We start from the raw sequence: 56499 nt of genomic DNA, 5'->3' as shown, positions 1-56499 counted from the left end.
GATGCGCGAGGGCCGGTTGGAGCAGGCCAAGGTGTCGGTGTTCGTCTCGGGGCTGCGCGATGTCACCGACGCCCAAGCCGCCGTGGTGGTCGACGCGTTGATCGAGCAGGCGCCGAAGCTGGGGTTGTGGGAGCTGGCGCAGCGGGTCGCGGCCGCGGTGGTCGATGTGGACCCGTTGGGGGCGGAGAACCGGCGTGCGGCGGCGGTGGCCCGGTCGCGGGTGTCGACGCGGACGGCGCCGTCGGGGGCGATGGAGATCCACGGCCTGGACCTGGAGCCTGGGATGGCGGTGCCGGCGTTCGAGCGGATCGTCGCGATCGCCGAGGTCGCCCTCGAACAGTTGAAGGCCGCCGGCGCGACGATCGGGGCGGGGAAGGTGCAGGCGCAGGTGTATCTGCGGCTGCTGCACGGCTGCCCGGCCGGGGAGGGTGACCTCGCCGTCCTCGAACAGGTCGTCCACGACCTCATGCCCCCACCCGCCCCACCCGACGACGGCGACCCTGACGGCAGCGACCCCGACGGCCCGGACGGCCCCGACGACGGCTCCGACGGCGGCCCGGACGACGCCCCCGAGGGCCCGGACGACAAGGGCTCGAACGATGAGGGCCCGGACGACAAGGGCCCAAACGATGAGGGCCCGGACGACGAGGGCCCGGACGACCAGGGCCTGAACGACCAGGGCCTGAACGACCGGGGCGTGGACGACGCCGACCCCGACTTCCCGCACCGCTCCGACGGCTCGGACGGTTCGGAGGGCTCGGACGGCTCGGACGGGCCGCTGGACCTCGACGACCTTCCCGACGGCGGCCGCTCGGGCGGCGGCCCCTCGGGCGGCGACCGCTCGGGCGGCTCGGACGGCTCGGGCGGCTCGGACGGCTCGGACGGCGGCCCCTCGCGTGGCGGCGGTCCCACTGGGGACAGCGGGGCGGGCGTGAGCGCGTCGAGCGGTCGCCGCGACGCGCTTTCGGCAGGTGTTGACCCGCAGGCGGGGCGAGAAAGCCCTCACGGCTCCACCGACGACCCCGCCGCAACCGAGGCGACTCGCTCGACGACCGAACCCCCGTCAGGCTGGCAGCCCGGAGACCCCGAACCCGACCCACCACCCCACGACACCCCCGACCCCCGAATACCGGGACAGCCGCCACCGTCGCCGGCGGCGCGGTGGACCGACCGCGGGTTGATGTTCACCCCCGCCACCACCCGCACCACGTTGGCGTGCGCGCTCGGGCTCGACCGCGCCCACGGCCAGCTGCGCGTCGGCACCGTCACCGGCTGGGACGCCCACCGCGCCGTCTGGGCCCGCACCACCGCCCAGTTCCGGGTCCTGCTCCACGACGAACACGGGCAACTCGAGCACGTCCTGCTCGTCCGCCCACCCCAGCAACCCAGCGCGGACCCCCGCTATCGGCGGCAGGTCGTCGAGCTCACCGCCCACACCACCGACATCGACACCCTCGACCAGCAGCCGCTCGTCGGGATCTGGGCCGAACTCGCCCGCCGGACTCAACGAGCGTTGGCAATCGAACGCGCCCGCCCACCCGACGAGCACCCCGCCCGAACCACGAAGGAAGCCGACCACCGGTTTCCCGGCGCCGAACTCGCGCGCTGGATCCACGCGAGGGACCGCACGTGCCGGTTCCCGATGTGCACCGTGCCCGCCGTGGCCTGCGCGATCGACCACACCCACGACCACGTCCTCGGTGGCCCGACCCAGGCCGACAACCTCGGCGCTCTCTCCGTCGGAGACCACCTCCGCAAGCACGCCCCCGAGTCGGGGTGGACGGTCCGCCAGACATCGCCGGGCACCTTCGTGTGGACCGCGCCGACCGGCACCCGACACACCGTGCGCCCCGAGCCGTACCGGCCCCTACGACCAGTGCCCCGAGAACGCTTCGGCCACGGCATCACCGACACCCGCAGCGAACCGAGACCCCAGAGACCCTGGCGGCCGAGAACCAACAAGCTCGGCCACCTCACCGACGCCCAGTACCAGACCCTGCGCCACATCGACGAACGGAGGAGACAACACCAGCGCGAGCCACCGAACCCCCACGACGACGACCCGCCGTTCTGAGGAGGGACGACCTACAGCTTCTGCGCGCCCTTCGACCCGCGCGCCACGGCCCGACGCTGCAGCGCCAGCACCGACAGGCCGATGCCTCCGAGCGCCACGCCGACCACGCACGCCCACAGCCACGGGGCCGGGCCACCCACGATCGCGAGGACGATCAGCGCGACCACCCACACGGCCACGCCGACGAGCACCGGACGCACCGGGTCGGTGAGGCGCCGGGGGAGCGGCGGCGGCTGCCAGTCGGGTTCGACCACACACGCACCCTACGGCGGAGTGATCGGCGCTAGGGTGCCGCCGTGCTGGAGCGACTGTTCCATCTGAGCGAGCGTCGGTCGACCGTCGGGGCGGAGGTCCGCGGCGGGCTCGTCACCTTCGTGACGATGGCCTACATCGTGGTCCTCAACCCCCTGATCCTGGGCAGCCTCGACCCGAGCGCGCCGAGCGCCAAGCGCGACGTGCTCGGCGCGACGCTGTCGGTGCCGCAGGTCGCGGCGGTGACCGCGCTGGTGGCCGGGGTCATGACGATCCTGTTCGGCCTGATCGCGAATTTCCCGTTCGCGTTGGCCACCGGGCTCGGCATCAACACGCTCGTCGCGGTGACGATCGCCCCGCAGATGACGTGGCCGGAGGCGATGGGCCTCGTCGTGATCGAGGGCATCATCATCGTGATCCTCGGGCTCACGGGGTTCCGGACGGCGGTCTTCGCCGCGATCCCGGACGCCCTCAAGATCGCGATCGCGGCCGGCATCGGCGCCTTCATCGCGCTCATCGGACTGGTCGACGCCGGGTTCGTCCGGCGCATCCCGGACGCCGCGAACACCACCGTCCCGGTCGGCCTCGGCATCGAGGGCTCCATCGCCAGCTGGCCGACCGCGGTCTTCTGCGTGGGCCTGCTCCTGACGGCGGTCCTGGTCGCCCGCGGCACGAAGGCGGGCATCCTGATCGGCGTCGTCGCGACGACGGTCCTCGCGATCGTCGTCGAGGCGATCGTGCAGGTCGGCCCGTCCAACGGCACCAACCCGCGGGGCTGGAACCTGGGCTACCCGGGCCTGCCGTCGTCGGTCGTGGGGCTGCCCGACCTCTCGCTCGTCGGCGACGTCTCCTTCGGCGCCTTCACCCGGCTGCCGATCATCGCGGTCACGCTGCTCGTGTTCACGCTGGTGCTGGCCAACTTCTTCGACGCCATGGGGACGATGACCGGCCTCGGCCGGCAGGCGAACCTGCTCGACGAGAAGGGGCAGCTGCCCAACATCGGGCGGGCCCTCGTCGTCGAGGGCGCCGGCGCGGTGGCCGGCGGCGCCGCGTCGTCGAGCTCGAACACCGTCTTCGTCGAGTCGGCGTCCGGCATCGCGAGCGGCGCCCGCACCGGCCTCGCCAACGTGGTGACCGGCGTGCTCTTCCTCGCCGCCATGTTCTTCACCCCGCTCTACGAGGTCGTGCCGGTCGAGGCGGCCGCGCCGGCCCTCGTCGTGGTGGGCGCCCTGATGATGGGCGGGGTCCGCGACATCGAGTGGGGCGAGTTCCGGGTCGCGCTGCCGGTCTTCCTCACCATCGTCGTCATGCCGTTCACCTACTCCATCGCCAACGGCATCGGCGTGGGGTTCATCAGCTGGGTGGTGCTGCACGCGGCCACCGGGCGGGCGCGCACCCTGCACCCCCTGATGTGGGTCGTCGCGATCGCCTTCGTGGCCTACTTCGCGGTAGGGCCGATCCGGGCGGCGCTCGGGAGCTGAGTGTGAGCCGGTCGTCGTGCGGTTGACACCGGGACGACCGGCCGGAACGGTTGTGTCCGATGGGTAACGCAGGAGTGCCGCTGACGCGCCGTCGGCACGTCGACTTCGGTCTCCTCGCGACCCAGGCGTGTCGCTCCTGACCGCCTGCGCGCCCCGTCCACTCCCGCCCGTCGCTCTCGGGCGTCCCCCTGCCTCGAGGAGGCCTCGTGTCCGTCGGCACCCCGACCGCACCCCTGAAGTTCGCCTACTGGGTCCCCAACGTCTCCGGGGGCCTGGTCACCAGCACCATCGAGCAGCGCACCGACTGGAACTGGGACTACAACCGCGAGACCGCGATCGCCGCCGAGAACAACGGCTTCGAGTACGCGCTCTCGCAGGTCCGCTACATGGCCAGCTACTCGGCCGAGTACCAGCACGAGTCGACCTCGCTGTCGCTGGCGATCATGATGGCGACCGAGCGGCTCAAGGTCATGGCCGCCGTGCACCCCGGCATGTGGCACCCCGGCGTGTTCGCCAACTTCGGCGCCACCGCCGACCACCTGACGAACGGCCGGTTCGCCACCAACGTCGTCTCCGGCTGGTTCAAGGGCGAGTTCACCGCCTTCGGCGAGCCGTGGCTCGAGCACGACGAGCGCTACCGGCGCACCGAGGAGTTCATCGCCTGCCTCAAGGGCATCTGGGAGCAGGACAACTTCGAGTTCAAGGGCGACTTCTACCGCTTCCACGACTACTCGTTGAAGCCGAAGCCCCTCAACACCCCGGAGCGCCCGCACCCGGAGATCTTCCAGGGCGGCAACTCGACGGCGGCCCGCAAGATGGCCGGCCGGGTGTCCGACTGGTACTTCTCCAACGGCAAGGACTTCGACGGCGTCGTCGAGCAGCTGAACGACATCAACACCGAGGCGGCCGCCCACGACCGCACGGTGAACTTCGGCCTCAACGGCTTCATGATCGTCCGGGACAGCGAGAAGGAGGCCCGGGACACCCTGCGTGAGATCGTCGACAAGGCGAACGTCGAGCAGGTGCACGGGTTCCGCGACGCCGTCCAGCAGGCCGGCAGGTCGGCCTCCGACGGCAAGGGCATGTGGGCGGAGTCGTCGTTCGAGGACCTCGTCCAGTACAACGACGGCTTCAAGACCCAGCTCATCGGCACCGCCGAGCAGGTCGCCGACCGGGTCATCGAGTACAAGAAGCTCGGCGTCGACCTGAACCTGCTCTGCTTCCTGCACGTCAAGGAGGAGATCGAGCAGTTCGGCCAGAAGGTCCTGCCGATCATCCGCGAGAAGGAGGCCGAGCTGGCCGAGCGCCCGCTCGCCGCTCAGGCGTGAGCGTCCGGCCGGGCCGCCCGACGGGCGGCCCGGCCGAGCCGCACCGCGTACACCACCGCGCTGCCGAGGAAGAGCACGGCGGTGATCAGCAGCCAGTTCTGCAGGATGCCCTCCATCCCCAGGCCCGCGGTGAACCGGAACGCGTCCTCGCCGTGGCGCGTGACGGTCGGCAGGTAGATCAGCCCCAGCACCGCCGAACCCAGGACCGGGGCGCGCACGTGGTTGATCGCCGGCACCAGCACCGGCCGCTCCCGCCCGAACCGGCGCCGGGCCCACCGCGCGAGTACCACCGGCTGGTCGGCGAGGGCGTAGAGCGGGTAGAGCACGAGGTCGTGCCCGATCACCGCGCCCACGAACCAGATCAGCAGCGCGACCCAGGTCGGGTCCTCCCAGACCATCGACACCACGTATGCCGACAGCGCGAAGCAGCCCAGCATCACCAGCAGGTGCAACGGGTTCGCGCCGTACAGCCGCCGCCAGAGCCTCACGCGGCACCTCCCCGACGTCGGAAGTCGATCGACGCCACCCACTTGGTGTTGTGCACCCCGGGCAGCGCCGGGACGATCACGCGCGCCGGGAACCCGTGGTCGCCGGACAGGTCGGCCATCGGCCCGCCGTCGTCGTCACCGACCCGCAGGGCGAGCAGCGAGTCCTCGTGGAGCACCTGGTTCGACTGCAGCGTCGCCCGTGCGAAGGCGCCGCTGGTCTCGACCGACGCCACGAACGCGTTGTCGGGGTCCGGCACGCCCGCGAGGGCCGCGAGGTCGCGCAGCCGCACCCCGGACCAGGTCCGCGTCGTCGACCAGCCCTCCACGCACGCGATCGGCAGCACCGCGGTGTGCTGGGGCATCCGGGCGAGGTCGTCCCGCGACAGCGACACCTCGCTCGACCCGCCGGTCAGCCGGAGCCGCCACCCGTCCCCGAGCGCGGCCGGGTCGATGCCCGACCCCGCCAGCGTGCGGTTGATCTGGAAGTCGTTGGGTCCGTCCCCGTAGGACTGGCCGCGGGGCGAGAGCAGGGCCAGCGGGCGCAGGGCGTCCCAGGTCTGGCCGATCGAGAGCACCCCGACGAGCACGCTGCCGCCGCCGACCAGGCCGAGCAGGCCGCGGCGCGACAGGGTCGGGCGGTTCGGGTCCAGCGGGGCGAGCCCGTGGGCGTCCATCGGCTCCGGCTCGGTCTCCGCCGGGGTGTCGTGCAGCCAGCGCGCGAACGCCCCGGTCCCGTGCGGGCCCGAGCGGAGCGCCCGGACCATCGTCGGGAGCTTGAGCACCACGTGGGCGACGAAGCCCGCGATGAAGACCCACGCCCCGTAGTAGTGGGCGGTGTAGAAGCTGAAGCCCCACGAGTAGTCGTACTGCGAGTTCATCAGCCCGGTGACGAACTCGAACAGGATCCCGCCGACGAGCGCGAGCAGCGAGATCCGCTCCAGCAGCTGCGCGACGCTCGTGACCGGTGGCCACGCGAAGAGCTTCGGCACCACCGACCAGAGCTTGGCCAGCACGATCGGCGTGAGGACCATCCCGCCGACCACGTGCAGGCCCTGCGTGAGCCGGTAGAACCACGACGGGTCGGCGGGCCAGTCGAAGAACGGCAGGTGCAGCCCGCCGACGTCGCCCGGGATGGCCTGCCCGAACTGCGGGCCGTAGGCGATGTAGGACATCAGCCCGGTGAGGATCACGATCGGCAGCCCGACGAGCAGCACCGCCCCGAACACCGACGTCAGCCACGTGCCGCGCAGCGGGCTGCGCCAGGTGCGCGGGCTGAACGGCGGGGGCACCGGCACGCGGGCGAGGCCGCGGTAGAGCGGCGCGGGGAAGCCGTACTCCGGTTCCGGCGCCGCGCGGGGCGGACGGTCCTCCCGATCGGGGGCGGACGGGGGTGCCGCACCCTCGGTCCCGACCGCGTCCTCCGTGCTCATGCGTGCACCCTATCCACGTTTGGACCGATCGGTACAGTCAGGTCATGGGCACCGTCGAGAGCGCCGGGAGTCGGCCGAGCACCGCCCGGGGTCGGCGTACCCGCCAGGCGATCGTCGAAGCGGCCGCCGAGCTGATGCACGCGCGCGGGATCGCCGCCACGGGTCTCGCCGACGTGCTCGCGGCCAGCGGGACGGGCAAGTCGCAGCTCTACCACTACTTCGCCGACAAGGCGGAGCTGGTGCTCGCCGTGATCGACCACCAGCTCGAGCGGGTGCTGGCCGCCCAGCCGGCCCTCGCCGGGGAGGACGTGGCGGCCTGGGCGGCCGCCCTGTGGGAGCTCCACCGCGACGGTGGCGGCCCCTTCGCCTGCCCGCTCGGGGTGTTCTCCAGCCAGGTGGAGGTCGACGAGCGCTGGCGCGAGCGCCAGGCCGCGGCCTTCACCACCTGGCAGGACCGGATCGCCGCGCTCCTCGCCCGGGGTCAGCGCACCGGCCGGGTCGACCCCGCGCGCTCCCCGGACGAGATGGCGGTCGCGGTGCTCGCCGCCGTCCAGGGCGGGCTGATGCTCGCCCGTCTCCACCGCGACCTGCACGTCCTCCACCTCGCTCTCGCGGCGGCCGTCGACCACGTCCGGGCCTGAGCTCCGCTGCGTCACGTGGGTGTCCGGACGAGAACGGGTACGGGTTCACCGAGCGGGTGCGACCCATCCGCGTCGAGGCCGCAGAACGAACCGGATCGAAGGAGCCCCGTGGCGGACAACATCTACTCCAAGACCGAGGTCGTGGGAACGTCGGAGGTCAGCGTCGACGACGCGATCAAGGGCGCGATCAAGCGTGCCTCGCAGACCATCCGCGAGATCGGCTGGTTCGAGGTCAGCGAGATCCGCGGCCACGTCGAGAACGGCGACGTCGCGCACTTCCAGGTGACGCTCAAGATCGGCTTCGCGCTGGAGGACACCAAGTCCTGAGGTCACGGGCCGGGGGCGAGATGATTAGGTAGGCTCACGGAACGTGGCAGTGGACGCGTCGGTAGGCATGTTCGCCTCGCTGCGCATCCGCAACTACCGGCTCTTCGCCTCCGGCCAGGTGGTCTCGCTCGTCGGGACCTGGATGCAGCGGGTCGCGCAGGACTGGCTGGTCCTCAACCTCTCCGGCGGCAGCCCGGTCGCGCTCGGCGTGGCCGCGGCCCTGCAGTTCGGGCCCACGCTGCTGCTGTCCCTCGCCGGGGGCGCGCTCGCCGACCGCTACGACAAGCGCCGCGTCCTCATGGGCCTGCAGGTCGGCATGGGCCTCTGCGCACTCGTGCTCGGGCTGCTCGACGTCACCGGCACCGCGACGCTCGCGATGGTCTACGTCCTCTGCTTCGTCAACGGCTGCTTCTCCGCCGTCGACGCCCCCGTGCGGCAGTCCTTCGCCGGCGAGATGGTCGGTCCCGGCTCGCTGCAGAACGCGGTCGCGTTGAACTCGATGACGTTCAACACCGCGCGGATCGTCGGTCCCGCGGTGGCCGGCCTGATGATCGCCGCGGTCGGCACCGGCTGGGTGTTCCTGGTCAACTTCGCGACCTTCGCCGCCGTGCTCACCGGGCTCGCCCTCATGCGGCCGGCGGACATGTTCGCCTACGAGCGCGTCGCGCGGGCGAAGGGCGCGATCCGCGACGGACTGCGCGAGGTCCGGCGCCGACCCGACCTGATCCTGCTGCTCACCGTGGTGTTCTTCGTCTCCACGTTCGGCATCAACTTCTTCATGACCCTCGCGATCACCGCGCGGCTCGTGTTCGACCGCGGCGCCGAGTCCTACGGGCTGCTGACCTCCGCGCTCGCCGTCGGCTGCCTGCTGGGGACGTTCGTGGCCGCCCGCCGCGTAGGGCGGCCACGGCTGCGCACCGTGCTCCTGGCGGGGCTGTTCTTCGGCGTCGCCGAGCTGTTCACCGGCGTCATGCCGACCTACGCCCTCACCGCACTGCTGCTGGTGCCCACCGGCCTCGGCCAGCTGGTCTTTACGACGGCGGCCAACGCGGCCGTGCAGCTCGGCGTCTCGGAGTCGATGCGGGGCCGGGTGATGGGCCTCTACGTGCTCGTGCTGCTCGGCGGCACCCCGCTCGGCGGTCCCGTGCTCGGGTGGATGGCCGACGCCTGGGGCGGCCGCGCCCCGCTCGTCGTCGGGGGCGTGCTGACGGTGGCGACGGTGCTCGTCGCCGCGGCCGTCGTGGCCTGGCAGGCCCGGCGCGCCCGCGCCGTGGGGGTCGCGCCGGCCTGACCCCGGCTACGTCACCGGCCAGGCGTGCACCGGGATGTTCTCGGTCATGTTCGACACGTAGCGCTCGAGCATCCGCGCCATCGCGGTCGGCCGGGTGCAGCCGTCCTTCTCCAGGGCGTGCACCATCGCCGTCTGCCAGGACGCCCCCGTGCACCCCGACCGGCAGCGGGCCTCGATGACGGCGAGGTAGCGGTCGGCGACGTCGGGGGCGACGTCCCAGGCGGCGAGGCCGGCCCGGGCGAGCGGCAGCAGCGTGTCGAGCACCAGGCGGTCGACCGCCACCTTGCCCTGCCCCGGCCAGTACAGGTCGGCGTCGAGCCCGTGCTGGGCGCCCGCGACGAAGTTCTCGTGCGCGGCGGCGAAGGTCATCGACGCCCACGGCGGGTGCTCGCTCGCCACGAGCGCCCGGACCAGGCCGTAGAAGAACAGCGCGTTGGCCACGGCGTCGACCGCGGTCGGGCCGGCCGGCAGCACCCGGTTCTCCAGGCGCAGGTGGGCCACCCCGTCGGCGACGTCGTACACCGGCCGGTTCCAGCGCCACACCGTGCCGGAGTGCAGCCGCAGCTCGTGCAGCTGCGGGGCGCGCCCGTCGTCGAGCACGGCGAGGGGGTCCTCGTCGTCGCACAGCGGCAGCAGCGCCGGGAAGTAGCGGACGTTCTCCTCGAACAGGTCGGTCACCGACGACGCCCAGCGGTCGCCGAACCACACCCGGGGGCGGACCCCCTGGTTGCGCAGCTCGACCGGCCGCACGTCCACCGACTGCTCGAACAGCGGCACCCGCGTCTCGGCCCACAGCCGGTGCCCGAGCAGGAACGGCGAGTTCGCCGCCAGGGCCACCTGCACGCCGGCGATCGCCTGCGCGGCGTTCCAGTGCGCGGGGAAGGTCTCCGGCGTGAGCTGCAGATGCAGCTGCAGCGAGGTGCACGCGGCCTCGGGGGCGATGGAGTCGACGTCGAGCACGAGGTGCTCGGGGTCGGCCGAGCCCGGTGCGGCGATGTCGAGGTGGAACGGCTCGCCCCGGGCGCCGACCATCTGGCGGTTCAGCAGGTCGTAGCGCGGGTCGTCGGTGAGCTGGTCGGAGTCGAGGTGCTCGGGGCGCAGCGTCGGCAGGATGCCGATCGTCACCGGAGTGGCCCCGACGACGGCGGCGGACCTCCGGGCGCAGCCGATCGAGGCGGCCATGTCGTCCTCGAGCTCGCAGGCCGAGGTGCCCGGCAGCGTCCGCGGCGGCAGGTTGATCTCGAGGTTCCAGCGGCCGAGCTCGGTGGTGAGCAGGTCCGAGGCGGACCGGTCCAGCACGGCGTGGTTGAGCATCGCGGGACGCATGCCGTCGTCGACCAGGGCGAGCTCGAGCTCGACCCCGGTGCGCAGCTCGTCGGCCGCGAACCGGCCCTCGGCCACCATCCGGCGCAGGGCGTCGAGGCAGCGGTGGACCTTGCTGCGGTACTCGTCGCGGTCGGACAGGACGGTGCGTGAGACGACCCGACCCATCAGAGCCGGATCCCGCCTCCCGCCGCGGGGCGACAGCACGGTGGGCTGCCGAGGTGGTCACGGGAGTGCGCCGGGACGGTCGGTACGGCGGTCGGCCCCATCAGTGCCCGGCTCCCTCTCTCGGCCCGCGCCCCTGCCCGTCGAGTCCGGCAGGGGTCGGGCGGTGCTCTCTCCCCCGACGACCCGGCTCACGGTGACACAGCCGTGTGTCACGCACCAGGGTCGCGCACCGTTCGCCTCGTCATAGCGTCCGTTCAGCGGCAGTGCCGTGACGGGCGCCGCCGCTCGGCGCACATGCAGATGCGGTGGTCGCAGGAGCGGGATCGGCAGGTGTGCGCAATCCCGTCGCGGGACCCGTCAGGAGCCGCGCCCGAAGTCCTCGGGCGAGACGTTGTCGAGGAAGGCCCGGAAGCGGTCGACCTCCTCCTCGTCGGGCACCCCGGAGCTCTCCTCCCCGTCGCCCGGGCCGGCCTCGGACTCGTCGTCGTCCACGAGCACCCCGGCCTCGACCAGCACGGCCTCGGTCGCGTGGATCGGCACGTCCACGTGCAGGGCGATGGCGATCGAGTCGCTGGGGCGGGCGGAGACCCGCAGCCCGCGGTCGAAGACCAGGTCGGCGTAGAAGGTCCCGCCGCGCACCTCGGTGATCTCGATCCGCTCCAGGGTGCGGCCGAGGGCCGACACCACGTCGGCGATCAGGACGTGCGTCAAGGGCCGTTCGGGCAACCGGCCCTGCTGCTCGAGGGCGATCGCCTCCGCCTCGGCCAGGCCGATCCAGATCTGCAGGCACCGCTTGCCCGTCGTCTCCTGCAGGAGCACCACCGGATGCCGGTTGGCGTCCGACGCCGTCTGCTGCGCCGCGTCGTCGACGGCCAGGACGCCGACCACCCGCATCTCGCTCACGTTGTCGCCTCCCGTATCCGGGGGACGCCCGACGGTCCTCGGTCGAGTCCCGCTGCGCCTCCCCGGCCGACCCCATCCTGTCAGTCGCGGACCGTGCCGTCAGGGCCGAGCGCCGCACGCCGCACCCGTCTCCGGCATGCCCCCTGCCCCCGGACGGCACACCCGCCGACCGGCCGGGAACGACGGGCCGGGCCGACCCCGACCTCCGACGGCGCGGAGATCAGGTCTGGAACGATGCGGGTGTGGTGCGGATCGTGGAGCTCGAGGACGCGGGGGACCCCGACCCACCCGACCCCCGGTACGACCTCGTCGCCGACTTCCGGGACCTCTCGCGCGCCGACCGCCGCCCCGACCGCCCCGGTGGGCGCGGCCTGGTGCTGGCCGAGGGCACGGTGGTGGTGCGCCGCCTGCTCGCCTCGCCCTACCCGCCGCGGGCCCTGCTCGGCGTGCCCCGGCGGATCGCCGAGCTGGAGCCGGAGCTCGCCCCGCTCGACGTCCCCGCGTTCGTCGCCGACGCGGACACGATGGCCCACGTCGTCGGGTTCCACCTCAACCGCGGGGTCCTCGCGAGCGCCGGCCGCGCCCCGGAGCCCGACCTCGACGTGCTCCTCGCCACGGCGACGCGGGTGGCGGTCCTCGAGGGGGTGAACGACCACGAGAACCTCGGCGCGCTGTTCCGCAACGCCGCCGCGCTGGGCGTGGACGCCGTGCTCCTCGCGCCGGGCTGCGCCGACCCGCTCTACCGCCGCAGCGTGCGCGTGTCGATGGGCCACGTCCTGCACGTGCCGTTCGTGACGGCCCCCTGGGAGGCGCTCGCGGCCGCCCTGCACACCCACGGGTTCGTCCTCGGTGCCCTGACACCGGCCGGCGACGTGCCGCCCGCCGCGCTCGCCGGGCGCCCGCGGGTGGCCCTCCTGCTCGGCGCGGAGGGCCCGGGCCTGTCCGACGAGGCCCTCGCGCTCGCCGACCACCGGGTGCGGATCCCGATGGTGCCGGGCGTCGACTCGCTCAACGTCGCGACCGCCGGTGCGGTCGCCTTCCACGCCGTCGGCAGCGGGGGAGTGGCGTGACGGGCGAGCGCAGCGACGGGGGACCGGCGTGACGGTGCTGGAGGTCGGGGCCCGCCGGGGCCGCGCCCTGGTCGGCGGCCACCCGGTCGGCGCCGTGGCCGACGACGGATGGGGCCACTACGCGCCGGGCGCGGACCTCACCGAGGAACTCGTGGCGCTGCTGGACGACTGGGCCCGCGCCGCCGACGCCTGGGAGCGCTCGGGGGCCGGGCCGCGGTCGTCGGAGGGGGTCCGGGTGAGCCGGACCGGCCGGCACCTCGCGGCGCGGGTCTCCGTCGTCCTGCGACGACCGGTGGACTACCGCGACCCGGTGACCGGCCTGCGCATCCCGCTGCGGGCGGTCACGACCGCGCCACGCGTCCCGCCGGTGCCGCTCGCGGGGACCCGGCGGGGGCGGCGCACGCCCGGCACCGTGTCGACCGTCTTCACCGAGCCCACCCCGTGGGCGACCGGGCTGACCCTCGCGGCGATCGTCGCGGGCCTCGTGCTGGCGGCGAACGTCACGCTCGCGCTGCCGCTGGTGGCCGGCCTGGGGTGGTTCGGGGTGCTGATCGACCTCGTGGTCGTCGCGGGGCTCGTGCCCGCGCTGTGGCTCAACCGCACGGTGCCCACCTGGCGGTGGGCGGTGTGGGGCGCCTTCGTCGGGATGGGGCTGGCGGTGCCGCCCCTGGTGGTCACGGTGCTGACGACGGCCTGAGCCGGTTCCGGCTCAGCTGCGGGGCGAGCGCACCCCGAGCAGCACGTCCTCCCACGAGGGGACGATCGGGTGGGACTTCGTCCGGCCCTTCCCGCCCCCGCCGTCGTCGCGACCCGGATCGGTGCGCCCGGTCTCCCGCGCCCGGGACCGGGACCGTTCCGGTGCCCGCGGGTCGGGGACGGCCCGCGAGCCGCGGGCACGGTTCCCACCCGGCCGGGCGCCCGACGAGGGCCGCGGCGCGGGGCCGCCGCCGACGGCGACCGCCGACTCCTCCTGCTGCTCGTCCTCGACGGCGTCGAGCGCCTCGGCCGGTTCGGCCTGCTCCTTCCCGACGACGTGCCGGGCCGCGCTGCCGTCCGCGCGGCGCGGCCCGGGCGCCGGGGCGAGCCCCATGACGTCGCGGGCCGCCTCGTCGCGCGGCAGCACGGCCCCGCCCGAGGCGCCGGGCGTGTAGGTCCAGTGGGCGAGGTGCTCGGAGTGCCCGGCGCGCCAGGACATGGCGACCACCCAGCGCCCGTCCTCGCCCTTCCAGGCGTCCCACGACGCGTCCGAGGCGTCCTGCCCACGCCCCGAGAGCACGGTGCTGATCGTCTCGCCCAGCGTGCGCGGGTCGGCCGGACCCTCCGCGGGCGTGTGGTGCCCCCGCCGCGCGATCTCGGCGACCCGGGCCCGCTCGAGCAGCACCGGGTAGGCGAACCGCTCGACGTGCGCGGCCGGGACCCCCGCCCCGGCCGCGACGTCGGCGACCGACTCCCCGCTGCGGATCCGCGCCTGGATGTCGCGCGGCCGCAGCGGCGAGGTCGTCTCGATCTCCATCTGGCCCAGGCGCCGCACGTCGCCCCGCGCGGCGGCCCGGAGGCGCTCGTCGGAGGGGATGGTGAACCGCTCGTGCCGGATCGGGTCCTCGAGGATCACCGTCGACGTGTCGTCACCCAGGCCCACGACCCGGAGCTCGCGCATGATCGGCCTCCCCGAGTAGCCCTGCACGTCCGCCGACGACGCTAGGCGAGCGCCTGCCCCCTTCGAGGGAGGCGCGCCGGGCGCGCCGACCCGACCGGGTCGAGCTCCGCTCCGCTGCGCTAGCGACCGAGTGCACCCACCACGTGGTCGATGCACTCGGTCAGCTTCGAGACGTCGTCCGGGTCGACCGCCGGGAACATCCCGATCCGCAGCTGGTTGCGCCCGAGCTTGCGGTAGGGCTCGGTGTCGACGACCCCGTGGGCGCGCAGCACCTTCGCCACCGCCGCCGCGTCGACCTCGTCGGCGAAGTCGATCGTGCCGACCACCTGGGAGCGGTGGACGGGCTCGGTGACGAACGGCGTCGCGAAGTCCGACTTCTCCGCCCAGGTGTAGAGCCGGTCGCTCGAGTCCTTCGTGCGCCCCGTGGTCCAGGCCATCCCGCCCGCGGCGTTCATCCACTCGACCTGGTCGGCCAGCATGATCAGGGTCGCGACGGCGGGCGTGTTGTAGGTCTGGTCCTTGCGCGAGTTGTCGATCGCGGTCGGCAGCGAGAGGAACTCCGGGATCCAGCGGTCGGTCGCGGCGATCTGCTCCACCCGCTCGAGGGCGGCCGGGCTCATCAGCGCGATCCACAGCCCGCCGTCGGAGGCGAAGCCCTTCTGCGGGGCGAAGTAGTAGACGTCCGCCTGCGAGACGTCGACCGGCAGGCCGCCGGCGCCGGACGTCGCGTCGATCGCGACGAGCTTCCCCTCGCTGCCCGCGGGGCGGGCGACGGGCACGGCGACCCCGGTCGAGGTCTCGTTGTGGGCCCATGCGATGAGGTCCACCGAGTCGTCGGAGCGCGGCTCGGGGGCGGAGCCGGGATCGCTGGAGACGACGACGGGGTCGGCGAGGAACGGCGCGCCCTTCGCGACGCCCGCGAACTTCGAGGAGAACTCGCCGTAGGTCAGGTGCAGCGAGCGCTCCCGGATCAGCCCGACCGCGGCCGCGTCCCAGAACGCGGTGGAGCCGCCGTTGCCGAGGACGACCTCGTAGCCCTCGGGCAGGTCGAACAGCGTGCCCAGCCCGGACCGGATGCGCGCCACCAGGTCCTTGACCGGCTTCTGCCGGTGCGAGGTGCCCATGACGTCGGCGGCGTCGGCCACCGCCTGCAACTGCTCGGGGCGCACCTTGGAGGGGCCGCACCCGAAGCGTCCGTCGGCGGGGAGGAGCTCGGCCGGGATCGTCACTGATTCAGCGGTCACCGGCCCATCCTCGCAACATCACCCGGCGGCTGTCCCCACGTATCGGGCCGTCGGGCGGATCGGACGCTCGCCCCGCTGCTCCAGCACGTGGGCCGACCAGCCGGCGATCCGTCCGCACGCGAAGACGGCGGGCATCGTCGCCGCCGGCACCCCGACGAGGTCGAGGACCACGGCGGCCCAGAACTCCATGTTCACCTCGATCGCCCGGTCGGGTCGCCGCTCCCGCAGCAGGGCCAGCGCCGCGTCCTGCAGGGCCCGGGCCGCCTCGTACCGTGGGGAGCGCAGGTCCGCGCAGACCTCGCGCAGGAACCGCGCCCGCGGGTCCTCCGCCCGGTAGACGCGGTTGCCGAAGCCCATCAGGCGCTCCCCGCGGTCGAGGATCCCCCGCACGACGGCGGGGGCGTCGCCGGTCCGCTCGACCTCGGCGAGCACGGGCAGCACCCGGGCGGGAGCGCCGCCGTGCAGCGGTCCGGAGAGGGCGCCGACGGCGGCCGAGAGCGCCGCCCCGGCGTCGGCGCCGGTCGAGGCCACGACGCGCGCGGTGAACGTGGACGCGGCCATGCCGTGCTCGGCGGCGCAGGTCCAGTACGCGTCGAGCGCCGTCGCGGCGACCGGTTCCGCGGTGCCGCGCCAGCGCAGCAGGAACCGCTCGGCGGCGGTCCGGCCCTGCGCGACGGTCCCCGGCGGCACCTCGGGGAGCACGAAGTCGCGCGCCGCACGGGCGACGAGCGTGTGCGCGGCGGCCGCCGCCCGGCCCACGTCGGCCAGGGCCTCGTCGTCGGACCGGTCGTAGAGCGGCGGAAGATTCAGGGCGGCGAGCCCGGCCTGGAGGTCCACCCGCACGTCCCCCGTGCGGATCGGGACCGACTCGCCGTCGTCGGGAAGTTCCGGGCCCTGCGTGAGCAGCGCGAAGACCGCCTCGAAGGGGGAGGAGCCGACGAGGTCGGCGAGGTCGACCCCGCGGTAGCGCAGCGCACCGCCCTCGCGGTCGGCCTCCGCGATCGCTGTCTCGATCGGCTCCCACGGCTGGCTCACTATTTGTCCCATCTCTCACGGGGTTCCCGACGACCGCCGCTGCTGCTTACCGTGGCCGGGTGAACGCACCGATCGCGGACCTGCGTGTCGACTATCGCGCCGGCGAACTCGAGGTGAACGATCTCGCGGCGACGTGGCACGAGCAGCTCGCGACGTGGCTCGGGCAGGCCCGGGAGGCGGGGCTCCCGGACCCGAACGCCATGGTGCTCGCGACGGTCGACGACGAGTACCGGGTGACCAGCCGGACGGTCCTGGCCAAGGACATCGACGAGCGCGGGGTCACGTTCTTCACCAACTACACCTCGGAGAAGTCCCACCAGCTGCGCCAAACGCGGCAGGCGTCGGTGACCTTCCCCTGGTACGGCCTGCAGCGCCAGGCCACCGTCATCGGCACGGTCGAGCTGCTCGGCAAGGAGGAGACGGCCGAGTACTGGCGCGGTCGGCCCCGCACCTCGCAGCTCGGCGCCTGGGCGTCGCCGCAGTCCGCGACGGTCCGTGACCGGGAGGCGCTCGAGGACCTCTTCGCGACGGTGGAGGCCCGGTTCGAGGGCGAGGACGTCCCCCCGCCGCCGCACTGGGGCGGGTGGCGGCTGCTGCCCACGCACGTCGAGTTCTGGCAGGGCCGCACCTCCCGGCTGCACGACCGCCTGCGATTCCGCTTCAACCCCGCCCGCGGCGACTGGGTGGTCGAGCGCCTGGCGCCGTGAGATCGGCGTCTAGGATCGTTCGGTGAGCGAACGACCTCGGCGCGGCCTCCTGGCCGACACGACCCCGCTGCGCACGCCCGCCTTCCGTCGGCTCTGGACGGCGGGCGTGGTCACCGTGGTCGGGGCCCAGCTGACCGTGGTCGCGGTGCCCTTCCAGCTGTACGAGATGACCGGCTCGTCCGCGTGGGTCGGGCTCACCGGACTGTTCGGGCTCGTCCCGCTCGTGGTGTTCGGTCTCTGGGGCGGGGCGATCGCCGACGCGGTCGACCGCCGGATGCTGCTCGTCGTCTCCGGGGTCGGCATCGCCGTGACGTCGGCCCTGCTCGGCGTCAGCGCGCTGACCCATCTCGGTGGGCCGTGGACGGTCCTGGTGATCTTCGCGGTACAGACCGCCTGCCTCGCGGTCAACCAGCCCACCCGGTCCGCCGTCCTGCCGCGCATCCTGCCGCTGGACCAGCTGCCCGCGGCCAACACGCTGTGGTTCACCGTGCAGCAGCTCGGCGCGTTCGCCGGGCCGCTCGTCGGGGGTGTGGCGCTGGCGTTCATCGACGTCGGCGTGCTCTACCTCGTCGACACCGTCTGCCTCACCGTCTCGATCTGGGCGGCCTACCGCCTCCCGCGGCTCCCCGTCGCCGACGACGCCCGGGGCGGGTTTCGCGGCGTGCTGCACGCGATCCGGACGAGCGCGGGGCTCCGCTCGGTGGTCGACGGCTTCCGGTACGCCGCGATGTCGAGGGTGCTGCTGGTCAGCTTCCTCGCCGACCTCGTCGCGATGGGCTTCGGCATGCCGCGTGCGGTGTTCCCGGAGGCGGCGGTCGAGACCTACGGCGGCGGCGCGGCCTACGGGCTGCTCTCGGCGTCGATCGCCGGCGGTGCGGCCCTCGGCGGCCTGCTCTCCGGGCGGCTGCACGGCATCGCCCGCCAGGGCGTCGCGGTGACGATCGCGGTCTGCGTGTGGGGCGTCGGGGTCGCCCTGGCCGGGCTCACCTCGATCCTGTGGCTCGCGGTGCTGCTGCTCGCGGCGGCCGGCGCCGCCGATCTCGTGAGCTCCGTCTTCCGCTCGACGATGCTGCAGACCGTCGCCACCGACGAGATGCGCGGCCGCATGCAGGGCGTGTTCGTCGTGGTCGTGGCGGGCGGGCCGCGGGTGGCCGACCTGTGGCACGGCTGGGCCGCCGACGCGGTGGGCACCGGGGCGGCGACGGCGATCGGCGGGGCGGCGGTCGTCGTCGGGATGCTCGCCGTGGTCCTCGCGTTCCCCGCGTTCTGGCGCTACCGGGCGCCGACGGCGGGCACCCCGGAGGACGCGCCGGCGAGCCAGGCGTGACGGCCGGGGCCGTACCCTCCGGCGGGTGACGACCCCGACCGACCGTTCCGTCACCGCGCTCGTCGTCGCCGTCGTGGTCGGCTACGCGCTCCTCGCGTGGGCCGCGATCGCGCCGGGGCTGAATCTCGTCGGCGGGCTGCTCGGCCTGGTCCTGGCGCTCGCCGTCGCCGCCCTCCAGCTCGGCTACGTCAGCCGGCCCGGGGTGGTGCGCTCGCGCGAGGCGACGGCGGTGGCGCTGCTGGCGCTCGCCTGCCTGGTCGTGGTGCCGGTCGTCGCCCTCGGGGTCGGCTGGATCGCCTTCGCCGGGTTCCTGGCCGGGAGCCTGCGTCTGCTGCTGCCGGCGCGGGTCGGGGCGGGCGGGTTCGGCGCGGTCGTCGTGGCGGTCGGCCTCGTCGCCTGGTTCGCGGGCTCGGCGCCGGTGTTCGCGGTGCTCACGGCGGCGGTGAGCACGGCGGTGACCGGCCTCGTGATCGAGGGGCTGACCCGGTGGTGGCAGCTCACGGCCGCGCGCCCGGTCGTCCCCGTCGCGGCCCTGACCGCCGGGACCCCGGCGTCCGAGGTACCCGACGCGGGCGAGGAGCCCGCGCCGGAGCCGGAGACGGCGGTCGCCCGGGCGCTCGCCGCGGCCCGGCCCGGGCTCGACGGGGCCGGGGTCGAGCTCGCGGTGCTGGGGGAGGACGTGCCGCTGCCGGAGGCGGTGGACGACCGCTTCGCCGCCCTCGTCGACGTGGCCGTCGGGCACGCGGCGCGGCACCCCGACGCCACCACCTGCCACGTCACGATCGTCCGTCGCGCGGCCGAGGCGCGGATCGTCGTCACCCACGACGGCGCCACGGAGGACCCGCGGGCCGAGGACTTCGAGGCCCTCGGCGAGCGCTTCGAGGACGTGGACGGCTCGGTGCTGGCCGAGCGCGACGACGAGCAGTTCACCGTCGAGGGCCGGCTGCCGGTGCCGGCAGCCGCGGACGCCCCGGACGCCGTGGACCTCGCGCGCACCGGCGGCGACGGGGAGGACGCCGAGCCGTGACCGGGCCGGGCGTCGAGGAGGCGCGGACCGCGGGCCTCTACGTCTCGGACACCGCCGCCCGGCTGTCCACGGCCGTCGTGGTCGCGGTCTGTGTGGCGTACGCAGCGGTGAACCTGGCCGGGGCGTTCTCGACCTTCGACCGGGGCGACGCCGCCCTGTGCGCCGGCTGCGCCGTCGGCATCCTGGTCCTGCAGCTCAGCTGTTTCTCCCGGCTCGGCGCCCGCCCGTCCCTGGCGGTCCGCCTCGTCGCCCTCGCGACGATGACGGGACTGGTGTCCCTGCCGTCGGCCTGGCTCGGTGAGGCCTATCTGGGCTTCGGCGGGTTCCTCGCCGGCAGCCTGCTGCTCGCCCTGCCGGTACCGGTGGGCGTGCCGGCCTACCTCGTCGTGGTCGTGCTCGCGGGCGTCGTCCAGCGCCGACTGGAGGGCCTCGAACCGGACTCGCTGTACTCGGTCTTCTACGCGGTCTCCGCGACCGGCCTCACCGGTCTGGTCATCTTCGCGCTGACCCGGCTCGCCGGGTTCGTCCGGCAGCTCCACGACGCCCGGGACGAGCTGTCCCGCCTGGCGGTCGCGCAGGAGCGGCTGCGCTTCGCTCGGGACGCGCACGACCTGCTCGGACTCTCGCTGTCCGCGGTGACCGTGAAGGCGGAGGTGGTCGACCGGCTCGTCGACACCGACCCCGCGGCCGCGCACGCCGAACTGCGGGAGCTGCTCGCCGTGTCGCGCCGGGCGCTGGGCGAGGTGCGCATGGTCGCGGCCGGGGCGGCCGAGCTGTCGCTGCCCGAGGAGCTGCGGTCGGCCCGGTCGGTCCTCGACGCCGCGGGGATCGACCTGTCGGTGCTCGGTGTGGACGTCGAGCTCCCCGACGAGGTGGCGGCGCTGTTCGCCACGATGCTGCGCGAGGCGGTGACCAACGTGCTGCGGCACGCGAAGGCGGGCGCCTGCCACGTCGCGATCGTCCGCCGTGACGAGGGCGCCCGGCTCGTCGTCACGAACGACGGCGCGGGCGGGGTGCCCGACGATCGTGCGGGCGGGGCCGGGGTGGCGAACCTCCACCGCCGCTTCGCCGAGCGGGGCGGGGGCGTGTCGGCCGAGCGGGACGGCGACGAGTTCACCCTGACCGGACGGCTGCCCGTCTAGAGCCAGCCGTGTTCGGCGGCGATGCGGACCGCGTCGACCCGGCTGCGGGCCTGCAGCTTCGACACCACCGAGGTCAGGTAGTTCCGCACCGTCCCCGCCGAGAGGTGCAGTGTGACGGCGACGTCCTCCGGGGTGTCGCCGCGGGCGACCAGCCGCAGCACCTCCAGCTCCCGGGCGGCCAGGGGACACCGGTCGACGCCGTCCGCCGCGCGGGCGAGGTCGTCCGCCACCACCCGGCGTCCGACCGCCACCTCGCGGATGGCGGCCGCCAGCCGCTCGGGCGGGGCGTCCTTGAGGACGAAGCCGTGGACGTCCGCGTCGAGGGCCCGCCGGACGATCGCGGCCCGACCGAGACCGGTCAGGACGAGGATCCGGCAGTCGGGCAGGACGGTGCGGAGCTCGGCGGCGACGGACAGCCCGTCGCGCCCGGGCAGGTCGACGTCGAGCACGGCGACGTCGGGCAGGACCTCCTTGGCCCGCGGCACGATCGCGGTGCCCTCGGCGAGCTCCGCGACCACCTCCAGGTCGGGCTCGGTCGCGAGCAGCGCGACCAGGGCGCCCCGGATCATGTGCATGTCCTCGGCCACCAGCACCCGGATCACGGTCGTGAATTCTTCACTACCGGGAGCCCGGTGCGGTTCGCGATCGTCGTCGCCATGCCCCGACAGATCGTGATCACCCAGAACATCACCCTCGACGGCGTCGTGGAGGCGCTCGACTGGTTCACCCCGGAGGGCGACGGGGACGTCTCCGACCTGATGCCCACCCTGGTCGAGGCGATGGACCGCGAGGTCGCCTTCCTCGCCGGCCGTCGCACCTTCGAGGAGATGCGCGGCTACTGGCCGGCGCAGACCGACGACACCACGGGCATCACCGCGCACCTGGACGCGGTGGAGAAGCTCGTCGTGTCGAGCACCCTGACCGATCCGGCCTGGGCGAACTCGACCGTGCTGCGGGGCGGTGCCGGTCTCGCCGACGACGTCGCGGGGCTGCTCAAGGAGGGCCCGGACGGCGACATCGGCGTCACCGGGTCCATCGAGCTCTGCCACGCCCTGCTCGCCGCGGACCTCGTCGACGAGCTGCGCCTCTACACCTACCCGGTGGTGCTCGGGCGCGGCCGACGGCTCTTCCCCGACGGCGTCGGCCTCCGCCCGCGGCTCGTGGACTCCCGGGCGTTCCGATCGGGCGTGAGCCTGCAGACCTACCGGCTGCACGGATGAGCCGGCGCCTCGTCCTCACCGCCCACGCGTCCCTCGACGGCGTCGTCGACCGCCCCGAGGCCCTGCTCGCGCTCGACGACCGCGACGCCGACGAACTCGGCGACGTCCTGCTCGAGAGCCGGGGCACCGAGGTCGGCCTCCTCCTCGGTCGCCGGACCTTCGAGACGTTGCGCGGCGACTGGTCCGAGGTGGCGTGGGACCCGACCGGCACGGCCCGGCACCTGGCCGGTCTCGAGCGTCACGTCGTCTCCACGACCGTCGACCGGTCCGACTGGGCCACCGCCGTCCTGCCCGGTGGGGAGGGCCTGGCCGACGACGTCGGCGTCCTGCTCAAGCACGGCCCGGACGGCGACGTCGGGGTGCACGGGAGCGTGACCCTCGCCCACGCCCTGTTCGCCCACGGGCTCCTCGACGAGATGCGGCTCGTCGTCCACCCGCACGTGCTCGGACACGGTCGGCGGCTGTTCCCGGCCGGCTGCCCGATGCGCGCCCTGCACCTGGCGGACAGTCGGCCGCTGCGCTCGGGGGTGACCGTCCAGGTCTACCGATGGCGGTGACCCGGGCGTGGGAACCTCGGGCCGTGGCGATCGACGAGGCGGACCGCGCGGCCCGGACGCAGCGGGCGGTGGCCGCGGCGCAGGCCGTCGCCGAGGAGCACGGGCTCGACGTCGGGTCGCCGGTGGTGCTGCACGACCTCTTCTCCGTCGTCGTGCACCTCGCGCCCGCACCCGTCGTCATGCGGATTCCGACGGTGCTGCCGCCGACGCGGCGGGCCGACCCGACCCGCACCCTCGCCGAGCGCCGGGACGAGCTCGCGGTCTCCGTCGCCCTCCGGGAGGTCGGCTTCCCGACGACGGGTCCCTCGCCCCTGCTGCCCGCCGTCCCGCTCGAGCGCGACGGCTTCGTGATGACGGCGTGGGAGTACGTGCCGACCGTGGACCGGGAGCTGGACGACCCGGCGGGCTACGTCGCCGACCTGCACGCGGCGCTGCGGGGGGTCGAGGTCGAGCTGCCCTTCCTGGTGTTCTGGGACGACTGGATGACCGAGATGCTCTCGCTGCTCGCGGGACACCCGGAGCTGGTGGCCCCGGACGACCTCGCCCTCGCCCGCTCGGAGCACGCGCGGATCGACGCGGTGTTCGGATCCCGGGAGCGGTTCGACGCGGCCTTCGCGCACGCGGCGGTGCAGCCGATCCACGGGGACGCGCCCACGCACAACGTCCTCATGACCGCGGACGGACCCGTCGTCACCGACCTCGAGCACGCCTGCCTCGGGCCGATCGAGTGGGACCTCGCCCTGACCGGGCTCGTCGACGACTACGACCAGGCGACGGTGCTGCGCGGCGGCCGCCCGGCGGACCGGGAACTGCTGGCGCTCTGCGAGTCGGCCCGGTGGTTGCAGGTCGTCTGCTGCCTCGGGCTGGCCGACGGGGCGCCGGCCGAGCTGGTCGACGGCGTCCTCCCGCTGGTTCCAATGTGGCGTGCCGCCCTGTGAGTACTAATCCGTGTCAGGACACGGATTAGTACTCACAAGCTTGCGGAGCAAGCGCCTCAGCTCGGCACGGTCGTGCTCACCGAGCCCGGCGAACACCCGGTCGGCCTCGGCGGCCCGCGCCTGCCGGACCGCGCGGCCCAGCTCCCGGCCCTGGTCGGTGACGACGACGAGGGTGGCCCGGCGGTCGTCGGGATCGGTCTCCCGCCGCACGAGGCCGCGTTCCTCCAGGGCGTCGACCACCTCGGTGGCGCTGCGTGGCGCGATGCCGAGGTGCTTCGCCAGCGCCCCGGGACGGGCGGAGCCGTGGCGCATCAACACGCCGAGGGCGCGGAGCTGGGACGGGGTCACGTCCCACGGCGCGAGCGTCGCGCGGGAGGTGTGGCGCAGGCGGCGCGCGACGGCCCAGAACAGGTCGCTGACCGAGGTGGGTTCGTCGTGCTCCACGGGAACACCCTAGCGGGAGTTGCTGTTGTAGCCTCATCATGAGGTAACCTCAGCAAAATCCCACGATCCCAGGAGGCGCTTCTTGCCCCGCCCTTCCGAAGTCTCCGCCGAACAGCGCCGGCTCGACCGCGAGCAGGCCAAGCAGGTCTCGCTGCGCCGCATCGCCCGGCTGTTCGCCCCCTACCGCTGGTCCCTCGCCGTCGTCGTCGCCGTGATCGTCGCGTCGTCGATCGTCGGGCTGGCCCAGCCCTTCCTGCTGCGCGAGGTCATCGACGTCGCGCTGCCGCAGCGCGACGTCACCCTGCTGGTGTGGCTCGTCGTCGGGATGGTGGTCGTCGCCGCCGTGACCGCGGCCTTCGGCGTCGTCCAGACCTGGATCTCCACGAAGATCGGCCAGCGCGTCATGCACACGCTGCGCACCGACGTGTTCTCCCACCTGCAGCGGCTCTCGCTCGGCTTCTTCACCCGCACCCGCACCGGCGAGGTGCAGTCGCGCATCACCAACGACATCGGCGGCATGCAGTCCGTCGTCACCTCCACCGCCACCTCCATCGCGGCCAACCTGACGACCGTGATCGCCTCGGCCGTCGCGATGGTCGCCCTGTCCTGGCAGCTCTCGCTCGTGACGCTGCTGGTGCTGCCCCCGGCCGTGCTGCTCTCGCGGCGCGTCGCCCGGCTGCGGCGCACCATCACCGCGCAGCGCCAGCGCGAGCTCGCCGACCTCAACGTCACCATCGAGGAGGGCCTGTCGATCGACGGCGTCCGCCTCTCCCGCACGCTCGGGACCGGCGACGCGCTCGTCGCCCGCTTCACCGACTCGTCGCTGCGCCTGACCGACCTGGAGCTCCGCAGCCAGCTCGCCGGTCGCTGGGTGATGGCGACGATGTCGATCGTCTTCGCCGCGATCCCGGCCCTGATCTACCTCGGCGCGGGCCTGCCCTGGACGGCGGGCGCGCTGTCGATCGGCACGCTCGTCGCCTTCACCTCGCTGCAGGCCGGCGTGTTCCGGCCGCTGTCCTCGCTCCTCGACGTCGGGGTGTCGGTGTCGGCCTCGCTGGCGCTGTTCGCACGCATCTTCGAGTACCAGGACACGCGGATCGAGGTGGAGGAGCCGTCGAATCCCGTGACGCTCGAGGCGCCGCGCGGCGACCTGCGGCTCGAGGGCGTCACGTTCACCTACCCGGGCAACGACCGTCCGGCGCTGGACGACGTGTCGCTCGACGTCCCGGCCGGCACCACACTCGCGCTGGTGGGGGAGACCGGTTCCGGCAAGTCCACGCTCGGCGCGCTCGTCGCGCGGCTGCACGACCCGGACGCCGGCCGCATCACGATCGACGGCGTCGACCTGCGCGACCTGCGCCTGGACGACCTCGCCGCGATCGTCGGCGTCGTCAGCCAGGAGACCTACCTGCTGCACGCCACCGTGATGGACAACCTGCGCTACGCGAAGCCGGACGCGACCGACGAGGAGATCCTCGCGGCGACCCGGGCCGCCCAGGTCCACCATGTGATCGAGGCGCTGTCCGAGGGTTACGACACGGTGGTCGGCCCGCGCGGGCACCGCTTCTCCGGCGGCGAGCGCCAGCGCCTGGCCATCGCCCGCACCCTGCTGCGCAACCCGCGGATCCTGGTGCTCGACGAGGCCACCTCGGCGCTGGACACCGCCACCGAGCGCGCCGTGCAGGAGGCCTTCGACGCCCTCGCCGTCGGCCGCACCACCCTGACGATCGCGCACCGGCTCTCGACGGTCCGCGACGCCGACCGGATCGCCGTCCTCGATCACGGCCGCGTGATCGAGTCCGGCACCCACACCGACCTGGTGTCCGAGGACGGTCGCTACGCGGAGCTGACGGCCGCGTGACCCTCGTGGTGGCAGCGAAGCGTCGTTGCTGTCATCCAGTGGCAGGAACGCCGCTTCGTCACGCCAGCCCGGTCAGCACGTCCACCAGCGGGCCGGGCCGCAGCTGCACCCCGAGGTGGCTCGTCGCCAGCCCGACCACGCGGAACGGGAACCCGGCGGCGTCGGCGTCGGCGACGAACCGGTCCTGCAGCGCGGGCATCAGCGCCCGGTCGTCCGCGAGCCGCACGTAGGTGCGCGGCACCCGGCCCCACCGCGCCGGATCGACGGTCACCAGTGCCTCGTCGACGACGAGCGCCTCCCGACCGTCCATCGTGGCCAGCATCGCGAGCAGCTCGGTGCGGGTGCCGTCGGCCAGCAGGGCGTCCTGCACCTCGTCGAGGGTGTCGGGGGCCCGCAGGTCCACCCGCAGCTCGCCGACCTCGGCCGGGTCGGCCGTGAGCAACCGTGGCGCCACCGCGTCCAGGGTCGACGGAGCCACGGCCGCATAGGTCGACGGGCCGCCGGCGACGCAGCACCACGCCGACACGTAGACGACGTGCGCGAGCAGGTCCGGGACGGCGTTCGCCACGGCCGTGACCGTCAGGCCGCCGCGGCTGTGGCCGACGAGCACCACCGGGCCGTCGAGCGCGCGCACCACCTCCGTGACCGCAGCGATGTCGTCGGCGGTCGAGAGGCCCACCATCCCGGTGTCGCGGGCGTCGAGGCCGTGCCCGGGCAGGTCGAGCGCGACCACCCGGTGTCCGCGCAGCGCGAGCCCGCGGGCGACGGGACCCCAGCCGGCGGCCGTCGAGAACGCGCCGTGGACGAGGACGTACGTGATCGGGGACGTCGGAGACACAGGAGCACCCCAGGGACGAGGACGGACAGGGCGGCGGGTGCTCAGATCACGGCCGGGACCCTAGGGCGGCGACGACGGCGGGGTCCACCGACTTCCGTGGCCCACCGCCGACATGGCCCCGCCAGGCAACCGGTTGCGCGAATCGTCCCCACTCGGCCCGCGACCCACTACGGTGCCCGCCATGGCGTCCAGTGATGTCGAGATCCGCGCCGGCGGCGCGCATGCGGTCGTCACCGGCGTCGGGGCCGGGCTGCGGACGTTCACCGTCGACGGCGTGCACCACGTGGAGACCTTCGACGGCGACCCGCCGATGGGGGCCGGGTGCGTGCTCATCCCGTGGCCGAACCGCACGGCCGGCGCCCGCTTCACCTTCGACGGCACCACGCACGAGCTCGAGGTCACCGAGCCCGCGAACGGCAACGCGATCCACGGCCTCGTCCGGAAGCACCCGTGGGCGGTCGTCGACCACACCGACGACGCCGTCACCCTCGCGATCGACGTCCCCGCCGAGCACGGCTGGCCCCAGCCGCTGCACGTGGAGACCACCTACGCGCTGGAGCCCACGCAGCTCACCGTCACGCACGTCCTGACGAACACCGGCGACGGCGACGTGCCGGCGGGGGTCGGCACCCACCCGTACCTGCGGGTCGGCGACCACCCCAGCGGGGACTGCACGCTCCGGGTCCCCACCGCCACGGTCCTCGACGTCGACGACCGCCAGATCCCCACCGGCCCGGCCCGGCCGGTCACCGACGACGAGTCGCTCCGGACGCCCCGGTGCGTCGCCGACCTCGAGCTCGACACCTGCTTCGGCGTGCGCCCCGGTGTCGCCGGCGTCCTCGCCGAGCTCACGGCCCCCGACGGCACCGGTACCCGGCTCTGGGGCGACCGCAACGTCGGCTGGGTCCAGGCCTTCACCCCCGGGAGCCCCTTCGGCCGCGAGGGCAAGGCCGTCGCCGTCGAACCGATGACCTGCCCGCCGGACGCGCTCAACTCCGGCACCGACCTCGTCGTCCTGCAGCCCGGGGCGACCTGGACCGTCCGCTGGGGACTGGAGGCACTGCGGTGATCGTCTCCGGAGGAGAGGCCCTCGTCGATCTCGTGCCGGTCGAACGGGGTCCACTCGCCCCGCTCGCGCCGCGGCTCGGCGGCGGGCCGTACAACGTGGCGGTCGGGCTCGGCCGGCTCGAGGTCCCGACGGCCATGCTCACGCGCCTGTCGACCGACGCGTTCGGCGACGCGCTCCTCGGGCGGCTCGCCGACTCCGGGGTGCGCACGGAGCTGATCCAGCGCGGCGACGAGCCGACCACGCTCGCCGTCGTGACCGTCGACGAGGCGGGGCACGCCCGCTACTCCTTCCACGTCGAGGGCACCGCCGACCGGCTGGTGGCCGACCCGGGCGATCCCGGGATGACCGCGCTCGCCGTCGGGACCCTGTCCCTGCTGCTGGAGCCGGGTGCCTCGGTGTACACCGAGCTCGCGCGACGGGCGTCTGCGGCCGGGACCTTCGTCAGCCTCGACCCCAACATCCGCCCGGCCCTCGTCGGGGACGCCGAGACCGTCCGGTCCCGGATGGACGCGATCGCCGCGGTCGCGGGGCTGGTCAAGCTCTCCGACGAGGACGCCGCCTGGTGGGGCCGCGAGCCCGACGAGCTGCTCGCGGCGGGCGCGGGCGCGGTGGTGGTCACCCGCGGCGCCGAGGGGCTCCGGGCGTTCACGACGACGGGGGTGGTCGAGGTCCCGGCGGACACCTCGCGTCCCGTGGTGGACACGATCGGCGCGGGCGACTCCGTGCACGCCGCGCTCCTGGCCCACCTGCACGACCACGACCGGCTCGACCGGGCGGCGGTCGCGGCGATGTCGGCCGACGACTGGCACGCCGCCCTGACCTTCGCCGCACGCGTCGCCGGCTGGACCTGTTCGCGCGCGGGCGCGGAGCCGCCGACCCGCGCGGAGTTGGCTCACCCAGCGGAACAGTGACCGGTGCCACGGGCGCCGACACCGTTTCCCGTGCTGCGGTGATCGCCGCGTGAGCGCTACGGTTCGCGCAGCGTACGACGCCCCAACACCCGCGGGAGTTCGCCTCGGGCTGACGCCGGAGCCGGCGCGGGGACCGACCGTCCCCGCCCCGACGACCGGTGCCGGCCCTCCCTCCCGCACGAAGAAGCGTGAGAGGGATGCATTCGATGGCCGACGACGGCGAGAAGCGCACCGCGACCCTGTCCTATCCGGGCGGGGAGCACACGATGGAGATCGTCGAGGCCACCGAGGGCTCGTCCGGGATCCAGTTGGGCAAGCTCCTCGGCGAGACCGGTCTGATCACCCTCGACCCGGGCTTCGTGAACACCGGGTCGTGCCGCTCGGACATCACCTACATCGACGGTGACGCCGGCATCCTGCGCTACCGCGGTTACCCGATCGAGCAGCTGGCGCAGAACTCGACGTTCGTCGAGACCAGCTACCTGCTCATCTACGACGAGCTGCCGACCAAGACCCAGCTCGAGAACTTCACCGACCAGATCCAGCGGCACACGATGCTGCACGAGGACCTGAAGAAGTTCTTCGACGGCTTCCCCGCCGACGCGCACCCGATGCCGGTGCTGTCCTCCGCGGTCTCGGCGCTGTCGACCTTCTACCAGCGCTCGCTGGACCCGTTCGACGAGCCGAACGTCGACCTCTCCACGGTCCGTCTGCTCGCGAAGGTCCCGACGCTGGCGGCCTACGCCTACAAGAACTCGATCGGCCAGCCGTTCCTCTACCCGGACAACAAGCTGTCCCTGGTCGAGAACTTCCTGCGCATGACCTTCGGGCTGCCGGCCGAGGACTACGAGATCGACCCCGAGGTCGCCAAGGCCCTCGACATGCTGTTCATCCTGCACGCCGACCACGAGCAGAACTGCTCCACGTCGACGGTGCGGCTGGTCGGCTCGTCGCAGGCCAACCTGTTCGCCTCGATCTCGGCGGGCATCAACGCGCTGTTCGGCCCGCTGCACGGCGGTGCGAACGCGGCCGTCCTGACGATGCTCGAGAACATCCGGGACAACCACGGCAACACCGACGAGTTCGTCAAGAAGGTCAAGGACAAGGAGCCCGGCGTCCGCCTCATGGGCTTCGGGCACCGGGTCTACAAGAACTACGACCCCCGCGCCGCGATCGTCCGCGACACCGCCCGCGGCATCATCGAGAAGCTCGGCGGCGGCGACGAACTGCTCGACATCGCGACGAAGCTCGAGGACTACGCGCTCAACGACGACTACTTCGTCGAGCGCAAGCTCTACCCGAACGTCGACTTCTACACCGGCCTGATCTACCAGGCGATGGGCTTCCCGACCGAGATGTTCACCGTCCTGTTCGCCATCGGGCGCCTCCCCGGCTGGATCGCCCACTGGCGCGAGATGATCGAGGACCCGGACACCCGCATCGGGCGCCCGCGCCAGGTCTACACCGGGCCGACCGAGCGCGACTTCGTGGCGCTGGACCAGCGCGGCTGATCCCACCCGCCCTGCCGTTCCGCGTGAGGGGAACCCTCAGCACGCCGGGACGACCGGATCCTCCCCGCACGGCGACACCGCTCGCCGCGTGAGGGGAACATCCGGCCGCCCTGACGTCGTGAGGGTTCCCCTCACGCGTGTTCGGGGGGCTTCCCGACGACGGGTGCGGGTACCTGTCGGGCATGGCTGCTCCGTCCACCGCCGTCGTCTGGTTCCGCCGTGACCTCCGCGTCCGCGACCAGCCGACGTTCCTCGCGGCGAAGGAGCGCGCCGACCGGGCGCTCGCGCTGTTCGTGCTCGACCCGACGCTGCTGGAGCCGGCCGGCCCGCGCCGCACGGCGTTCCTGTTCCGCTGCCTGCGCGCGCTCGACGAGGACCTCGGTGGGCGCCTGCTCGTGGTGAAGGGCGACCCGGCGGAGGTGGTCCCGAGGATCGCCGCCGCGGTGGGGGCCGGCTCCGTGCACGTCGCCGCCGACTTCGGGCCCTACGGGCGACGGCGCGACGAGGCGGTGGAGAAGGCGCTGGGGGACGTCGAGCTGGTCCGCTCCGGCTCCCCGTACCTCACCGAGCCGGGCACGATCACGAAGTCCGACGGCGACCCCTACAAGGTGTTCACCCCGTTCTCCCGGGAGTGGACCAAGCGGATCCGGGACGCGGAGCCCGCCGACACCGACGCGAAGACGCTGACCTGGATGGACCCGTCGGACAAGGACGGCGGTCCGCGGGCGGTGAAGGTGCCCGACGACCCGAAGCTCGACGCCGAGCTCCCCGACGCCGGGGAGAAGGCCGCCCACGAGCAGTGGGAGGCGTTCGTCGACGAGCACCTCACCGACTACGACGACACCCGTGACCGCCCGGACAAGCCGGGCACGAGCCGGATGAGCGTGCACCTCAAGTACGGCACCGTGCACCCGCGCACGCTGCTCGCCGACGCCCGCGGCGACGGCCAGGGCGCGACCTCGTACCGCAACGAGCTCTGCTTCCGCGACTTCTACGGTCACGTGCTCTGGTGGTTCCCGCGCAGCGCCCGGGAGAACTTCGACCCGAAGTTCGACCGGATCCCGCTGGACTCGGGGAAGGAGGCCGACGAGAAGTTCGCGGCCTGGCAGGAGGGCCGCACCGGCTTCCCGGCGATCGACGCGGCGATGCGCCAGCTGCAGGGCGAGGCGTGGATGCACAACCGGATGCGGATGGCCGTCGCGTCGTTCCTGGTCAAGGACCTGCACCTGCCGTGGTGGCGGGGCGCGCGGCACTTCATGGAGCTGCTCGTCGACGGCGACCTCGCCTCCAACCAGCACGGCTGGCAGTGGGCCGCGGGCACCGGCACCGACGCCGCGCCGTACTTCCGCGTGTTCAACCCGGTGACCCAGGGGGAGCGGTTCGACCCGCAGGGCGACTACGTGCGGCGGTGGGTCCCGGAGCTCGCGGACGTCCCCGGCAAGAAGGTGCACCAGCCCTGGAAGCTGCCCGACCCGCCGTCGGGGTATCCCGGGCCGATCGTGGACCACAAGGCCGAGCGGCAGGAGGCGCTCGACCGGTTCAACGCCCTGTAGCCCCTACCGGCCGGTGAACGCCTCGCGCCACGACACCCGCGCCCCGGTGCGCAGCACCGAACGGGCGTAGATGCGGCCGCCGACCCACAGCACGAGCGCGGTGAAGGCGGCGGTCAGGACGAAGGCGAGCACGACCTGCCAGACGGGCACGCCGCCGAGCGCGATCCGGGCCGGCATCACCAGCGGGGTCCACGGCGGGATCAGGGACAGCACCGTGAGCGCGGTCGAGGTCGGCGCCGAGAGCACGAGGTTGAACCCCGCGATGAAGCCGATCAGCACGACGATCGACACGGGGGTCAGCACGCTCTGGGTGTCCTCCTGGCGGGACACCAGGGAGCCGAGCGCGGCGTAGACCGTCGCGTACAGGGTGAAGCCGAGGAGGTACCAGACCAGCACCGAGACGAGCGTCCCGGTGATCCCCGCCCCGGCGACCAGCAGCCCCGCGGTGCCGGCGACGGCCAGGCCCGCGGCGGTCAGCACGACGAGCTGCAGCAGCCCGACCGCGCCCAGCCCGAGCACCTTGCCCAGGAGCAGCTGCCACGGCCGGACGGTGGCCAGCACGATCTCCACCACCCGGCTGGCCTTCTCCTCCACCACGCCCTGGGCGACCATCGCGCCGTAGGTCTGGATGGAGAAGAACAGCAGGAACGCCCCGAACGCGCCCAGGCCGATCCGCAGGCCCTGCGCCGGGTCGTCCGGCCGTGCGGCGACGACGACCGGTTCGGCGGCCGCGACCGCGGCGTCCCCCGCCGCCGGGTCGGGCAGGAGCTGCTGCTGCGCGAGCAGCGTCGTCGCGACGGTGACGACGGACCCGGTCCCGCTGCCGAGCGACCGGTCGACGTCCACCCGGGGGCGCGTCGGCGGCCCGGACAACGCCGCGTCGGCGTCCCCGCTCGCCACGAGCGCCCGCCCGGCCGCGGCGTCGTCGACCGGGAGCACCCGCACGATGCGGCCCTGGTCGTCGGCGGCGAGCCGCAGCGACGGCGTGATCGCCTCGGTCTCCGGGGCGACCGCGATCGTCGAGGTCCCGGAGTCGCCACCCGGGCCGATCGAGGTGACGAACAACGAGTAGCCCACGAGGATCAGCAGGATCACGGCCGTCGAGACGACGAACGCCCGCCCGCGGACCCGCGCGAGGAACTCGCGCCGGGTGATCAGCAGGACGGTCCTCATGGTGCGGTCCTCCCGCCGACGGCTTCCCGGAACAGCTCGGTGAGCGACGGCCGTCGGTGGGTGAACTCGTGCACCGGGCCGGTGCCGAGCGCGGCCCGCAGGAGCGTCTGGTCGTCGGCGCCGGCGTCGAGGGTGACCACGGTCCGGCCGTGCTCCACCCGGCTCGTCGTGACGCCCGGGACGGCGTCGGCCCAGCCGGGGGCGGCGTCCGGGGCGTCGACGACCACGGTGGCGCCCGGCGCGTCGCCGGCCCGCAGCTCGTCGACCCGTCCCTGGGCGACGAGGGTGCCGTCGCGGACGATGCCGACGCGGTCGCACAGCCGCTCGACGAGGTCCAGCTGGTGGGAGGAGAACACCACCGGTGCGCCGGCGTCGCAGCGTTCCCGCAGGAAGGCGCTCATCACGTCCACCGCCACGGGGTCCAGCCCGGAGAACGGCTCGTCGAGCACGAGCACGTCGGGGTCGTGCACGAGCGCGGCCGCGAGCTGCACGCGCTGCTGGTTGCCGAGGCTGAGCTTCTGCACCTCCTCGCCGGCCCGGTCGGCGATCCCGAGCCGCTCGGTCCAGCGCTGCGCGGCGGCGCGCGCGTCGGCGGCGCGCAGCCCGTGCAGCTCGGCGAGATAGCGCAGCTGCTCGCCCACCGCCATCTTCGGGTAGAGGCCGCGCTCCTCGGGCATGTAGCCGATCCGCCGGCGCCGGTCCGCGTCGATCGGCCGGCCGTCGAGGCGCACCTCGCCGCCGTCGGCGGCCAGCACGCCGAGCACGATCCGCATCGTCGTCGTCTTGCCCGCGCCGTTCGCGCCGACGAACCCGAAGAGCTCCCCGGGACGCACCGAGAAGGTCATGTCGTGCAGCGCCCGGACCGCGCCGTAGCGCTTCGACACGCCGTCGATCTCGAGCACCTGATCACTGTCCCGGCCCCCCGACGGGCTGTCCACTTCAGGGCCGCCACCCGATCGTGATCAGGTCGAACCCTCCCGGGTGCTGGAGTGATCGGCTCCGCATCGAGCAGCATGACCGGGCCAGGGGTCGTGGTTCGCGTGGGGCGGGGGTGGGGGATGCGGCTGCTGGTCGTGCTCGTCGTGACCGTCGCGCTGCTCGCCGCCGCCGCACCGCTCGCGATCACCCAGGCGCCCCGGCTGGACTCACCGGTGCTCGCGCTCGTCGCCTTCGCGGTCGCCGGGCTCGCGCTGCTCGCGGGGCTCGCGCTGCTCGCCCGGGCGGCCCTGCTGCTGCGCCGGTCACCGACGCGCCCCGACGGCGGGTCGGTGCCGGAGGGCGGGCCGGCGCCGGTCCCGGTTCCGGTCGCGGTGCCGGACGACCAGCCGCCGGCCGACGAGTCCGTCACCGAGCCCCGCCCGGGCCCCGACCGGATCGTCCTCGTCCCGACGGCGGGCCGGCTCGCGGTCTCCGTACCCGTCACGGTGCTCCCGCCCCGGCACGCGCGGGACGACGAGCCCGACCTCGACGCTCCCGCTGCTCCCGACGAGGCCGTGACCGATCAGGCGTCCGACCAGGAGCCGGTGACCGTCGGCCAGTCCGACGGCGGCGGGGAGTCCCACAGCCAGGCCCAGGCGAGCTCGGCCTTCGCCGCGCGGTACACGACGACCCGTTCCCGGCGGTAGTCCGGCCCCTCGTAGGCGTCGAGGGCCGGCAGGGCCCGGGCCGGGTCGGTGAGCGTGACGACGTGCCCGTGCGCGGTGCCCGACCCGGCCACGAGCGCCGGGTAGCCGTATCCGGTGTCGTGGACCCGACCGCGCGCGACGGCCGGCGTGCTGCCCCGGGCGGACGGCGCGAGCCGCCACCACGCGGAGGCCCCGGGCTGCAGGGTGCCGTAGACGAAGACCCGGTCCGGCCAGTCCCGCGGGTCGGGGCAGCCGTCGGGGACCACCGTGGCGGCGTCGGGCGGCACCCCCGCCGGCTCGCCGACCAGGTCGCGGGCGGCCGCCTGCGGCACGTCGCGCACCCGCACCGGCGCGCCGTCGACGAGCAGGGGAGCCCGGAGCGGGGCCGCCGGCCAGTAGCCCAGCACCGGGTCGAGCCGCACGCCCCGCTCGTCGAGCACGGTGGCCGCGTGCAGCCACGCCAGGTCGTACCGGGCGCCCCGTCCCTCGCAGCGGTCGAGCACGGCGACCTGCTCGGGGGTCGCCAGCCAGAGGTGGTGCACCTCCGGTGGGGGCCCGGCGCCAGGTGGGGGAGGGCCGGCCGACGATGTGGCTTTCCTGGCACTGGACGCAAGCAGTGACGCATTGCTGGCACCGGAGGTGCCTGCCAGCACCGCCAGTGTCGCCGGACGCGCGTCGTCACGGAGCCGCAGTCCGGCCGCCCACACCGCGGCCACGCCGGACACCGTGACGCGCAGGGCCACGACCGGGCCGGGCAGGCCGAGCTCGTCGCGCAGCCAGGTGATCTTCGACGGGCAGGCGTTCGACCCGTAGGCGAGGACCGGCACGCGCGCGGCGAGCGGGACGTCGAGCCGGTCGTCGATCGCGACCGGACCGACCCGCCAGCCGCCGCGGCAGCCGTCGTCGGGAACGAGCTCGTGCGTCAGCCCGTCGGCGTGCAGATACGAGAAACCCGGCACGACCCCGGGGTAGGGGTCGGCCGGGTACTCGGCGTCCGGGGTGGCGGCTATTCCTTCGCCGCCTTCCACTCCTCGAGGTGCGGCGACTCGTCGCCGATCTTCGTGTGGTCCCCGTGCCCGGTGCGCACGATCGTCTCGCCGGGCAGGGCGAACAGCTTGCGCTCGATCGACTCGAGGATGACCCCGTAGTCGGAGTACGAGCGCCCGGTGGCCCCCGGCCCGCCCTGGAACAGGGTGTCGCCGGTGAAGACGACGCCGAGGTCGGGGGCGTAGAAGCACGTCGACCCGGGCGAGTGCCCCGGCGTGTGGATCATCTTCAGGTCGATCCCGGCGATCGTGAACGTCTCGCCGTCCTCGAGCCGGCCGTCCGGCTCGAGGTCGGGGTGGGTCAGGTCCCAGACCACCCGGTCCTCGGGGTTGAGCAGGATCGGCGCGTCGAGCGCCTTGGACAGCGCCGGGGCGGCGTTGACGTGGTCGTTGTGCGAGTGCGTGCACAGGATCGCGGTGACGTTGCGGTCGCCCACCGCCTTGCGGATCGCCTGCGCGTCGTGCGCCGCGTCGATGACGACGACCTCGCTGGAGTCCCCGAGGATCCAGACGTTGTTGTCGACGTCCCAGGACCCGCCGTCCAGCTCGAACTTCCCGGAGGTCACGACGTTCTCGACGGGCCCGCCGTCGTTCACGCCGGTGCCCACCGTGTCTCCGTAGCCCACCATCTAGAGGATCACCACCGAACGCAGCACGTCGCCGTGGTGCATCTTCTCGAAGGAGGCCTCGACGTCGTCGAGCGAGATCCGCTCGGTGACGAACTTGTCGAGCGGGAACCGGCCCTGCAGCGCGAGGTCGACCAGCATCGGGAAGTCCCGGCTGGGCAGGCAGTCGCCGTACCAGGACGAGCGCAGCGACCCGCCGTGGGAGAAGAACGGCTGGAAGTCGGCCTCCAGCTTCATGTCCGGCGACGGGACGCCGACGAGCACGAGGCGGCCGGCGAGGTCGCGGGCCTCGAACGCCTGCTTCCAGGTGGCCGGGATGCCGACCGCGTCGATGACGACGTCGGCGCCGAAGCCGTCGGTCAGGTCGCGGATGCCCTGCACCGGGTCGGTGTTCTTGGCGTTGATCGTGTGGGTGGCGCCGAAGCCCTTGGCCCACTCGAGCTTCCGGTCCTCGGTGTCCACCGCGATGATCGTGGTGGCGCCGGCCAGCGCCGCGCCCGCGATCGCCGCGTCGCCCACGCCGCCGCAGCCGATGACGGCCACGGTCTCGCCGCGCTTGACCTCGCCGGTGTTGATCGCCGCGCCGGCGCCGGCCATGATCCCGCAGCCGATCAGTCCGGCCTCGGCCGGATCGATGTCCGGGTTGACCTTGGTGCACTGCCCGGAGTGGACCAGCGTCTTCTCCGCGAACGCGCCGATGCCCAGGGCCGGCTTGAGCTCCTCGCCGGTGTCCTTGAGCGTCATCGCCTGCGCGGCGTTGTGCGTGTCGAAGCAGAGGTGGTGCTTGCCCTTGCGGCAGGCCCGACACACCCCGCACACCGCGCGCCAGTTGAGGATGACGTAGTCGCCGACCTCGAGGCCGGTCACGCCCTCGCCGAGCGCCTCGACCGTGCCCGCGGCCTCGTGGCCGAGCAGGAACGGGTAGGCGTCCTCGATGTTGCCCTCGCGGTAGTGCAGGTCGGTGTGGCACACCCCGCACGCCTGGATCGCGACCACGGCCTCACCGGGACCCGGATCGGGGATCACGATCGTCTCGACGGTGACCGGCTTGCCCTTCTCCCGGGACACGACGCCCCGGACCTCCTGCGGCATTCTTCGCCCTCCACGTCGTCGGCTCATGCGTTCATGCGTTCGCGTGCAGGGTTCCACGTGACGCCGGGCACTACGCAAGGTCTGCCCGACGAAAGAACGGGCGGCCGCCTCCGTGGAGGTGACCGCCCGTCCGGGTCGTGCGGGGTCGATCAGACGTGCAGGATCAGACCCGAGCCCTGGCCGCCGCCGCCGCAGAGACCGGCCGCGCCGATGCCGCCGCCGCGCCGCTTGAGCTCGTGGGCGAGGTGGATCGCGATCCGGGCGCCGGACATGCCGACCGGGTGGCCCAGGGAGATCGCGCCGCCGTCGGGGTTGACCCGCGCCGGGTCGACGCCGAGCTCCTCGGTGGACTGCAGCGCCACCGCGGCGAACGCCTCGTTCAGCTCCAGCATCTCGAGCTGGTCGGGCTTGAGGCCCTCGCGCTCGAGCGCCTTGAAGATGGCCCGCGACGGCTGCGAGAGCAGCGAGTTGTCCGGGCCGGCCACCCAGCCGTGGTGGCCGATGCGGGCGAGGATCTCGAGGCCGAGCTCCTTCGCCTTCTTCTCCGACATGATCACGGCCGCGGCCGCGCCGTCGGAGATCTGCGACGAGGTGCCGGCGGTGATGATGCCGTCCTTCGAGAACGCTGGACGCAGCTTGCCCAGGCCCTCGGCGGTGGTGTCGCCGCGGACGCCCTCGTCCTCGGTGACGACGACCGGGTCGCCCTTGCGCTGCGGGACCGAGACCGGGGCGTACTCGGCGTCGAAGCGGCCGTTCTTCGCGGCGTCGGCGGCCCGCTGGTGCGAGGACGCGGCGTAGGCGTCCATCGCCTCGCGGGTCAGGCCGATCGCCTTCGAGAAGCGCTCGGTCGAGGCGCCCATCGACTCGTGGTCGTAGACGTCGGTCAGCGCGTCGTACTCGGTGGCGTCGAGGATCTGGCCGCCGCCGTACTTGTAGCCGCGGCGGGCCTTCGGCAGCAGGTACGGCGCCGCGGTCATCGACTCCATGCCCCCGGCCACGACGACGTCGTAGTCGCCGGCCTGGATCATCTGGTCGGCGATCGCGATCGCGTCGAGCCCGGACAGGCAGACCTTGTTCAGCGTGAACGAGGGCGTCGACATCGGGATGCCGGCGTCGGTGCCCGCCTTGCGGGCCGGGTTCTGACCGGCGCCGGCCTGGATGACCTGACCCATGATCAGGTACTCGACCTGGTCGCCGGAGATGCCGGCCTGCTCGAGGGCCTTCTGGATCGCGGTCGTGCCGAGCTGCTGGGCGGTGAGGTCGGCGTACGCCCCCGAGAGCTTGCCGATCGGCGTGCGGGCGCCGGAGACGATGACGGAGCCGGGCATGGGCTTCCTCCTGGACGTTGTCGGGAGTACTCACGAACACGACGTCGGGTGAGGACCGCGACGACCGCCGGGTCCTCGAACCTACCCGTGTCGGTGCCCGCACCCCAGGGGCGAACATGCCTCCGGAGTGCAGGACCGCTCACGAGGATCGGTTCAGACGGGGCTCATTCCCCGTCGCTGCGCTCGCCCGCAGCGGTGACTCCCGAGTAGCGCGCGACCTCGGCCATCAGGGGCGGCCACTCCTCGCGCAGCGCCTGGTTGCCCATGAACAGGCCCAGGTGACCGCCGGGGGCGGTCCGCTTCCACACCTGGTCCGCGGGCGTCGAGACCGCGTCCGCGGCCCGGAACACCTGGACCGGCGGGGTGATGTGGTCGGTCGCGCCGCCGAGCAGGAACAGCGGGCAGGACAAGTCGGCCATGGACAGCCGCTTCCCGCCGACCTCCAGTCGGCCCTCGATGAGCTCGTTGCCGGAGAACAGGTGCTCGACGAGCCACAGGTAGAACGTGCCGGGCACGTCCTGCGTGTGCTTGAACCAGTCCTCGAAGGCCTGGTAGCGCGCGATGGCGGCCGGGTCGTCGAGGTGGCGGAGCAGGTCGACGTGCTTGGCGATCTCGGCGTCCGGGCTCATCGCGATGAAGCCGTTGAGCACGAACTGGCCGGGCATGTTCCCGCGGCCCATCGCGACCATCGCCTGGTAGGGCAGCTTCCCGTAGCGTCGGCTCGTCACCCGCGACGAGGCGCCGATGGCGGTGTCGCCGGCGTGGAAGTCGATCGGGGCACCGGCGAGGGTGAGGGTGTTGACCCGCTCCGGGTGCACGCACGCGTAGATGGTGGAGAGCCACCCGCCCTGGCAGTCGCCGACGAGGTTGACCGAGGTGTGGCCGGTGCCCTCGAGCGCGGTGTCCACGGCGCGGTCGACGACCGCGACGTAGTCCTCGATGGTCGTGTTCCTCGTGGCCTGCGTGGCGCCGACCCAGTCGAGGGTGAACGCGCGGGTCAGCCCGGCCCTGCGGATGACCTGCATCTGCGACTGGGTGGGCTGGAAGTCGACGATGCAGGAGTCGTGGCCGGCCTGCGGCGGGAGCACGAGGGTGGGCACGACGTCGGTGACCTCGTCCTCGGGGGAGGTGAAGTCCCGCAGCCGCGCGATCGGGGTCTCCCAGACGATCCGGTGCTCGGTCGACCAGGTCGGGCGACGGCGGCTGAGCACGTGGCCCCACCAGCGCACGGCGTCGTACACCGTCCGGTGCGGGGTCGCGGCCTGGGCGAGCGCCCGGGTCGTCACGTAGGCAGTGCCCTCGGCGAGGGCGGTGGTCGCCTTGCGCAGCGTCTCGCCGCGGAAGGTCCGCAGGTAGGCCGCGGGGTCGACCGGGTCGATGGCGGGCGCGTCGGGGGCCTCGGTGGCACCGTCGGTCACCGCGGAACGGTCGCTGGTCACGGTCATCGCCGCATTCCTCCTCGCGCGGCCCGGCGGAGGGGACCGTCCGGGCGCCGGGGCGGCTCCCGGCGACGCCGCCAGGCTGCTCGGCGAACCGTAGGTCCGCTAGGCATAGTTCGCAAACAGCTGCGCACCGGCGCACGGGCGCCGGGCCTGCGACGAACGGCCGGACCCTCGTCACGGGTGTGTCGCAGAACGCATGGATACGTGTGACCGCTGACACCAACGGGCACGTCACCGCTCGGTGGGAGCCGCAGGCGATGCGGACGACGACGAGCGAAGGATGTCGTGATGGCGGACATGACGGGACAGGTCGCCGTGGTGACCGGCGGCGCACGCGGGATCGGCAAGGCGATCTCGGAGCGCCTCGCCAACCGGGGCTGCAAGGTGGCGGTCGGCTACTCCAACGGCCGCGACGCGGCCGCCGAGCTCGCCGAGAAGTACCCCGGGATGACGATCCACCAGGGCAACATCGGCAGCCGCGAGGACTGCGAGCGCGTGGTGCAGGAGGTCTACGACCAGCACGGTCGGATCGACGTCCTGGTGAACAACGCCGGCATCACGGCCGACAAGATGCTCCACAAGATGGAGGTCGACGACTGGGACAAGGTCATCCAGGTCAACCTCTCGGGCACCTTCTACATGTCGCACCTGGCGTTCCAGCACATGCGCGAGCGCGGCAGCGGCCGGATCGTGTCGATCTCCTCGGTGATCGGTGAGCGCGGCAACGCGGGCCAGGCGAACTACGCGGCCACCAAGTCCGGTCTGTTCGGCCTCACCATGTCCCTGGCCATGGAGGGCGCGAAGAAGGGCGTCACCGCGAACTGCGTCGCGCCCGGCTACATCGAGACCGACATGGTCGCCGGGGTCCCGGAGGCCGCCCTGGAGAAGATCGTCGGCCAGGTCCCGCTCGGCCGGCTGGGCCAGCCCGACGAGGTCGCCCGCGTGGTGGAGTTCCTCGCCGACCCCGACTCGGGCTACATCACCGGCCAGGTCTACTCGGTCAACGGCGGGCTCTTCATGTCCTCCTGAGCCGTCCCGACGAGCCCGAAGGCCCCGCCGAGCTCGACGCAGATCTCGTCGAGCGCGGCGGTGGCCGCCCGGCACATGCCGGGGAAGGACATGAACCCGTGCACGGCCCGGGCGTGGTCGCGGTGCCGGGTCGGCACCTCGGCCGCGCGCAGCGCATCGGCGTAGGCCACGCCGTCGTCGTGCAGCGGGTCGACCTTCGCCGTGATCACCAGCGCCCGGGGGAGGCCGCGGTGGTCGGGGGCGAGCAGCGGGGAGCACAGCGGGTCGGTCGGGTCGCCGTCCGGCCCGAGGTAGTTGGCCCGGAAGACGTCCATGTCGGCCTTGGTCAGCAGCGGGCCGCGCTCGTAGGCCGCGGTCGACGGTGCTTCGAGGGAGAGGTCGACGACGGGGTAGATCAGCACCTGGGCGTCGATCGCGGGCCCCGCCTCGCGCGCCATCATCGCGACGACCGCCGCGAGGTTGCCGCCGGCGCTGTCGCCCATCACCGCGACCTGGTCGGTCCGCCCACCCAGGGCGTCGGCGTGGCGCACCGCCCACACGAGTGCGGCGTACCCGTCGTCCCGCCCGGCGGGGTAGGGGTGCTCCGGGGCGAGCCGGTAGTCCACGGAGACCACGAGCGCGCCGACCCGCGCGGCGACCTGCGCGCAGAGCCAGTCGGACTGGTCGAGGTTGCCCAGCGACCCGCCCCCGCCGTGGTAGTTCAGGACGATCGGCAGCCCGTCCCCGCGGCGGCGTCCGCCGGGCAGCGGGCCGTGCGGGCGGTAGACGCGCAGCGTGGTCGGCCCGGCGTCGGTCGCCCCGGTGCTCGCGGCGAGGTCGACCCGCAGGTCGGTCAGCGACACGTCGGCGGGCATCGGCCCGAACACGCGCGAGGTGACGACGTTGTGCGAGAGCCGCCGGCTGCGGGCGCGCGCGAGGTCCTCGGCGGTCATGCGGCTGATGGCGATGACCCCGGCCCGGTCGGTGAACCAGGTGAAGAGGCGGGTGCGCACGTCGATGTCGACCGGGTGGGTCGCCTGCTCCGTCATCCCGTCTCCCTCGCCTCGTCGCGATGTCGCCGAGTGCCCCGTCCGGCGGTCGACCACGACATCGTTGGTCCGATCGGGAACGTGACGGAGATCATGTCCGGGCGTGACGTCGCTCCGCCAGCGCAACCGCCTGCTCGATCGTGGTCGCTCGGTGACCGGCCGTCGGAGCACGGTGAGCCGCGTCGCGATCGGGCCGACCGGCCGCGACGGGCCTGCTAGGGTCTGGATCGAACGAGGGGGAGTAGCTCCCAACACCGCGGTCGACACACTGATCGCCGCTCCCGGATCCGTCCGGGGCGTGCATCCGGTCGCGGCGGCCACCGGGTCCCGGTGGCGGGCGAGACCTTCGGTTCCGATCCCGTTGCACGCACGGGTCGGGCCGGAGACGCCTGGTGGCTCCGGTCCGACCGGAGACGAGAGGACCCTCGTGGACTCCATCGTGGCCACCTTCCTGGCCGCCACGGCCGTCAGCTTCGCCGTCATCTTCGTGGCGGAGCTCGGCGACAAGTCCCAGCTGATGGCGCTGACCTTCGCCACCCGCTACAAGGCGCTGCCGGTCCTGATCGGCATCACGGTCGCGACGGCGGTGGTGCACGCCGTGTCCGTCGGCGTCGGCTACCTGCTCGGCGCGGCGCTGCCCACCTTCTGGATCAGCCTCGTCGCCGCCGTCGCGTTCGTCGGCTTCGGGTTCTGGACCCTGCGCGGTGACCGGCTCACCGCCGACGAGGAGCACAAGGCGGCCCGGTCGAGCGGCTCCGCCGTCGTGGCCGCCTCGGTCGCGTTCTTCCTCGCCGAGCTCGGCGACAAGACGATGCTGGCCACGATCACCCTCGCCACCCAGTACCAGGGCTGGGGCGGCGTCGTCGGGGTGTGGCTCGGCTCGACCGTCGGCATGGTGATCGCCGACGGCCTCGCCATCGTCGTGGGCCGGCTGCTCGGCCGGAAGCTCCCGGAGAAGGCGATCCGGATCGGCGCCGCGGTGCTCTTCTTCGTCTTCGGCGTGTGGCTGGCGGTCGAGGCGTTCCTGACGCGGTGAGCGCTCAGGAGCTCGACGCCAGCGACGACGCCGCCTCGCGGCTCGTCGCGATGACCACGTCGTCGAAGTAGACCGAGCCCTCCTGCGAGATGTCGTCCGAGCGGTAGAGACCGGTCTTGAGGTAGGACACCTCGTCGGGATAGAGCGTGCCGCCGCGCGGCCGGTAGTCCGAGACCACCTCACGGCCGTCCTGGAACACGTCGACGCTGCCCTCGTCGGGGTCGTCGGAGAAGTGGACGCGCAGCACCAGATCGGTCCGCGCCCCGGCGCGGGCCGGGCCGATGTCGCGGCTCCAGTGCTCGCCGATGCCCTCCCCGCCGTCGAGCACGAAGCGGCCGCCGCGCACCTGGACCGAGAGCGGCGGGCTGCCGTCGCCGGAGTTCTTCCACTGGGCGATGACCTGCCAGTCCGAGGTGTCCACCGGGAAGTCCGACGGCAGGTACACCGCGAACCCGAACCAATACTCGTCGCCCGGGCGGAAGCTGCGGTACGCCGGCTCGAGCTCGGAGCGGGTGCCGCCGCCGGGCACGGTGTACTCGACGGCCGTGCGGCCCGGGGCGTCGGGGGACTCGACGGCCCGGGGGTCCTCGGCGTCGTCGGTGTTCCAGGGCGTCACGCGGTAGGAGTCGAGCACCGAGTCCGCGCTGGTCCCCGACCGCCAGACCACGCCCTCCCCGGTCGGCCCCGAGGACGGGCCCCGGCCGGAGCTCGACGTCGGCCCGGCGCAGCCGGCCGCGACGACGAGGGCGAGGAGGGTCCCGACGACGAGCCGCGCGGCGGACGCACGGCGGGTGGGGCTCACTCCGTCAGCGTACGGGCGTGCGGGTGATGCCCCGGTCGTGTCGCGGAGCCGGGGCGGGGCTCAGACCCCGCTCAGCTGCAGCCGCACCCGGCGCTCGACCAGGATCGGCAGGAACGAGCGCACCCGGGCACCGGCGAGCCGCTCGAACGCCTCGGCGACGGCGCCGCGGACGGTGTCGGGCGCGACGCCCTCGGCGGTCCAGCGGGCGACGAGTCGCTCCTCGGTCTCGACGAGGAGGGCGCGGTCGTCCCGCGTGGTGGTGGTGGCGGCCTGCGGCATTCCCGTATTCAACGACCGGAGACCGGTTGTGCACCAGGGAACGACTCGTTGCTCACAGCACCGGGTTCGCGGACGGCGGGCGGCAGCAGGTCGACCCCCAGCGGGCCGCCGGCCGCGAGTGCCGCGCCGACCGGGTAGGCGCGCGCCGCGGCGGGCAGCGGGCCCTCGTCGCCGGAGAGCAGGACCGACACGCCGGCGGGGTCCGCGGCCGGCCGGGCCTCGAGGCCGAGGCGGCGCAGGGTCTGCCCGGCCACGGCCCCGGCGCTGTCGTACAGGCGCACGCCGGGCAGCGCCGCGGCGATCGCGTCCGACACCAGCGGGTAGTGCGTGCAGCCCAGCACCACCCCGGTCACGTCCCGGGGCGTGCGGGCCGCACCGGCCGCCACGGCGTCCGCGATCGCGCGCTCGTCGGCGCTCTCCACGGCCCGCGCGAGCCCCGGGCACGGCACCGCCGTCGCCTGGCCCGGCGCGGCGAACAGCGCCACGAGGTCGGCCTGGTAGGAGCTCGCGCTGGTCGCCTCGGTGGCCCACACCCCGAACGGCGCGCCGCTCGCGGCGGCGGGCTTGATCGCGGGCACGGTCCCGACGACGGGTCGCCCCGGCTCGAGCTCGGCGCGCAGCGGGACCAGGGCGTTGACGCTCGCGGTGTTGCACGGCACCACGACGGCGTCGGCGCCGCGGGCGACCGCGAGGCGCGCGGCGGCGAGCACGCGGTCGACGATCCACGCGCCCGGCCGGGCGCCCCACGGCATGCCCGCCGGGTCCATCAGCAGGTCGAGGTGCGCGTCCGGCCGCAGGTGGCGCAGCCAGCCCGCCGTCGGGAGCATGCCGAGACCGGAGTCGATGAGCGCGATGCGCACGAGCCGATGGTAGACCGGCGTCACACCATGGCCGCGCTGCCCACCTCCGGGTGGGAGCGGAAGAACTCGACCATCGGACCGACGTGGTCGGCGAAGGACGGGCACGCGACGCCGACCTCGGCGAGCAGCGCGGTGGTGGCCGCGGTGTCGTAGAGCGTCGGGTGGGTGAGGTACTCGAGGGTCGACGACGGCACCTGGAACAGGCGGCCGACCCCGGGCACGTGGTCGATGGAGAACGCGGCGAGCGCCGTCGGCATCGGCACCACGCGCAGCCGCTTCCCGCCCGCCGCGGCGAACGTCTCGGCCATCTCGGTGACCGTCGGCGGGTTCGGTTGGGCCAGCGCGACGGTGCGTCCCACGGCGGCGTCGTGCCCCGCGAGGGCGGCGATGCCGTCGACCACGAAGTCCGACGGGACGAGGTTGAACGCCACGCGGTCGGCGCCGCGCGGGAGCGGCATGAGGGCGGTCGCGCCCTGGCGCAGCAGGAGCTGCAGCACGTAGTAGGGGCCGTCGAACTTCTGCGTGTGGCCGGTGGCCGAGTCGCCGACCACCACGGAGGGGCGGTAGATCGTCACCGGCAGGCCCGCGTCCCGCGCCTTCGCGACGACGCGCTCGGCCTCGTGCTTGGTGTGGTCGTAGTGGTTGGCGAACGGCTGGCCGAGCTCGAGGTCGTCCTCGTAGAACACGCCGTCGTAGCGGCCCGACACGTAGCAGGTCGAGACGTACTGCAGCCGGCGCAGGCCGGCCCCGGCGGCGGCCCGCCGGGCCAGGTCGACCACGTGGCGGGTGCCGTCCACGTTCACCCGCCACGCGATCTCCGGGGCCACCGAGAGGTCGTACACCGCCGCCAGGTGGAAGATCTCGAGCTGCTCGCCCAGGAGCCGGTCGGCGACCGCCGGGTCCAGGCCGAGACCCGCCGTCGTGATGTCCCCGACGACGAGGTCCGTCCGGCCCGCGAGCCCGGGCTCGGCCCGCTCGATCTCGGCCAGCGCCTCGCGGGCCCGGCCCAGCCAGCGCTGCTGCACGAGGGCGACGGCGCGGGCGTCCGGGTCGCGGCGCAGCGTCCGGGGCAGCAGCGCGGAACCGAGGAAGCCGGGGAACCCGGTGAAGAGGACGGCGCTCACGGGACGGAGAGTGTCATCTCCGCCCTTGCGGGGCATCTTGCGCTCCGGAGGACTCGTCGCGCAGCGCTGCCGGCGTGACGACGTGGTGGAGAGGTGCGTGATGGCGGAGCGGATCGTCGTGGTGGGGGCCGGGTTCGCCGGGCTGGAGACGGTGAAGCGCCTGGAGAAGGTGCTGCGCTCCGAGATCGGGAACGGCTCCGTCGAGGTCGTCCTCGTGGCGCCCAACGACTACATGCTCTACCTGCCGCTGCTGCCGCAGGTCGCGTCCGGCGTCATCACCGCCCAGTCGGTGACCGTGCCGCTGCCGCGGGCCGTGAAGCGCGCGCACCGGCTGCCGGGCACCGTCGTCGGGGTCGACCTCGACCGGAAGTGCTGTGTGGTCCGCAAGATCTCCGGCGAGGAGGTCGAGCTGCCCTACGACCGGCTCGTCCTCGCCCCGGGCAGCGTCACCCGGCAGTTCGACATCCCGGGCCTGGAGGAGCACGCCCTCGGGATGAAGAACCTCGCGCAGGCCGCCTACCTGCGCGACCACGTGCTCGCCCAGCTCGAGCTCGCCAACGCGGCCACCGACGACGCCGAGCGTGCGGCGCGCTGCCGCTTCGTCGTGGTCGGCGGCGGCTACGCGGGCACCGAGACCGCGGCCTGCCTGCAGCTGCTGTGCGAGGCCGCGCTCAAGCGGTTCCCGCGCCTGGACCCCGGCATGGTCCGCTGGACGCTCATCGACATCGCGCCCCGCCTGATGCCCGAGCTCGGCAAGCGGCTCGGCGAGCAGGCGCTGGACATCCTGCGGCGCCGCGGCGTGGAGATCAAGCTCGAGACCGGCGTGCAGGAGGTGACCGACGAGTCGGTGACCTTCTCCGACGGCGAGGTGGTCCCGTGCCGCACGCTCGTGTGGACCGCAGGCGTCACCTCCAGCCCGCTGGTCAAGAACCTCGGCGTCGAGCTCGTCCGCGGGCGGCTCAAGGTCGGGGCCGACCTGCAGGTCGAGGGCCACCCGGGCGTGTTCGCGCTCGGCGACTCGGCCGCCGTGCCCGACCTCACGCAGGACGACCCCGAGGCGATCTGCCCGCCGACCGCCCAGCACGCGACGCGGATGGCGGTCACCGCCGCCGACAACGTGGTGGCCTCGCTGCGCGGCGAGCCGCTGTCGCAGTACAAGCACCACGACCTCGGCCTCGTGGTGGACCTCGGCGGATCCCAGGCCGTGGCGCACCCGCTGAACCTCGAGCTCAAGGGCGCACCGGCCCAGGCCGTCACGCGGGGCTACCACCTGTTCGCGCTGCCGCTGACGCGGACGCGGGCGCGCGTCGTCGCCAACTGGATCCTCCACCTGTTCGGCGGGGACGACTTCATCCGCATCGGCTTCCTCGCCGACCGCCGGGCCACCGTGGACGAGTTCGAGGGCACCACGTCCTACCTGACCCGCGACGAGATCCGCGCGCGGGCCTCCTGAGGCGGTCCTAGGCTCGCCCGATGCCCCACCTCGACGACGTCGTCGCCCCCGACGGCACCCGGATCCGCTGGTGGGACAACGGGTGCGTCGGGCGGCCCGCCCCCGACGTCGTGATCTCCAACGGCCTCGGCGCCTCCCCGGCGGCCTGGCCGTGGCTGGGAGGTGACGGGCACCCGTCGTCGGGAACGCCCCGGGCCGTGACCTGGCACCACCGCGGGCTCGGCGGGTCGGAACGCCCCGCCGACCCGGAGCGGATCACGATCGGCGACCACGTCGACGACATGTTCGCCGTGATGGACGCGGCGGGGATCGACTCGGCCGCGGTGGTGGGCTGGTCGGTCGGCGTGGCGGTCGCGTTCGAGGCCGCCCGGCGGGCGCCGGAGCGGGTCTCGTCGCTGCTGGTGCTCGGCGGCGTCGCCGGGGGCGGGTTCCGCAGCGGACCCTCGTGGGCGCCGGAGTTCCTCTCCCGCGGGATCTCGACGGCGAGCGCGTGGTCGTTGCGGATCGTCGGGCCGCCGGTGGCGGGGCTGATCTCGCTGCTGCCGCGCAGCCTGGACGCGAATGCCCTGGCCGCCCTCGCGCCGCCCCCGCTGCAGACCCTGGCCGAGGTGGCGCGGGAGTTCTCCCACCACGACTGGACCTGGTTCTCGCAGATGGTGCTGGCGGCCGGGAAGGAACCGCCGATCCCGGTCGACGCCGTGCGCGTCCCGACCACGGTGGTGGCCGGCGAGTTCGACACGATGGCGCCGGTCGAGGACATGGTCGCGCTCGCCGACGCCGTGCCCGGGGCCCGGCTGGTCCGGGTGCCCGGCACGCACTTCGTGCCGCTGCAGTTCCCGGACCTGCTCGCGGCGGAGCTGGACGCCCTCAGGACCTCGACGCGATGACGCGCAGCGCGAGGTCGTAGCCGAGCGTGCCCGCCCCGGCGATCACCGCGGTGGCGACCGGCGAGACGTAGGAGTGGTGCCGGAACGGCTCGCGGGTGTGCACGTTCGAGATGTGCACCTCGACGATCGGGCACGGGATCGCCGCCAGGGCGTCGCGGATCGCCACCGAGGTGTGGGTGAACGCGCCGGGGTTGACGACGACGCCGGCGAAGCCGTCCATCGCCTCGTGGATCGCGTCGATGAGCACGCCCTCGTGGTTGCTCTGCCGGGCGTCGACGTCCAGCCCGAGCTCGGCGCCCAGGGCGCGGGCCCGGTCGTCGACGTCGGCGAGGGTCTCCGATCCGTAGATCCCGGGTTCCCGTCGACCGAGCAGGTTCAGGTTGGGCCCGTGGAGCAGGAGCACCCGACGAAGACCTTGCGGTTCACGATTCTGCGACACGGACACTCCACATCATCACACAGCGATAACAACAGGGGTGTGATTCGAGGGTCAAGGTCCCGGGCGGGGACGCCGATATGAGGACAGCGCCCACCGAGGGCGGTTCGCCTGAACGAGGCAACACTGGAGACGGAGTCTGTATGAGGACGGTTCTGATCTGCGACGACCGGCGCAGTGTCCGCGAGGGCCTGACCCGTGTCATGTCGGCCGTGCCCGGCGTGCAGCGCATCGACTGCGTGGCGACCCCGGAGGACCTGCTCGCCCGGTACGCCCGCCAGCCGGTCGACGTCGTGTTCATCGGGACGCAGCGTGCGGTCAGCTCGGGCGCGGAGGCCACCCGCCGGCTCGTGACGGCCCACCACCAGGCCAACGTCATCGTCTTCGGCGCGCCCGACGACGCCGGCAGCATCGCCGCCGCGATCGCGGGCGGGGCGCGGGGCTACCTGCGCTGGGACGCCTCGCGGCCCGAGCTGGTCGCCGCGCTCGCCTCGACGACGATGGGCGACGTCTTCCCGGCGCAGCGCCAGTCCTCGGAGCCGGGTGCGGGCATCAACCTCACCGAGCGCGAGATGCAGGTGCTGCGGGGGATGAGCCAGGGCAAGAGCAACGGCCAGATCGGTCGTGAGCTCTACCTGTCCGAGGACACGGTGAAGACGCACGCGCGCCGGCTGTTCCGCAAGCTCTCGGCCTCGGACCGCGCGCAGGCGGTGGCCCAGGGCTTCCGCTGCGGCCTGGTCAGCTGATCGGAGTCGCGACCCCGGTCGTGGACGCGAACCGCCGAGTCGGAGGCGGCGGCATCGCGCGAGGACCGGAGGGACACCGACGTCGCGGGGGCCTCCCCGCGAGCGCGGGAGCACGCCCGACCGGGCAGGGTCCGGGCGTGCTCTCCCGCGATCAGCCGGACAGTGGGCCGACCGTCGCCGCGATGCGGTGGTCGGCGATCTCGGTGCGCGTCCGTCGGGCCGCACCGAAGCGGTGCCGGATCCCGTCGGGACCGGCGAGCCAGCCCTGGTAGGCGTCGAGCCGGTGGTCGAGCCGCTCGCCGTCGTCGGCGATCACGGTGACGACGTAGCGGGACTCCCGCTCGAAGCGGTAGCGGGGTGTGGGCGGGGTCTTCACGGGCCTGGCCATCACCTGAGATCGTACGGGCACGGAACGACCGGGCCCGGAGAACACGCGCAGCCCCCACTCGCGAGGGGCGGCGCGGAGGCGGTCGGCTCCTGACCGCCTCCTGCGGCACGATCGGGCCGTGCTCGAGACCTCGGCCCGCCTGCTGCGCCTGCTCTCGCTGCTCCAGACCCGGCCCGAGTGGTCCGGCCCGGAGCTGTCCGAGCGGCTCGGCATCTCGGTGCGCACCGTGCGCCGCGACGTGGAGAAGCTGCGCTCCCTCGACTACCCGGTCGAGGTCGACCTCGGGCCCACCGGCGGGTACCGCCTGGGCGCCGGTGCCGCGCTCCCCCCGCTGCTCCTCGACGACGAGGAGGCGGTCGCGGTCGCGGTGAGCCTGCAGACGGCGGGCGGGGCCGGGATCGCCGGGCTCTCCGAGACCGCCGTCGGCGCGATGGTGAAGCTGGAGCGGATCCTCCCCGAGCGGTTGCGACGCCGGGTCGCGGCGGTCGGCGTGTCCACCGTGGCGCCGATGCGGGCGACGCCGTCGGTCGACCCGGCGACGCTGGTCGCCGTGGGCGGGGCCTGCCGGGACCGGCGGGTGCTCGACCTGGACTACACCGCGCACGACGGCACGGGGACGCGCCGGCGGGTCGAGCCGCACCACCTCGTCGCCTGGGGCCGGCGCTGGTACCTGCTTGCCTACGACCTCGGGCGCGACGACTGGCGCACGCTGCGCCTCGACCGCGTCGTCCCGCGGGTGGCGCCGGACGGGCTCGCGACCGGACCCCGGTTCGTCCCGCGGGAGGTCCCGGGGGGCGACCCGGCCGAGTACGTGGCGTCGAAGGTCCGCGACGTGCGGCCCGTGCGCTGCCGGGCCCGCGTGCACGCCACGGTCGAGGAGGTCCGCGCCCGGCTGTGGACCGACCAGGCGGGCGTCGACGACCTCGGCGACGGCACCTGCCGCGTGCGGCTCGCGGGCGACGACGTCCACGGCGTCGCGGTCGTGTTCGCCGCGCTGGGCTTCGAGTTCGAGGCCGAGGAGCCCGCCGAGCTGGGTATCGCGCTGCGCGGGATGGCGCAGCGCTGCGGCCGTGCCGCAGATTCCTCGACGCGGGGTGGTGCACCCGGGCCGAGTTAGGCTAGGCTCACCTCAGCGAGATCGACAGCACGACGATCCGCTCACGATCCGGCCGCGAGGGTGTTGTGGTGGCGCCCGAGGTGGCTGCGCAAGAGGAGGGCGCCGGGCTCGAGGGACGAGCCCGGCGCCGTCCTCGTCATCGTAACCCCTCAGGCGGGGCGCAGGCCCGGTGAGCGGTCGGCCACCGTGAAGGCCGCCGCCGTCCGCACCGGGGCCCCCGGCGTCGAGACCCGGTCCACCACGCGGACCGCCGTCCGCAGCACGTCCGGCTCGAACCGCGCCGTGAGGTAACCGCGCCGGTCCGACCCGAAGCGGATGTGCGGGTTCTCCGCCAGCGCCTCGGTGACCTCCGCGGGCGTGTCCGCTCCGTCGCCGCCCGAGGTGATCGAGCTCGACACCAGCTCCGTGCCGACCACCGGCGAGCTCGGGTCGCCGTAGCGGGCCTTCACGTCGGCCACGTACTGGGTGTGGATGTCGCCGGAGAGCACGACCGCGTTGCGCACCTGCGCCTGCTGCCACGCCGCGACGATCCGGTCCCGCTCCACGGCGTACCCGTCCCAGGCGTCCGGGTTGAACCCGCGCGGCGGGCCGGGCACGAGGTCGAGCGCCGAGAAGAACACCTGCTGCCCGAGGACGTCCCACCGGGCGCGCGAGCGCCGGAAGCCGTCGACCAGCCACCGCTCCTGCGCACCGCCGGTGAGCGTGCGCCGCGGGTCGGTGAGTTCGGCGCAGTCGCTCGGGTAGGTGTCGCCGCAGGCCTGGTCGTCGCGGTACTGGCGGGTGTCGAGCATGTGGAAGGTGGCCGTGTCGCCCCAGGACAGGCGCCGGTAGCACTGGATCGACGAGCCCCGCGGTCGCTGCGCCGGGCGCACCGGCATGTTCTCGTACCAGGCCTGGAACGCGGCGGCCCGGCGCTGCAGGAACCCCGGGTCGGGCTTCTCGGGGACGTCGCCCGCCCAGTTGTTCGATACCTCGTGGTCGTCGAACACGCTGATCCACGGGGCGGCGGCGTGCGCGGCCTGCAGGTCGGCGTCGGCGTGGTGGTAGGCGTAGCGGGTGCGGTAGCCGGCGAGGTCGCGCGGCTCGGGGGTGTCGTAGCTGCGCGGGTTGCCGCTGGGGGCCCGGTAGGTCCCGGCGGCCTCCTCGTAGATGTAGTCGCCGAGGAACAGCACCAGGTCGGGCTGCTCCTCGGCCATGCGCCGGTAGGCCGTGAAGAAGCCGTGCTCGTACATCGCGCACGAGGCGAACGCGATGGTCAGCGGGGCGAGCCCGCGCGCCGGGGCGGTGCGGGTGACGCCGACCGGCGAGATCCGGCCCCGGGCGCCGAAGCGGTAGAAGAACGTGCCGCCCGCGGGCAGACCGCGCGCCTCGACGTGCACCGCGTACCCGTCCTGCGGGCCGGTCCGGGTGCGCCCCGACGCGCGGACGCGGGAGAAGCGCTCGTCGTCGGCGATCTGCCAGTCGACGTCGACCACGCGCTCGGTCATCCCGCCGTCGGGCTGCTCCGGGTCGCGCGCGAGGCGGGTCCAGAGCACGACGGAGTCGGGCGCGGGGTCCCCCGAGGCGACGCCGAGGGTGAACACCTCGCCCGCCGGGGGAGCGGCGAGCGCGCGCGGGACGGTGAGGCTGCTGGTGGCCGCGGCGGCGAGCGCGGCGGCGCCCCCGAGCAGGACGGCCCGCCGTGTGGTGGTGGGGGACACCGCTGCATGGTCGCCCGGACGTGGGTGCACCCGGATGGCCCGTGTGCGACGTCCGGGCGAGCGTCGGGTGTCGGGGCGGAGACCGATCCGGACATGCGGCGCGAGGGGCACGTTCTCCGCGAGGTGTCCGAGGGGCAGCTCCCGGACGACTTCCCCGAAACGGCACCCACGGCCCGCGGGGCGCTCCTACCGTGAGGACGTCGATCATCACCGACGGGTCAGGAGCAGCCGATGTCCCAGCCGTTCGACGCCGACATCGCCGCGATGCGCGCGGGGGCGAGCCAGCTCTCGGCGGCCGGGAGCGGCTTCTCCGCGGCGGGTGCGCAGGCCGCGGGCGCGGCGGGCTCGGCCGGGGGCGGCGTGAACGGTGGCGGGCTCGCCGGTGCCCTGGCCGCGCTCGGGGCGGAGCTGCAGAGCCGCACCCAGGAGTTGGCGGCCGCCGCGGCGGCGGCCGCCGGGAACGTCGAGGCCGCGGCGGGGAACTACGAGACGGCGGACGCCGGGGCGGCCGGCGCGATCGACGGCACCGTGCCGGGTGGGGCGGCCGACGCCGCCGCGAGCCGGACGATCCGCTAGAAGCGCGCCCCGGCGTCGGCAGCGGCGGCGTAGATGCCCAGGACCCCGGCCAGCAGCGGCAGCACGGACACGGCGACGCCGGTCTCCAGCCACCCCAGCAGCCGCTGGGTCCGGGGTCGGCGCCACCAGTCCGCCACCCCCTCGTCGGTGAGCTCCGCGGTCCGCAGCGCGCCGCCGAGTCCGACGAGTCCTCCGATCACGGCGACCGCGACGGCGGCGACGACCGCCCTCCCGACCGGGCCGCCGCCGAGCACCACCGCCCACGCCACGCCCGCGAGCCCGACCACCCCCGCCCCGACGGCGGACGCCGACTCGCCCACGAACACCGACCGCCGTGCCCGCAGGACCGCCGTGACCGCCACGGCCGCGCAGAAGCCGAGGACGATGCCGCCCCCCGACGAGGTCGCCAGCACCCACAGCCCCACCGCCGCGGCCGTGCTGCCTGCGAGCACCGCCAGGTCGAGGGTCCGACGGGTCGCCGCGGCGTGGTCGAGGAGGTGCTCGGCGTCCTCCCGTGGCTCGATCCACGTGCGGCTGCGCGTGACGATCCACGGCAGCGCCACGAGCAGCACGAGCCACACCGTCAGGGCCACCGCGATCGCACGCGGGGCCGGCAGCAGTCCGCCCGCCACGAGCGCCGACGGCAGCGAGAACCCGGCACCGAGCGTGCCGGCCGCGGCCCACCACGATCCCCGCTCACCCACCACCAGCCACGCGGAGGCGGCGCCGACCGCGAGCGCCGAGCCGGCGAGCGTCAGCACGAGCGGCAGGCCGCCCCGGGCCACGAGACCGCCCGCCACCCCGGCCGCGGTCCATGCCGTGAGCGACGCGAGCGCGGCCCCGAGCGTCGGCAGGTCGGCGCCCGGGGGCGGGCCGTCGAGCGGGGTGGTCGCGCGGGTGCGGCGCTGCAGCGCGGCGAGGCCGAGCAGCATGCCCGCGAGCGCCAGCGGCACGAGCGGACCGCCCGGCACCGCGAGCGACAGCGACGCCCCGACCGCCGCGACGGCCACGAGCAGCGCGGTGACGAGCACCCCGACGCGCCGCACGGTCCACCGCGGCAGACGACCCGCGCCCTCGGCCAGGGCGACGAGCCCGTCGTCGACCGGCTGCGCCGGGCGCGGCATCGGCCACGGCCCGAGGTGCAGCACGTCGCCGTCGCGCACGCCCGCGGCCTCGAGCGAGATTCCCGGCGGCATCGGGCCCGCCCCGGTGCGGTGCAGGTACCAGGGCCGGCCGTCCGCTCCGCGGACCAGCGGGGCTCCGGGCAGCAAGCGGGCCGCGAGCTCGTCGACGACCTCCGCCACCGTGGCGTCCGCGGGCAGCGCCGCGTCGACCGCGCCCTCGGGGCCGCACACGCGCACCGTGCACCAGGAGCCCTCGACCGCGGGCCGGTCCCGGCTACCGGCGACGGGCGCGGAGGGCTGACGGGCCATGGCCATGAACGACATCCTGATCCATCGACCACCCCGCGGTGGGCCGGTTCGACCAACTCCCGACCCCGTGCGACTCGTCGACCCGCCGGCGTCGAGCGGCGGGGCGCCGCCCACCCCGTGGACCTACGCGCTGTTCCCGCTCCTCGGCAGCGGCGGCATCCTGGTCTTCGCGATCGTCAACCGGAACCCGATCTACTTCCTCGCCGGCGGGATCTTCGTGATCGGCGCGCTCGGCATGGGCGTGATGATGTTCCTGACGACCCGGCGCCGGTCCCGCGAGCAGGGCACCGACGCCCGGCTGCGCTACGTCGCCCACCTCGCCGACGTCCGCGCCCGGCTGCGGGCGGCCGCGGACGACCAGCGCCGGGTCGCGGAGGAACAGCACCCCGACCCGCCGCTGCTCGTCGGCTTCCCGGACCGCGCCGAGCGGCTGTGGGAACGGCGCCCGGACGACCCCGACTTCCTGCTGCTGCGCGTCGGGCGGGCGCGCGTGCCGGGCGTCGCCGCGCCCGTCCTCGCCGACGCCGATCCCACCGAGCCACGCGACCCCGGCACGGAGGCCGCCGCGCGGCGCCTGGTCGACCGCCTGGGCCCGGTCCCCGACGTGCCCGTCGCGGTCCCGCTGCGCGGTGCGGTCGCGATCGTCGGCGACCCGGTGCGCGGCCGGGCCCTCGCTCGCGCGATGGTCGCCCAGCTCGCGGCCCTGCACGCCCCCGACGACGTCCGCCTCGCCGTCTGCTGCCCGGACGGGCCGGACGCGCCGGCCGACCGCGCGGCGTGGGACTGGGTGAAGTGGCTGCCGCACGCCCGGCACCCGGCCGGCGGCGGGGCCGACGGGACCGGTCTGCTCGTCGCCGAGGACGCCGACGGACTGCGGCACCTGCTCGCCGCCGAACTCGCCCGTCGGCGCTCGGGGGGCCGCCCGGGAGGTCCGGCGGCCGGGCCCGCGCTCGTCGTCCTCGTCGACGGGGCGCTGCCGGTGCCCGACCCGCTCGGCGACCTGCCCGCCCTCGGCGTCGGGGTCCTGCACGTCGTCGCGGACCCGCTGGACCGCCCGGCGGCGGCCGAGGTGACCGTGCCCGTCGGGGCCGACCACGGGATCGAGGTCCGCCGCGGCCGTGACGGGACCCCGCCCCCGGAGCTGGCCGCACTCGCCGTCGTGACCGGGCTCGTCCCCGACGTCCTCGGGCTCGCGGAGGCGGAGACGCTCGCGCGGCGGCTGACCCCGATGCGGCTCTCGCGCCGGGCCGGACGCGGGGCGCTCGCCGAGGTCAACGGGCTGGCCGGGCTCCTCGGGATCGACGACGTCGCCGCCCTCGACCCCACCGCCACGTGGCGGCGCCGCCCGGAGTCGGACCTGCTGCGCGTGCCGCTCGGCGTCGACGCCGACGGGACGCCGGTCGAGCTCGACCTCAAGGAGGCGGCGCTCTCCGGGATGGGGCCGCACGGCCTGGTC

Annotated in this window: 55 protein-coding genes (2 of these 55 running past the window's edge); 28 read left to right on the top strand and 27 right to left on the bottom strand. The window is 74.1% G+C overall.

Annotated elements, in window-relative coordinates; all coding sequences use genetic code 11:
- Positions 1 to 2074, top strand: the 3' portion of a protein-coding gene (locus ACQPYX_RS25830) for a DUF222 domain-containing protein (protein ID WP_433800145.1). The gene continues 290 nt to the left of window position 1, outside the view; only the last 2074 of its 2364 coding nucleotides appear in the window; its start codon lies off the left edge, out of view; its stop codon occupies positions 2072 to 2074.
- Positions 2075 to 2085: 11 nt separating this feature from the next.
- Here ACQPYX_RS25830 and ACQPYX_RS25825 read toward each other — a convergent pair whose 3' ends face one another.
- On the bottom strand, positions 2086 to 2328 hold the full coding sequence (locus ACQPYX_RS25825) for a DUF2530 domain-containing protein (RefSeq protein WP_433800144.1): 243 nt from the start codon (positions 2326 to 2328) through the stop codon (positions 2086 to 2088).
- Between the two features lie 42 nt (positions 2329 to 2370).
- Between ACQPYX_RS25825 and ACQPYX_RS25820 the strand changes: the two genes are divergently transcribed.
- Complete coding sequence (locus ACQPYX_RS25820; protein WP_433800143.1) at positions 2371 to 3807, top strand: NCS2 family permease; 1437 nt, start codon at positions 2371 to 2373, stop codon at positions 3805 to 3807.
- 206 nt (positions 3808 to 4013) lie between these two features.
- A complete protein-coding gene (gene sfnG, locus ACQPYX_RS25815; RefSeq protein WP_433800142.1) occupies positions 4014 to 5135 on the top strand; it encodes a dimethylsulfone monooxygenase SfnG in 1122 nt (373 codons plus the stop codon).
- On the opposite strand, the gene ACQPYX_RS25810 is transcribed toward sfnG, so the two are convergent.
- Both ACQPYX_RS25810 and ACQPYX_RS25805 read right to left on the bottom strand, forming a co-directional pair.
- On the bottom strand, positions 5126 to 5623 hold the full coding sequence (locus ACQPYX_RS25810; RefSeq protein WP_433800141.1) for a hypothetical protein: 498 nt from the start codon (positions 5621 to 5623) through the stop codon (positions 5126 to 5128). The two genes, sfnG and ACQPYX_RS25810, sit on opposite strands and share 10 nt — an antisense overlap.
- Positions 5620 to 7053, bottom strand: a complete 1434-nt coding sequence (locus ACQPYX_RS25805) for a molybdopterin-dependent oxidoreductase (protein WP_433800140.1) — start codon at positions 7051 to 7053, stop codon at positions 5620 to 5622. The genes ACQPYX_RS25810 and ACQPYX_RS25805 overlap by 4 nt, the downstream gene beginning before the upstream one ends.
- A 44-nt stretch (positions 7054 to 7097) precedes the next feature.
- Here ACQPYX_RS25805 and ACQPYX_RS25800 point away from each other — a divergent pair, with 44 nt between their 5' ends.
- The 3 genes from ACQPYX_RS25800 to ACQPYX_RS25790 all read left to right on the top strand — a co-directional run bounded on the left by ACQPYX_RS25800 (position 7098) and on the right by ACQPYX_RS25790 (position 9312).
- A complete protein-coding gene (locus ACQPYX_RS25800) occupies positions 7098 to 7694 on the top strand; it encodes a TetR/AcrR family transcriptional regulator (protein WP_433800139.1) in 597 nt (198 codons plus the stop codon).
- 108 nt (positions 7695 to 7802) lie between these two features.
- Positions 7803 to 8021 carry a dodecin gene (locus ACQPYX_RS25795; protein WP_433800138.1) on the top strand — a complete coding sequence of 73 codons (219 nt, stop codon included), beginning with the start codon at positions 7803 to 7805 and terminating at the stop codon, positions 8019 to 8021.
- Between the two features lie 43 nt (positions 8022 to 8064).
- Positions 8065 to 9312 carry an MFS transporter gene (locus ACQPYX_RS25790; protein ID WP_433800137.1) on the top strand — a complete coding sequence of 416 codons (1248 nt, stop codon included), beginning with the start codon at positions 8065 to 8067 and terminating at the stop codon, positions 9310 to 9312.
- A gap of 6 nt (positions 9313 to 9318) precedes the next feature.
- Here the strand turns inward: ACQPYX_RS25790 and ACQPYX_RS25785 are convergent, their stop codons facing one another.
- On the bottom strand, positions 9319 to 10803 hold the full coding sequence (locus tag ACQPYX_RS25785) for a glutamate--cysteine ligase (RefSeq protein ID WP_433800136.1): 1485 nt from the start codon (positions 10801 to 10803) through the stop codon (positions 9319 to 9321).
- 357 nt (positions 10804 to 11160) lie between these two features.
- Positions 11161 to 11706 carry a bifunctional nuclease family protein gene (locus ACQPYX_RS25780; RefSeq protein ID WP_433800135.1) on the bottom strand — a complete coding sequence of 182 codons (546 nt, stop codon included), beginning with the start codon at positions 11704 to 11706 and terminating at the stop codon, positions 11161 to 11163.
- Between the two features lie 242 nt (positions 11707 to 11948).
- On the opposite strand from ACQPYX_RS25780, the gene ACQPYX_RS25775 reads away from it, so the two are divergent.
- Both ACQPYX_RS25775 and ACQPYX_RS25770 read left to right on the top strand, forming a co-directional pair.
- On the top strand, positions 11949 to 12776 hold the full coding sequence (locus ACQPYX_RS25775; RefSeq protein WP_433800134.1) for a TrmH family RNA methyltransferase: 828 nt from the start codon (positions 11949 to 11951) through the stop codon (positions 12774 to 12776).
- Between the two features lie 28 nt (positions 12777 to 12804).
- Positions 12805 to 13473 (top strand): DUF2537 domain-containing protein, encoded by a 669-nt coding sequence (locus ACQPYX_RS25770; protein WP_433800133.1) that lies wholly within the window; start codon positions 12805 to 12807, stop codon positions 13471 to 13473.
- A 12-nt stretch (positions 13474 to 13485) separates the two neighbouring features.
- Here the strand turns inward: ACQPYX_RS25770 and sepH are convergent, their stop codons facing one another.
- The 3 genes from sepH to ACQPYX_RS25755 form a co-directional block, all read right to left on the bottom strand.
- Complete coding sequence (gene sepH, locus ACQPYX_RS25765) at positions 13486 to 14433, bottom strand: septation protein SepH (RefSeq protein WP_433800132.1); 948 nt, start codon at positions 14431 to 14433, stop codon at positions 13486 to 13488.
- A gap of 119 nt (positions 14434 to 14552) precedes the next feature.
- Complete coding sequence (gene serC, locus ACQPYX_RS25760) at positions 14553 to 15677, bottom strand: phosphoserine transaminase (protein ID WP_433800131.1); 1125 nt, start codon at positions 15675 to 15677, stop codon at positions 14553 to 14555.
- An 18-nt stretch (positions 15678 to 15695) separates the two neighbouring features.
- Positions 15696 to 16712, bottom strand: a complete 1017-nt coding sequence (locus ACQPYX_RS25755; RefSeq protein ID WP_433800130.1) for a citrate synthase — start codon at positions 16710 to 16712, stop codon at positions 15696 to 15698.
- A 59-nt stretch (positions 16713 to 16771) separates the two neighbouring features.
- On the opposite strand from ACQPYX_RS25755, the gene pdxH reads away from it, so the two are divergent.
- The 4 genes from pdxH to ACQPYX_RS25735 are packed head-to-tail and all read left to right on the top strand — an operon-like array spanning position 16772 to position 20915.
- A complete protein-coding gene (gene pdxH / locus ACQPYX_RS25750) occupies positions 16772 to 17419 on the top strand; it encodes a pyridoxamine 5'-phosphate oxidase (protein WP_433800129.1) in 648 nt (215 codons plus the stop codon).
- A 22-nt stretch (positions 17420 to 17441) separates the two neighbouring features.
- Entirely contained in the window at positions 17442 to 18746 is a 1305-nt protein-coding gene (locus ACQPYX_RS25745; protein ID WP_433800128.1) for an MFS transporter, read from the top strand.
- A 25-nt stretch (positions 18747 to 18771) separates the two neighbouring features.
- Positions 18772 to 19773 (top strand): hypothetical protein, encoded by a 1002-nt coding sequence (locus tag ACQPYX_RS25740; RefSeq protein ID WP_433800127.1) that lies wholly within the window; start codon positions 18772 to 18774, stop codon positions 19771 to 19773.
- A complete protein-coding gene (locus tag ACQPYX_RS25735) occupies positions 19770 to 20915 on the top strand; it encodes a sensor histidine kinase (protein ID WP_433800126.1) in 1146 nt (381 codons plus the stop codon). Before ACQPYX_RS25740 ends, ACQPYX_RS25735 begins: the two co-directional genes overlap by 4 nt.
- Here ACQPYX_RS25735 and ACQPYX_RS25730 read toward each other — a convergent pair.
- On the bottom strand, positions 20912 to 21517 hold the full coding sequence (locus ACQPYX_RS25730; RefSeq protein WP_433800125.1) for a response regulator transcription factor: 606 nt from the start codon (positions 21515 to 21517) through the stop codon (positions 20912 to 20914). The two genes, ACQPYX_RS25735 and ACQPYX_RS25730, sit on opposite strands and share 4 nt — an antisense overlap.
- A gap of 54 nt (positions 21518 to 21571) precedes the next feature.
- Between ACQPYX_RS25730 and ACQPYX_RS25725 the strand changes: the two genes are divergently transcribed.
- Genes ACQPYX_RS25725 through ACQPYX_RS25715 form a run of 3 tightly spaced genes read left to right on the top strand, consistent with a single transcriptional unit; the run spans position 21572 to position 23630 of the window.
- Positions 21572 to 22135 carry a dihydrofolate reductase family protein gene (locus tag ACQPYX_RS25725; protein WP_433800124.1) on the top strand — a complete coding sequence of 188 codons (564 nt, stop codon included), beginning with the start codon at positions 21572 to 21574 and terminating at the stop codon, positions 22133 to 22135.
- Positions 22132 to 22692 (top strand): dihydrofolate reductase family protein, encoded by a 561-nt coding sequence (locus ACQPYX_RS25720; RefSeq protein WP_433800123.1) that lies wholly within the window; start codon positions 22132 to 22134, stop codon positions 22690 to 22692. The genes ACQPYX_RS25725 and ACQPYX_RS25720 overlap by 4 nt, the downstream gene beginning before the upstream one ends.
- Before the next feature lie 23 nt (positions 22693 to 22715).
- On the top strand, positions 22716 to 23630 hold the full coding sequence (locus ACQPYX_RS25715; RefSeq protein WP_433800122.1) for an aminoglycoside phosphotransferase family protein: 915 nt from the start codon (positions 22716 to 22718) through the stop codon (positions 23628 to 23630).
- Positions 23631 to 23633: 3 nt separating this feature from the next.
- Here the strand turns inward: ACQPYX_RS25715 and ACQPYX_RS25710 are convergent, their stop codons facing one another.
- Positions 23634 to 24074, bottom strand: a complete 441-nt coding sequence (locus tag ACQPYX_RS25710) for a MarR family winged helix-turn-helix transcriptional regulator (RefSeq protein WP_433800121.1) — start codon at positions 24072 to 24074, stop codon at positions 23634 to 23636.
- A gap of 82 nt (positions 24075 to 24156) precedes the next feature.
- Here ACQPYX_RS25710 and ACQPYX_RS25705 point away from each other — a divergent pair, with 82 nt between their 5' ends.
- Complete coding sequence (locus tag ACQPYX_RS25705) at positions 24157 to 25935, top strand: ABC transporter ATP-binding protein (protein WP_433800120.1); 1779 nt, start codon at positions 24157 to 24159, stop codon at positions 25933 to 25935.
- A 58-nt stretch (positions 25936 to 25993) separates the two neighbouring features.
- Here the strand turns inward: ACQPYX_RS25705 and ACQPYX_RS25700 are convergent, their stop codons facing one another.
- Entirely contained in the window at positions 25994 to 26773 is a 780-nt protein-coding gene (locus ACQPYX_RS25700) for an alpha/beta fold hydrolase (protein ID WP_433800119.1), read from the bottom strand.
- 181 nt (positions 26774 to 26954) lie between these two features.
- Between ACQPYX_RS25700 and ACQPYX_RS25695 the strand changes: the two genes are divergently transcribed.
- The 4 genes from ACQPYX_RS25695 to ACQPYX_RS25680 all read left to right on the top strand — a co-directional run bounded on the left by ACQPYX_RS25695 (position 26955) and on the right by ACQPYX_RS25680 (position 31817).
- Positions 26955 to 27842, top strand: a complete 888-nt coding sequence (locus ACQPYX_RS25695) for an aldose 1-epimerase family protein (RefSeq protein WP_433800118.1) — start codon at positions 26955 to 26957, stop codon at positions 27840 to 27842.
- Positions 27839 to 28753 (top strand): carbohydrate kinase family protein, encoded by a 915-nt coding sequence (locus tag ACQPYX_RS25690; RefSeq protein ID WP_433800116.1) that lies wholly within the window; start codon positions 27839 to 27841, stop codon positions 28751 to 28753. Before ACQPYX_RS25695 ends, ACQPYX_RS25690 begins: the two co-directional genes overlap by 4 nt.
- 206 nt (positions 28754 to 28959) lie before the next feature.
- Positions 28960 to 30264 (top strand): citrate synthase, encoded by a 1305-nt coding sequence (locus tag ACQPYX_RS25685; protein WP_433800115.1) that lies wholly within the window; start codon positions 28960 to 28962, stop codon positions 30262 to 30264.
- Between the two features lie 182 nt (positions 30265 to 30446).
- Positions 30447 to 31817, top strand: coding sequence for a cryptochrome/photolyase family protein (locus ACQPYX_RS25680; RefSeq protein WP_433800113.1), 1371 nt, complete (start codon positions 30447 to 30449; stop codon positions 31815 to 31817).
- Between the two features lie 3 nt (positions 31818 to 31820).
- Here the strand turns inward: ACQPYX_RS25680 and ACQPYX_RS25675 are convergent, their stop codons facing one another.
- From ACQPYX_RS25675 to ACQPYX_RS25645, 7 genes are all read right to left on the bottom strand, one after another.
- Positions 31821 to 32990 carry an ABC transporter permease gene (locus ACQPYX_RS25675; RefSeq protein WP_433800112.1) on the bottom strand — a complete coding sequence of 390 codons (1170 nt, stop codon included), beginning with the start codon at positions 32988 to 32990 and terminating at the stop codon, positions 31821 to 31823.
- Positions 32987 to 33892, bottom strand: a complete 906-nt coding sequence (locus ACQPYX_RS25670) for an ABC transporter ATP-binding protein (protein WP_433800111.1) — start codon at positions 33890 to 33892, stop codon at positions 32987 to 32989. The genes ACQPYX_RS25675 and ACQPYX_RS25670 overlap by 4 nt, the downstream gene beginning before the upstream one ends.
- Before the next feature lie 599 nt (positions 33893 to 34491).
- Positions 34492 to 35574, bottom strand: a complete 1083-nt coding sequence (locus ACQPYX_RS25665; protein ID WP_433800110.1) for a gamma-glutamylcyclotransferase family protein — start codon at positions 35572 to 35574, stop codon at positions 34492 to 34494.
- 47 nt (positions 35575 to 35621) lie between these two features.
- Positions 35622 to 36290 (bottom strand): MBL fold metallo-hydrolase, encoded by a 669-nt coding sequence (locus ACQPYX_RS25660; RefSeq protein WP_433800109.1) that lies wholly within the window; start codon positions 36288 to 36290, stop codon positions 35622 to 35624.
- Positions 36291 to 37379 carry an S-(hydroxymethyl)mycothiol dehydrogenase gene (locus ACQPYX_RS25655; protein WP_433800108.1) on the bottom strand — a complete coding sequence of 363 codons (1089 nt, stop codon included), beginning with the start codon at positions 37377 to 37379 and terminating at the stop codon, positions 36291 to 36293. It lies immediately after the preceding gene.
- 149 nt (positions 37380 to 37528) lie between these two features.
- Complete coding sequence (locus ACQPYX_RS25650) at positions 37529 to 38707, bottom strand: acetyl-CoA C-acetyltransferase (protein ID WP_433800107.1); 1179 nt, start codon at positions 38705 to 38707, stop codon at positions 37529 to 37531.
- Between the two features lie 164 nt (positions 38708 to 38871).
- Positions 38872 to 40152, bottom strand: a complete 1281-nt coding sequence (locus ACQPYX_RS25645; protein ID WP_433800106.1) for an alpha/beta fold hydrolase — start codon at positions 40150 to 40152, stop codon at positions 38872 to 38874.
- A 285-nt stretch (positions 40153 to 40437) separates the two neighbouring features.
- Between ACQPYX_RS25645 and ACQPYX_RS25640 the strand changes: the two genes are divergently transcribed.
- On the top strand, positions 40438 to 41178 hold the full coding sequence (locus ACQPYX_RS25640) for a beta-ketoacyl-ACP reductase (protein ID WP_433800105.1): 741 nt from the start codon (positions 40438 to 40440) through the stop codon (positions 41176 to 41178).
- Here the strand turns inward: ACQPYX_RS25640 and ACQPYX_RS25635 are convergent.
- Positions 41142 to 42206, bottom strand: a complete 1065-nt coding sequence (locus tag ACQPYX_RS25635) for an alpha/beta hydrolase (RefSeq protein WP_433800104.1) — start codon at positions 42204 to 42206, stop codon at positions 41142 to 41144. The two genes, ACQPYX_RS25640 and ACQPYX_RS25635, sit on opposite strands and share 37 nt — an antisense overlap.
- 427 nt (positions 42207 to 42633) lie before the next feature.
- On the opposite strand from ACQPYX_RS25635, the gene ACQPYX_RS25630 reads away from it, so the two are divergent.
- Positions 42634 to 43242, top strand: a complete 609-nt coding sequence (locus ACQPYX_RS25630; RefSeq protein ID WP_433800103.1) for a TMEM165/GDT1 family protein — start codon at positions 42634 to 42636, stop codon at positions 43240 to 43242.
- A gap of 4 nt (positions 43243 to 43246) precedes the next feature.
- On the opposite strand, the gene ACQPYX_RS25625 is transcribed toward ACQPYX_RS25630, so the two are convergent.
- Genes ACQPYX_RS25625 through ACQPYX_RS25610 form a run of 4 tightly spaced genes read right to left on the bottom strand, consistent with a single transcriptional unit; the run spans position 43247 to position 46307 of the window.
- Entirely contained in the window at positions 43247 to 44044 is a 798-nt protein-coding gene (locus ACQPYX_RS25625; RefSeq protein ID WP_433800102.1) for a polysaccharide lyase, read from the bottom strand.
- 60 nt (positions 44045 to 44104) lie between these two features.
- The gene (locus ACQPYX_RS25620) at positions 44105 to 44323 is read right to left on the bottom strand and encodes a three-helix bundle dimerization domain-containing protein (RefSeq protein ID WP_433800101.1); all 219 of its coding nucleotides are present in this window, start codon (positions 44321 to 44323) and stop codon (positions 44105 to 44107) included.
- Between the two features lie 8 nt (positions 44324 to 44331).
- Complete coding sequence (locus tag ACQPYX_RS25615; RefSeq protein ID WP_433800099.1) at positions 44332 to 45183, bottom strand: glutamate racemase; 852 nt, start codon at positions 45181 to 45183, stop codon at positions 44332 to 44334.
- A gap of 20 nt (positions 45184 to 45203) precedes the next feature.
- Positions 45204 to 46307 carry an SDR family oxidoreductase gene (locus ACQPYX_RS25610; RefSeq protein WP_433800098.1) on the bottom strand — a complete coding sequence of 368 codons (1104 nt, stop codon included), beginning with the start codon at positions 46305 to 46307 and terminating at the stop codon, positions 45204 to 45206.
- Positions 46308 to 46407: 100 nt separating this feature from the next.
- Between ACQPYX_RS25610 and ACQPYX_RS25605 the strand changes: the two genes are divergently transcribed.
- The gene (locus tag ACQPYX_RS25605; protein WP_433800097.1) at positions 46408 to 47760 is read left to right on the top strand and encodes an NAD(P)/FAD-dependent oxidoreductase; all 1353 of its coding nucleotides are present in this window, start codon (positions 46408 to 46410) and stop codon (positions 47758 to 47760) included.
- A 20-nt stretch (positions 47761 to 47780) separates the two neighbouring features.
- Positions 47781 to 48647 carry an alpha/beta fold hydrolase gene (locus tag ACQPYX_RS25600; RefSeq protein WP_433800096.1) on the top strand — a complete coding sequence of 289 codons (867 nt, stop codon included), beginning with the start codon at positions 47781 to 47783 and terminating at the stop codon, positions 48645 to 48647.
- Here ACQPYX_RS25600 and aroQ read toward each other — a convergent pair.
- Positions 48628 to 49050, bottom strand: a complete 423-nt coding sequence (gene aroQ, locus ACQPYX_RS25595; protein ID WP_433800095.1) for a type II 3-dehydroquinate dehydratase — start codon at positions 49048 to 49050, stop codon at positions 48628 to 48630. The genes ACQPYX_RS25600 and aroQ overlap by 20 nt on opposite strands.
- A gap of 176 nt (positions 49051 to 49226) precedes the next feature.
- On the opposite strand from aroQ, the gene ACQPYX_RS25590 reads away from it, so the two are divergent.
- Entirely contained in the window at positions 49227 to 49829 is a 603-nt protein-coding gene (locus ACQPYX_RS25590; protein ID WP_230754767.1) for a response regulator transcription factor, read from the top strand.
- A 151-nt stretch (positions 49830 to 49980) separates the two neighbouring features.
- On the opposite strand, the gene ACQPYX_RS25585 is transcribed toward ACQPYX_RS25590, so the two are convergent.
- Positions 49981 to 50217 carry a hypothetical protein gene (locus tag ACQPYX_RS25585; protein WP_433800094.1) on the bottom strand — a complete coding sequence of 79 codons (237 nt, stop codon included), beginning with the start codon at positions 50215 to 50217 and terminating at the stop codon, positions 49981 to 49983.
- Positions 50218 to 50335: 118 nt separating this feature from the next.
- Here ACQPYX_RS25585 and ACQPYX_RS25580 point away from each other — a divergent pair, with 118 nt between their 5' ends.
- Positions 50336 to 51334: a helix-turn-helix transcriptional regulator gene (locus tag ACQPYX_RS25580; protein WP_433800093.1), complete on the top strand. Its 999-nt coding sequence runs from the start codon at positions 50336 to 50338 to the stop codon at positions 51332 to 51334.
- A gap of 149 nt (positions 51335 to 51483) precedes the next feature.
- On the opposite strand, the gene ACQPYX_RS25575 is transcribed toward ACQPYX_RS25580, so the two are convergent.
- Complete coding sequence (locus ACQPYX_RS25575) at positions 51484 to 53034, bottom strand: alkaline phosphatase D family protein (RefSeq protein WP_433800092.1); 1551 nt, start codon at positions 53032 to 53034, stop codon at positions 51484 to 51486.
- A gap of 231 nt (positions 53035 to 53265) precedes the next feature.
- On the opposite strand from ACQPYX_RS25575, the gene ACQPYX_RS25570 reads away from it, so the two are divergent.
- Entirely contained in the window at positions 53266 to 53610 is a 345-nt protein-coding gene (locus ACQPYX_RS25570) for a hypothetical protein (RefSeq protein WP_433800091.1), read from the top strand.
- Here ACQPYX_RS25570 and ACQPYX_RS25565 read toward each other — a convergent pair.
- Entirely contained in the window at positions 53607 to 55049 is a 1443-nt protein-coding gene (locus ACQPYX_RS25565) for an EsaB/YukD family protein (protein WP_433800090.1), read from the bottom strand. The genes ACQPYX_RS25570 and ACQPYX_RS25565 overlap by 4 nt on opposite strands.
- A gap of 61 nt (positions 55050 to 55110) precedes the next feature.
- Between ACQPYX_RS25565 and eccCb the strand changes: the two genes are divergently transcribed.
- Positions 55111 to 56499, top strand: the beginning of a protein-coding gene (gene eccCb / locus ACQPYX_RS25560; protein WP_433800089.1) for a type VII secretion protein EccCb. 2481 nt of this gene lie beyond the right edge of the window; only the first 1389 of its 3870 coding nucleotides appear in the window; the start codon lies at positions 55111 to 55113; its stop codon lies off the right edge, out of view.

This window comes from Actinomycetospora sp. CA-084318, from assembly GCF_050955885.1.
Classification (GTDB): domain Bacteria; phylum Actinomycetota; class Actinomycetes; order Mycobacteriales; family Pseudonocardiaceae; genus Actinomycetospora.
Note: the sequence above shows the minus strand (reverse complement) of the source record. Positions and strands in the feature narration are given on the sequence as shown.

Coding starts and splice junctions, on each gene's coding strand:
- ACQPYX_RS25805 (WP_433800140.1), bottom strand. CDS start 7,053: ATGAGCACGGAGGACGCGGTCGGGACCGAGGGTGCGGCACCCCCGTCC.
- ACQPYX_RS25800 (WP_433800139.1), top strand. CDS start 7,098: ATGGGCACCGTCGAGAGCGCCGGGAGTCGGCCGAGCACCGCCCGGGGT.
- ACQPYX_RS25785 (WP_433800136.1), bottom strand. CDS start 10,803: ATGGGTCGGGTCGTCTCACGCACCGTCCTGTCCGACCGCGACGAGTAC.
- sepH (WP_433800132.1), bottom strand. CDS start 14,433: ATGCGCGAGCTCCGGGTCGTGGGCCTGGGTGACGACACGTCGACGGTG.
- ACQPYX_RS25725 (WP_433800124.1), top strand. CDS start 21,572: ATGCCCCGACAGATCGTGATCACCCAGAACATCACCCTCGACGGCGTC.
- ACQPYX_RS25720 (WP_433800123.1), top strand. CDS start 22,132: ATGAGCCGGCGCCTCGTCCTCACCGCCCACGCGTCCCTCGACGGCGTC.
- ACQPYX_RS25695 (WP_433800118.1), top strand. CDS start 26,955: ATGGCGTCCAGTGATGTCGAGATCCGCGCCGGCGGCGCGCATGCGGTC.
- ACQPYX_RS25685 (WP_433800115.1), top strand. CDS start 28,960: ATGGCCGACGACGGCGAGAAGCGCACCGCGACCCTGTCCTATCCGGGC.
- ACQPYX_RS25680 (WP_433800113.1), top strand. CDS start 30,447: ATGGCTGCTCCGTCCACCGCCGTCGTCTGGTTCCGCCGTGACCTCCGC.
- ACQPYX_RS25675 (WP_433800112.1), bottom strand. CDS start 32,990: ATGAGGACCGTCCTGCTGATCACCCGGCGCGAGTTCCTCGCGCGGGTC.
- ACQPYX_RS25660 (WP_433800109.1), bottom strand. CDS start 36,290: ATGGTGGGCTACGGAGACACGGTGGGCACCGGCGTGAACGACGGCGGG.
- ACQPYX_RS25655 (WP_433800108.1), bottom strand. CDS start 37,379: ATGCCGCAGGAGGTCCGGGGCGTCGTGTCCCGGGAGAAGGGCAAGCCG.
- ACQPYX_RS25650 (WP_433800107.1), bottom strand. CDS start 38,707: ATGCCCGGCTCCGTCATCGTCTCCGGCGCCCGCACGCCGATCGGCAAG.
- ACQPYX_RS25645 (WP_433800106.1), bottom strand. CDS start 40,152: ATGACCGTGACCAGCGACCGTTCCGCGGTGACCGACGGTGCCACCGAG.
- ACQPYX_RS25640 (WP_433800105.1), top strand. CDS start 40,438: ATGGCGGACATGACGGGACAGGTCGCCGTGGTGACCGGCGGCGCACGC.
- ACQPYX_RS25635 (WP_433800104.1), bottom strand. CDS start 42,206: ATGACGGAGCAGGCGACCCACCCGGTCGACATCGACGTGCGCACCCGC.
- ACQPYX_RS25620 (WP_433800101.1), bottom strand. CDS start 44,323: ATGCCGCAGGCCGCCACCACCACCACGCGGGACGACCGCGCCCTCCTC.
- ACQPYX_RS25605 (WP_433800097.1), top strand. CDS start 46,408: ATGGCGGAGCGGATCGTCGTGGTGGGGGCCGGGTTCGCCGGGCTGGAG.
- ACQPYX_RS25600 (WP_433800096.1), top strand. CDS start 47,781: ATGCCCCACCTCGACGACGTCGTCGCCCCCGACGGCACCCGGATCCGC.
- ACQPYX_RS25590 (WP_230754767.1), top strand. CDS start 49,227: ATGAGGACGGTTCTGATCTGCGACGACCGGCGCAGTGTCCGCGAGGGC.
- ACQPYX_RS25585 (WP_433800094.1), bottom strand. CDS start 50,217: ATGGCCAGGCCCGTGAAGACCCCGCCCACACCCCGCTACCGCTTCGAG.
- ACQPYX_RS25570 (WP_433800091.1), top strand. CDS start 53,266: ATGTCCCAGCCGTTCGACGCCGACATCGCCGCGATGCGCGCGGGGGCG.
- ACQPYX_RS25565 (WP_433800090.1), bottom strand. CDS start 55,049: ATGGCCATGGCCCGTCAGCCCTCCGCGCCCGTCGCCGGTAGCCGGGAC.